The following is a 54,631-nucleotide window of genomic DNA, read 5'->3' on the forward strand; positions in this document are numbered from 1 at the left end:
GTCGTGGTATTGCTGGGCGGGACCAGGTACAGGTCGTCGCGGTAATAGCCGAGAATAGCACGGCGCAAAGTGCGGTCCGTGTTCTGCCCGAACGAGCTCAAGCCCTTCAGCACGAACTCCACCTGGATGGAGTTGTCCATTTCGCCATCACGGTTGCGCACGAACCGGCGCACCAGCGCGCGCACCGCCAGGCAGCAGCTGTCCCACTGCACGCCACCGATCATCTCCAGTGGTTTGCGATCCAGGAGCGAGTAGTAGTAACGGCCGACCGCACTCCAGCTGGGGTTGATCGGGTACAGGAAGGAGAAATCTGCCTGCTCGAGCTGGTCGCTATTGTTGGTCGGGTTACGGCGGTAGCGATACGCAAGATTGATGATGCCGTCGTTGTTGAGCAAATAACGCGTACGCAGGCTGGCCAGATCTTCCTTGCGCGAATTCGGGTTCCACTGATAGGTGGCGCCCATCGACCAGCGGTCGTTGATCATGTAGTTGGCATCTGCCACCCAGGCGGACTTGCCCTGTTCGATGGGTTGTTCGCTGCCGGCGGCCGAATTGGTGCTGTTGTTGATCGTGACCAGCGAATCGTTGAAATACAGGATCTGCCCTGCACTCAGCGACAGCTTCTCGCGACCGTCATCCTGGCGCAGCCAGCGCGAGGTCACCGCCAGGGTCAGCTGGTTGGCATCGTTCTGACGGTCGGCGCCGGTGTAGCGCGAGTCACGGAACAACTGGCCATAGCTGAAGGTGAACGGGCGGGTATCGAAGACCGGCAGATCGTCCTGGTCGCGGTACGGCACGTACAGGTAGTACATCCGCGGTTCCAGCGTATTGAGATAGTTGGTACCGAACAGCGAAGTCTCGCGGTCGAAATACAGGCCGGCGTCCAGCGAGGCGATCGGCAGGCTGCGCGAGGGGGAGCGATCACCGGTCAGCGGCGCGGTGTTGGCCAACGTCGAATCCAGCTGATAGGTGGTGTAGCGCCACGCCACGGTCGGAGTGAAAAACCAGGCTGCGCCGGACAACGGCATCGAGATGTAGGGCTTGATGTCAAGGCGCGAACCGCTGCCATATTCTTTGTTGCGGATATTGGTGCGGACGTAATCGTCATCATCGTCATTGCCGCTGGTGCTCCCGTTCAATGGGGGCCTGACGAAGTAAGAATCATCGTGAGTGAACCGCACTGCCTCGGCATACACGCCGGCCTCGAAGATGCCGAACGGCTTGTCCCAGGTGAAATACGCGCGCGGCTGGCGGTTGTAGGGCAGCGACTGCTCATCCAGCGTGTAGTCGGTGAGCTGCCAGCGGTCGGCCATCAGGCCGGCGGTCCAGGTTTCGCCGGTACCGTAGATGCCCACGGTACTCTGCACGCTGGAGGCCGAGCCCATGCCGTTCAGGCGGCTGGTGAAGTCTTCCACGTAACGCGTATCGCTGACCCAGGAGATACTGCTGCGCGCCTGCCAGTGATCATTGATGTTGTGGTAGCCGCTGTAGAAGACGCTGCCGCGGTCCTTGTCGCGCAACTTGTCGTTGGGCAGGTAGTTGCCGGTGATTTCGCCGCGACCGCCTTCGTACAGGTAGCGGAACTCGGTGCCGAACATGAAACCGCGCTTGCTCATGTAGCGCGGCAACAGGGTCGCGTCGTAGTTCGGCGCCAGGTTCAGGTAGATCGGTTGCAGGTAGTCGAAGCCATTGCGGCCGGACAGGCCGAACTGTGGGAACAGCAGGCCGGTCTGGCGACGGTCGTCGATCGGGAACTTGAACCAGGGGAAATACAGCACTGGCACCTTGCCGATCTGCAGCACGGCGTTGCGGGCGGTGCCGAAGCCTTCTTCGTTGTCGACGTCGATCTCCGGCGCGCGCACGCGCCAGATCGGCTGCGAGGGATCGCAGGTGGTATAGGTCGAGCGGTGCATCTGCCCGACCTGGCCCTGCAGATCCACCGATTCGGCAGCGCCGTTGCCGCGCCGGTCCACCAGCTGGTACTGGATGTTGGTGACCTTGTGGGCGTCGGTGTCCTGGTTGCCTTCGGCACGGTCGGCGACCATGCGGAAGGAGGTGTCCTGGTAGCGGACATGGCCTTCGGCGATGTAGTTGCCGGTCTCGGTGTCCATGCGCAGGTTGTCGGCGCCCAGGAACTGGTCGCCGCGCTTGAGCGCCACGTTGCCCTGGTACTGCGGGGTGGTGCTGGTGCCGGACAGCTGGTCGCCTTCGATGTCGGTCGGCAACTGCTGGCGCATCTCTGCGGCCTTGGCATCTGCGGCGGGCGCGCCGTCGAAGCCTGGCAGCGGATCCACGGCCGGGCACAGTCCCCAGTTCAACGGCTTGTCGGCAGCCATGGCCGGGAGGCAAATGGCGATGCTCAAAGGCAGGGGCAGCAGGCGGAGAACTCGGCGCACGCGTGATTCAACCAATAAAATGGCGACTAGCTTGCCGTATACCCCGCATAGGGGCAATGAAGAGCTCCCTGGTCGGGAGGGCGAGGTTCATCGCGATGGGGGGCGCGAGCAAGGCGCCGGTAGGGTTCAACGCAGCGCGGCCACGTGCGCCACGCTGCTTTCGCGCAAGGCCTGCAGGTCGTAGCCGCCTTCCAGCATGGACACCACCCGGCCACGGGCATGCCGCTCGGCCAGGGTGCGCAGCGCGCCGGTCAGCCAGGCGAAGTCGTCGGCATCGAGCATCAGATCGGCCAGCGGATCGCGCAGATGCGCATCGAAGCCGGCCGAGATCAGGATCAGCTGCGGGCGGAAGGCATCCACCAGCGGCAGCATCTCGTCTTCCCACACGTTCCGGAAGCGCAGCCCGTCGCTGCCTGGTTGCAGCAGCAGGTTGTGGATGTTGCCGATGCCGCGCTCGTAAACGCTGCCCGAGTGCGGATAGAGCCCGGACTGGTGGGTGCTGAGATACTGCACGCTCGGGTCGCGCTCGAAGATCGCCTGCGTGCCGTTGCCGTGGTGGACGTCGAAATCGACGATGCTGATCCGTTCCAGCCCATGCCGGTCGCGCGCGTGCGCGGCGGCCACGGCAATGTTGTTGAACAGGCAAAAGCCCATCGACACCTGCGCGGTGGCATGGTGCCCGGGTGGGCGCACGGCGCAGAAGGCGGTGCGGGTGGCGTCCTGCATCACCGCGTCCACCGCGGCGATGCCGGCCCCGGCCGCGCGCAACGCCGCCGCGCGCGAGCCGGGCGACATCACGGTGTCCACGTCGAGCCGGTGGTGGCCTTCGAAGGCGGTTTCCAGCACCGCGTCGACTTGTTCGCGCTCATGCACCCGGCACAGGTCGCCGAGCTTGGCCAGCGGCGCCTCGCGCCAGTCCAGGTCCGGGAACGCGTCGCGCAGTGCCTCCACCACCGCTTCCAGGCGGGCGGGGCTTTCGGGATGCTCGGGGCCGGCGTCGTGCCCGAGGCAGGCGGGATGGGTAAAGACCAACATGGGGCAAATCTAGCCTGTCCGCCGTGCCATGTGCAGGTCAGCCGCGCCGGCGGTCGTGCCGCCACAGCACTTCCTGCTGGCCATCGGCGCGCGCCAGCACGCGCGCCAGCACGAACAGCAGGTCGGACAGCCGGTTCAGGTAGCCGATCGCCTCGCTGCGAACGCTCTCCTGACGCGATAGCGCAATGGTCTCGCGCTCGGCCCGGCGCACGATCGTGCGGGCCAGGTGGCAGCGCGCAGCGGCCTCGCCCCCGGCCGGCAGGATGAACTCCTTCAGCGGGGGCAGCGTGTCGTTGAAAAGGTCCAGCTGGCGCTCCAGCGCATCGATATCGGCGCTATCGATGGCGGCATGGCCGGGGATGCACAGCTCGCCGCCCAGATCGAACAACTGGTGCTGGATGGTGGTCAGCAGCCCGGCGATCGGTTCCGGCACGCCGGGGGCAGCCAGCAGCACGCCGATGGCCGAATTGGCCTCGTCCACGGTGCCGTAGGCGTTGACCCGCAGCGCATCCTTGCCGGTACGGCTGCCGTCGCCCAGCCCGGTGCTGCCGTCGTCGCCGGTGCGCGTATAGATCCGCGAGAGCCGGTTGCCCATCTCAGCCGGCCTGGGTCTGGCCGGGCGCGCTGGTCAGGCGCTCGGCGGCCACCTGGATCGCCGCGGCTGCGGCAACATACAGCGCGGCGCTGCGCAGATACGGCCCCAGCCAGTCGGTGTAGTTCTTGAACCAGCCGGCCACGGTCGGCTCGGCCACGCTGGCACTGATCCAGTAGAAGCTGCCCTGGGCGATCAACTGGCACAGCGCCACCGAGAGCAGCAGCGCCGGCACCAGCCGGGCCAGCGCGCTCCACTGCGCGCCGTGGTACTGCCGACGCAGCCACATGCCGCCGGCCCACAGCGCGAAATACGCCGGGATCAGGCACCAGTACGCCGGCGACACGCAGTAGTGCTGCCAGAAGCTCAGGCCCTGGCTGGTGATCACCAGCCAATCCACCGCCACTGCCAGCAGCATCAGCAGCGGGAACGCCAGCCTGGTACGCGCGGCCAGATGGAAGCCGCCGATGAAGAACACCGCCCAGGACGCGTCGGGGATCGGCGCGAAGTGATTGATCCGCGTGGCCGCCATCAGGACGGCAAGCAGACCCAAAACCAGGGTGTCGTGCGAGCGAGGAGTCATGCGCGGAGGTGGCCGGATCACAGGCTGGCGAGTGTAGCGTGGAACCCGGCACGCCCGCGCCATTGGCGGCTTTGCGGTGGCCCGCCTGGCCGCCCCCGTTGCTGGACACGGCGGACGCAAATCGGTGGGTGCCCGGATGCGTCCTGCACCGGCCAGGGCCGGCAGCGCTCCCTGCGCGAGCAGCCGGGCGCGTCAGGTTGTCCCACCCGGGCGCGGCAACGGGTCATGGGCGAAGGCTTATCATGTGGCAATGACACATCCACATGACGTTCTGATCGTCGGCGGCGGCCTGGTCGGCTCCAGCCTGGCGATTGCGCTGGACCGCATCGGCCTGGATGTCGGGCTGGTGGAAGCCACCCCGGCCGGCACGCCGCCAGCGGTGTTCGACCAGCGCAACCTGAGTTTTGCCGCCGCCACCGTCAATGCGCTGAGCGTGCTGGGGGTGATGGCCAAGCTGCGCAGCGCCCCCGGGCCGATCCGGCGCATCCACGTCAGCCGGGCCGGCGACTTCGGCCGTGTGCAGCTGGATGCGGCCGATTACGGCCGCGACAGCTTCGGCCAGGTGGTGGTGGCGCGCGATTTCGGCGAGGCATTGGCGGCACGCCTGGACGAGCTGACCCGGTTGCGCCGCTATCGCCCGGCACGCTGCATCGGGGTCGAGCCGGTGCAGGACGGTCTGCGCGCGCTGCGGATTGCCACCGCCGATGGCGAGCAGCGCGTGCAGGCCCGGCTGGTGGTGGGCGCCGACGGCACCCATAGCGCAGTGCGCGAGCTGCTGCATATCGGCAGCGATGCGCACGACTTCCTGCAGACCTTGTTCGTGGCGCGGGTGCGCGCCTCCCGCCCACCGGATGGCACCGCCTGGGAGCGCTTCGGCGAGCACGGGCCGACTGCGCTGTTGCCGCGCGGCGATCGCCACTACGGCGCGATCCACTGCGTGGCGCGCGCCGAGGCCGAGGCGGTGGCCGCGCTCGACGAGACCGGATGGCTGGCCAGGTTGCAGCGGGCGGCTGGATGGCGCGCCGGGCGCTTTGTCGCCAGCGGCGAGCGCAGCGCGTACCCGCTGGTGCAGGTGCTGGCCAACGAGTTGGTCGCCGAGCGCGTGGTGCTGCTCGGCAACGCCGCGCAGACGCTGCATCCGATCGGCGCACAAGGCTTCAACCTCGGCTTGCGCGATGCACTGACGCTGGCCGAATTGATCGAGCACGATCGCAGCGATGCCGGGGCCGGCGCATTGCTGGCCGGTTACCTGGCACGCCGACGCGTGGACCGCGAGCAGACCATCGGGTTTTCCAGCGGGCTGGCGCGGCTTACCGGGAATCCGGCGCCGTTGCTGCGGCCGTTGCGCAGCCTCGGCCTGCTCGCCACCTCGCAGGCGGCGCCGCTGCAGTCGATGCTGGTCGGCGGGGCGATGGGTTTCCGGGGCGATGTGCCGCAGTTGTGCAGGGGCGTCGCATGAGCCGTCGTGGTAATCGTGATGCCTTGATCGTTGGCGGTGGCGTGGTCGGTGCCGCCTGCGCGCTGGCGCTGGCCGATGCCGGCCTGAGCGTGGCCCTGGTCGAAGGCCGCGAGCCCGCGCGTTGGCGGGCCGACCAGCCCGATCTGCGCGTCTATGCCTTTGCCGCCGACAATGCCGCATTGCTCGACAGCCTGGGCGTCTGGGCCTTGGTGCGCGCTGCCCGCGTGCAGCCGTACCGGCGCATGCGGGTCTGGGATGCGGCCGGTGGTGGCGAGCTGAGCTTCGATGCCGACACCCTGGGCCGCGAACAACTCGGCTGGATCATCGAACACGCGGTGCTGGTCGATCGCCTGTGGGCCGCCGTGCACGCGGCCGGCATCGAGGTGCATTGCCCGGCACGCGTGGTCGAGCTGGAGCAGGATGCACACAGCGTGCGCCTGCGCCTGGACGATGGCAGCCGCCTGGAAGCGGCGCTCGCCATCGCCGCCGACGGCGCCGCATCGACCCTGCGCGAGCTCGCCGGTCTGCCGGTGTCGCGACATGCCTACGCGCAGCGCGGCGTGGTCGCCTTCGTGGAGACCGAACAGCCGCATCAGGCCACGGCCTGGCAGCGGTTCCTGACCACCGGCCCGCTGGCATTCCTGCCGTTCGCCGATGGCCGCAGTTCGATCGTATGGACCTTGCCGGATGCCGAGGCCGCGCGCGTGCTGGCGCTGGACGATGCCGACTTCTCGCGCGAGCTGACCCAGGCCTTCGCGGCGCGGCTGGGGCAGGTGCGTGTGGTCTCCGCGCGCACGGCGTTTCCGCTGCAACGGCAACTGGTGGAGCAATACGTCAGCGGCCGCGTGCTGACCTTGGGCGACGCCGCGCATGTGGTGCATCCGCTGGCCGGGCAGGGCGTCAATCTGGGCCTGCGCGATGTCGTTGCGTTGCGCGATGAAGTGCGCAATGCGCTGGCAAGGCGTGCGGACTGGGCCGCCCCGCATCGGCTGCAGCGCTGGGCGCGCACCCGGCGTAGCGAGAACACCGTGGCCGCGTATGGCTTCGATGCGATCAACACGGTGTTTTCCAACGACGACATGCATCTGACCCTGTTGCGCGGGTCGGTGCTCGGGCTGGCCGGCACGTTGCCGCCGCTGGTCGATGTGCTGTGGAAGCGCGCCTCCGGCAGCGCGTGATCGCCTGACGGCCGACGCGCATGGCGTCGGTCATGTGTTGGTATGTCGATACGCTTATAGCGCGGGCAGCATGTTCCATACGACGGGCGAAGCCGGCGTGGCTACAGTCGAGCCATGTCATCTTCCACCACCCGTTCGTCCAAGCCCGGCCTGCTGCTGCTCTGCGGCCTGCTCTGCGACGCCAGCATCTGGCAGCCGCAACGCGCGGCGCTGAGCGATCTGGCCGAGGTGCAGGTGCTGGACTTCGCCGGCTTCGACAGCATCGTGCAGATGGCAGTACACGTACTGGCCGTCGCTCCGCCGCAGTTCGCGGTGGCGGGCCATTCGATGGGCGGGCGGGTGGCGCTGGAGATCGTGCGCCAGGCGCCGCAACGCGTGCAGCGCCTGGCCTTGCTGGACACCGGTATTGCGCCACGACGCGACGGCGAGCGTGAGCAGCGCGCGGCGCTGGTGCGGCTTGCGCAGACGCAAGGCATGCAGGCGCTGGCACGGCAATGGCTGCCGCCGATGCTGCATCCGGACCGGCACGCCGATGCCGGGCTGATGAACCCAATGATGGCGATGGTGCAGCGGCATAGCGTACAGACCTACGCCGGCCAGATCGAAGCCTTGCTGGAGCGCCCCGATGCCGCGCCGGTGCTGGCGCAGATCCGCTGCCCGACCTTGCTGGGCGTGGGTCGGCAGGACGTCTGGAGCCCCCTGGCCCAGCACCAGCAGATGGCGCAGCAGATCCCGCACGCACGGCTGGTGGTCTTCGAAAACAGCGGGCATATGGCGCCGCTGGAAGCGCCCGCGGCCGTCAGTGCAGCAATGCGCGACTGGCTGCAGGACGCGTGATGGCGGCCCGGTCCGGCTGGCGGCGCGTGCGCTGCCGTCGCTGACCAGGCGTGTCGGTTTTTTCAGCAACACCCCGAGGAGGCTGCATGCCCGACGATGCATCGATCATCATTGCCTGCGAGCAGGTGATTCGCCAATTCGCACTGCTCAACGATCGTCACGATCACGACGGGCTCGCCGCATTGTTCACTGCCGACGGCGTGTTCGCCCGCCCCAGTGCGCCGGAGCTGCCGGTGCACGGGCGCGAGGCGATTCTGCAATCGTTCCGCGCCCGCCCGCCGCGGACGACCTGTCACCTGGTGCTCAACACCCTGGTCAGCATCCAGTCGCCGACCCTGGCGCATGCGCACAGCAAGGTCCTGCTCTACACCGCTGCAGACACCTCGACGGCGCCGCCCTGGACGGCTCAATCGCCTGCGTTGCTCGGCAGTTTCGACGACGTGCTGGTACTGGAGCAGGGGCGCTGGTTGTTCAAGCAGCGGCTTGGCGCCTTGCTGATGCGCATCGGCGCTGACTGATCGCTGCCTCGCACCGATTCAACGACGCACAGACGGCGCGTTCGCCGCCGCCGCGTACCGCAGCACCGCTTTCCTCCCCCACGTCGCGCCGCAGTCATCCATCCATCGCATTGGAGAATCGCCTAGTGGAACGCGTGAGCTCATCTGCCCGTTGTGCCGTTGCACCGCCACGGTTACCGTCGTACCGGCGCCGTGTCCTGACCTTGCTGACACTGCTTGGCGCGGGCGTGCCCGTTGCGGCATCCGCACAAGCGGTGCCGGAAACCGCTGCACCGCCGCAGGGCATCAACCTGGGCGGGACGAGTTTTCTCGATGGCTTCGGCTCCTCGACGCCGGGCTGGACGGTGATCGAGTATCTACGCCACTACGACTTCGACGCGATCAAGGACGCGCGCGGCGACGATTCGGCCGCCTTCCGCGATCCCAAGGTTGGTGTCAGCGTTCTGCTGACCCAGCTGATCTACGTCACGCCCTATCGGTGGAAGCGCGCGTCGCTGAGCCTCAATGCGATCGTGCCGCTCGTCAATTACGACATGTCCTTCGCCGCAGACAGCCCCGTGCAGTTGCGCGGCAACGGGTTCGGGATGGGCGACATTTCCTTCGGCCCGGCGCTGCAGATCGACCCGGTGATGCGCAACGGACGAGTCCTGTTCTTCCAGCGCTTCGCAATCGATGCGTTCGCTCCGGTGGGCAAGTTCGATCGCGATGTCGCGATCAACCAGAGCACCGGATTCTGGTCGGTGGCGCCGCATTGGGCGTTCACCGTGCAGCCAAGCGACAACTGGGAGATCAGCATGCGGCTGAACTATCTCTACAATTTCCGCACCGATCGCGCCGGCGGCGTACCGCCGATCCCGGGATTCCGTTTTCGCAATGGTCAGGCCGGCGATGTGCTGTGGGCCAACCTGGCCAGCTCGGTCAAGGTCAGCGAGCAACTGCGCCTGGGCATCAACGGGTATTACCTGCAGCAGCTGAAGGACAACCGCACCAACGGGCAGCGTGTGCCCGACAGCAAACGCATGCAGTGCTATCTCGGGCCGGGGCTGTCCTGGCGGCTGGATGCCAACAACCTGCTGAATTTCAATGTCTATCTGCCGGTAGAGGTGAAGAACTCGGTGGCCGGCACCAGCGTCAACCTGATGTTCGTGCATTCCCTTTGACGTGGAAGCACGCACATATCCGCAGCATGCACGCCGGCGCGTCTGCGTGCATGCTGCGGCGCAGACGGATGCAGGCAACGCTGCATGCAGCGCAAGCCCGGGTAGTCCTACGTTCGAGTTCTGAGCTGTGCAGGCTGCTTCGCCAGACCAGGCCTCGCCAGTGCACGCTGTCCGCGCCAAACCCGTGCGCGCGTCAGATGCCCATGCTGTGGCGCTGGGTATTGGCATGCTCGCGGAACAACAGCTCGGCACGCGCGCCATCGCGTTGTTCGATGGCCGAGACGATGGCGCCGTGCTGCCGATGTCCGTAGTACAGATCGTCGTAGGCCAGGGTGGGCGAGCGTTGGCCGAACACCACATTGACCGGGCTGACGAAGGGCACCACGGTGCACCGGTCCACGGTCTCGGTCAGGATCGGCTTGTTGGCGGCCACCACGATGGCACGGTGGAAGCGGGCATTCATCGCGCCATAGGCCTGCTCGTCGTCGGCATCCAGGCTGCGCGAGGCCAGGATCCGGTCGCCTTCGCCCAGACAGGCATGCAGCGTGGCCAGCAACGCAGCCGAGGCGCCCTGTTCGGCGACGGCGCGTGCGGCCATGCCTTCCATCAGGGCGCGCACCGCCAGGGCGTCCAGGCTTTCCTGCTGGCTGAAACGTCGCACCGCATAGCCGCGGTTGCCGGCCTGCACCAGCAGGCCTTCCTGGCACAGCGCTGGCAGGGCCTGACGGATGGGGGTGCGCGAGATGGCCAGTCGTTCGGCCAGCGCGGCTTCGGTGATGCGCTCACCGGGGGCGAAGGTGCCGCACAGGATCAGTTCGCGTAGCTGCTGGACCGCTTGCAATCGGTGGTTGTTCGCCATTGGCTCCATTCTCTCGCGCCGTACCGCAGCGCACGTTCCTTCGACGGGGAAAACTCGCAAAACCGGTATAAAAACCTTGCAGATGAGAGCGCTTGGTGGCACTTTGGATCCCAAGGATACCGTTTTGGCGGTCCGGAGTGGCTGGTCGGCGTTGTTGGGATCCCATGGCGGGACGGATTTCGACTCAATCAATGGTGCGCACCCGGCCAGGGAAAGTGGCCGGCGTGCATCGCAGGAGTGCAGCATGGCAAGCATCATCGGCGGCATCGGAACCTCGCACGTTCCCACCATCGGGGTGGCCTACGACAAGGGCAAACAGCAGGATCCGTTGTGGAAGCCGTTGTTCGACGGCTACACACCGGTGGCTGCCTGGTTGGCCGAACAGCAGGCAGACGTGCTGGTGTTCTTCTACAACGACCATTGCACGACGTTCTTCTTCGACCTGTATCCGACCTTCGCCCTGGGCATCGGCGAGCGCTTCCCGGTGGCCGACGAAGGCGCAGGGCTGCGCAACCTGCCGCCGATCCGCGGCGATGTGCAATTGCAGGCGCATATCGCCGAATGTCTGGTCAACGACGAGTTCGATCTGACTGTCTTTCAGGACAAGCCAATCGACCATGGCTGCGCGGCGCCGCTGCCGTTGCTGTGGCCGCACGTGCCGGACTGGCCGGGCACGGTGGTGCCGATCGCGATCAACGTGCTGCAGTACCCGCTGCCGACCGCGCGCCGCTGCTACCGCCTGGGCCAGGCGGTGCGGCGGGCGATCGAATCCTATCCGGAGGATCTTAGGGTGGTGGTGGTGGGCACCGGCGGGCTGTCGCATCAGATCCACGGCGAGCGCACCGGTTTCAACAACACCGACTGGGACATGGAATTTCTGGACCGCTTCCAGCATGCGCCGGAAACGCTGACCGATCTCACCCACACCGATTACGTGCGCCTGGGCGGCGCCGAAAGCGTGGAGCAGATCATGTGGCTGGCGATGCGTGGCGCGCTGGGCGGGCCGATCCGCAAGCTGCATCAGAACTACTACCTGATGACCACCACCGCGATGACGGTGGTGCTGTACGAGCCGGGCGTCGAAGCCGCTGACGCGCCGTCTTCGGCGCAGTTGCTCGCGCACGCCACGTCTACCGCGAATGCTGCATGAGGGCCGGCCGATGAATCCGCAAGTACAGGGCATGGAGCAGATCGGCGGCACTTACCTGTTCGATCTGCGCACCAGCAACCGCGCGTTGCGCATCAACCGATTCTTCTGGCATATGATCCGCGCCCCATGGCGCGATCGCTTTCTTGAAGATTCCGAAACCCTGATGCAGGAAGCCGGCCTCACCGAGCATGAAAAGGCGCTGATCCGTGCACGCGACTGGCTCGGGCTGGTGCAGTACGGCGCCAACTTCTTCGTCATCGAAAAATTCGCCCGCGTGGTGCGCATGACCAATCTGCAGGTCTACGCCATCATGCGTGGCGAATCCTTCGAAGATTTCATGCAGACCCGGCGTGTACCCGATGCACGCTGAGCTGCAGGCGGCGGCCTGGTGCCGTCCCGCCGCATTCCCCGACTTCCCAACGTAAGGTCTACCCCCATGACCATGTCCTCCGTGTTCTTCGAACACCGCATCAAGGTCCGGCATCTACGTGTCATCGAGGCGCTGGACCGGCAGAAAAGCCTGCTCCGCGCCTCACGCGTCTTGAACGTCACCCAGCCCGCATTGACGCGTGCCCTGCAGGAGATCGAAGAGATCGTCGGCGCGCCGCTGTTCGAGCGCCATTCGCGCGGCGTGCGCCCCAATGCGATGGGCGAGGTGCTGGTACAGACCGCGCATGTCGTGCTCGGCCAGTTGCGCCGCGCGCAGGACACCTTCGAAGGGCTGCTGCAGGACGACGCGCTTACCATCACCGTGGGCGCGTTGCCGGTCGCCGCCAGCGGCCTGTTGCCGGCCGTGCTGGCCGCCTTGTATCGCGCCGAACCCACGCTGCGGGTACGCCTGCTGCACGGACGCACCGACGAGCTGCTGCCCAAGCTGGCCGGTAACGAGATCGACCTGGTGGTGGGCCGGCTGTATCCGTTGGCCCGCTACGACGCGTTGATCCGCAAGGTGCTGTACCAGGACCCGATCGCGCTGGTGGCGCGCAGCGATCACCCCCTGTTTGCCAACGGCCAGGTGCGCATCGCCGAAGCCGCTGCGTATCGCCAGGTGCTGCCGACGCTGAGCCAGCATGTCGAGCGCGACGTGGCGCAGGTGATGCGCGAGCACGGGCTGGCCACGCGCGATCAGCTGCGTTCCAGTTCGGCCAGCTTCACCCGCGAGATCCTGCTCGGCACCGACAGCATCGCGGTGATGCCGAGCATGATGGTGGCCGGGGATATCGCACGCGGCGAGCTGCGCGCCTTCCAGCTGCAGCAGCCCTCGCAGGCGCGCGCAGGCGGGGTGATCTATCGCGATGGCAGTGCCATCCACAAGCCCGGCGTGCGCCTGTTGATGCGCGAACTGGAACACCAGTTGGCGGTCATGGCCGAGCAGGGGGCGGTGTGGGTGGACGACCAGATCAGCGAGGACAACCTGTTGCTAGGCGAGTCCGCCTGATCGATTGAGCGCGGCATGCGCGGCGCAAGCCGCTGCCGTGTCGGGATGGCGCTGGAGTGCGGCATGCACGCAACGGGCAGTTCAGGCTGCCCGTTGTGCTGTCTGGCATCGGCCGCTGCCGTGTCGCTGGTGTGGCGGGGCAGCAGCCTGCGCGTCACTGCCGGCCGCTCGCGGCGCAATCCACATCCGGGCGCATCACGCTTCGGTAGCCAGCGCATCTTTCAGGCGCGCCTTCTGCAGCTTGCCGGTCGCGGTGCGCGGCAGCGCCTCGACCACGCGCAGGTGTTTGGGCACCTTGTATTTGGCCAGCCGTTCGATCAGATAGGCGCGGATCTGCTCCAGATCCGGCGTCTCGTCGGCCGGCACGATCGCCAGGTAGCCCACCTCTCCCCACTGCGGGTCGGCGATCCCCACCACTGCGCATTCGCGCACCTGCGGGTGATCGGCAAGCAGCGCTTCGATCTCGGCCGGGTACACGTTCTCGCCGCCGGAAATGAACATGTCCTTCTTGCGATCGACGACCCAGAAGAACCCGTCGGCATCGCGCCGCACGATGTCGCCGGTGCGGAACCAGCCGTGCTCGTCGAGCGCAGCGGCGCTTGCCTGCGGGTCGCGCCAGTAGCCGGGGCTGAGGTTGGCGCCGCGCAACAACAGCTCGCCTGGCATGCCGACCGGGCAGTCGTTGCCGTCGCCATCGACCACGCGCGTCTGCACTGCAGGGGTCGAAATGCCGACTGCGCCCAGCTTGTCGCGGATCACCGCGCAGTCCACCGACATTCCGAACACCGTGCCGGCCTCGCTCATGCCGAAGCCGCTGACCATCGGCACACCGTCGTCCAGCCAGCCGAGCAGGTCATCGCTGGCATGCGGCGCGCCGCCGCTGACCAGCGCGGTGAGATGCCGCAGCGACGCCGCGTCGAAACCGGGCTGGCTGCGGAAGGCCTGCATCATCTGCGGCACGCCGACGTAATGGGTGATGCCCAGCGACTGGTCGCTCAGCCAGGCCAGCGTGCGCCTGGGCTCGAAGCCGTTGGAGACCTGGATCGAGCCGCCCACCGCCAGCACCGGGCGCACGTTGGTGGCCAGGCCGATGATGTGGAACATCGGCGCTTCGCACAGGAAACTGCTACCGGCATCCACGCGCGTGGTGACGCCGAAGTTGTGCGCCACCTGCTGCAGGTTCTGCTCGCTCAGCATCACGCCTTTGGGCTGGCCGGAGGTGCCCGAGGTAAACAGGATCAGGCTGATGCGCTCGGGTGGAATCGACCCGGTGTCCGCCGGTTCGAGCGTGTTCGCCGCATCGACGAAGTCGGCCAGCGAGGCGACATCGGCGCGCCCTGCCGCAACGTCGTCGCCCAACAGCAGGCGTGGCTCGGCGCGCTGCAGCAATGCATCCAGTTCGGCCGTGCTCAGCCGCCAGTTCAGCGGCACGTAAATCGCGCCGACGCGTCCACAGGCGAAATGCAGCGCCACCTGCCAGACCGAATTGCGCGCCAGCACGGCGAGCCGTTCGCCATCGATGCAGCCGCGCGCCTGCAGCAAGGCGGCCAGACGGCCGATCAAGACATCCAGTTCTGCGTACGTCCATTGCCGGTCCTGCAGCAGATCGCGGGCGGCAAGCCGGTGTGGGGTGAGGCGGGCGTGGAAGGAGATCGAGTCGGTCGGCATGGTCATGGCGCTGTCTTCCGAATGCAGATTGGGGGAGTGACTGGCGTGAGTGCGACGGCTGCGGCTGAAGGTTGACGCGTGTGCGAAAACACCTGGCGAACGTTCACCAGGAAGTGCGAACACACCGCAGGAACCGATGGACAAGGCAGTGCCTGTCGCATCGCGTTGCGACCGCGCTCTGGTGATTGCGCGGTCGGTGGACTGAAGGGCCTAACTGAGATAGATGGTCTTGGTTTCGAGGAAGGCGTGCAGCCCTTCGATGCCGCCTTCGCGGCCGATCCCGGAATGTTTGACCCCGCCGAACGGCATGTCGAAGTCCACCCACATGCCATTGATCGAATGACTGCCGCTGCGCACGCGGCGGGCGATGCGGTAGGCGCGATCGGGGTCCTCGCTGTAGACCGTGCCGTGCAGGCCGAAGTCGCTGGCATTGACCTTGGCGATCAGGTCGGCCTCGTCGTGGTAATCGATGAAGCTCACCACCGGGCCGAAGATCTCTTCGCGGGCGATGGTCATGTCCGGCGTCACCCCGGCAAACACCGTCGGCTCGATGAAGAAGCCGCGCGGCAGATGCGTCGGGCGGCTGCCGCCCATGACCAGGCGTGCGCCCTCGGCGCGGCCTTGTGCGATGTAGGACTGCACGCGCTCGAGCTGGCGGCCAAGCGCCAACGGGCCCATGCCGGTCTCGGCTGCGAACGGGTCGCCCAGCTTGAGCGCGCCCACGGCCGCGCAGTACGCCTGCAGGATCTGGTCGCGTCGCTGCGCCGGCACCAGCACCCGGGTGAGCGCGAAGCACACCTGGCCGGTGATCGGCATCGAGTAGGGCACCAGGCTGGGCAGCAGCTTGGCGATGTCTGCATCGTCCAGCACGATCGCGGCCGACTTGCCGCCCAGCTCCAGCCCGACCCGCGCCAGGCGCTCGGCGCAGGCCACCCCGATCAGCCGCCCGGCCTGGGTGGAACCGGTGAAACTCACCTTGTCCACCTGCGGATGGCGGATCAGCTGTTCGCCGACCTCGCGACCGCCCGGCAGCAGATTGAACACGCCATCGGGTACGCCGGCGGCGCTGATGCATTCGGCCAGGATGTAGGCATCGATCGGCGTTTCCGGTGAGGGTTTGGCCACCACCGTGCAACCGGCCGCCAGGGCCGCAGCGACCTTGTAGCAGAGCAACACCAGCGGTGCGTTCCAGGGAGTGATCGTGGCGACCACGCCCACCGGCTCCTGCACGATATGCACGCGGCCGCCGTTGGCACGTGCACGCGGCTCCACGAATGGGTGGGTTGCGATCAGGTCGCCGTAATAGTCGAACAGGCCGGGTGCCTGCTGCGAGGCGCGGTGACTGAAGCCGATGGTGGCGCCGACCTGTCCGGTCCAGGCTTCGGCCAGCTCCGGCAGGCGCGCACGCAACCGTGCGGCCACGCGCTTGAGCACGACGCCACGCTCTTGTGGCGATAGCTGCGGCCAGGGGCCGCTGTCGAACGCGGCACGCGCGGCGGCGATGGCCGCCTCGGTGTCAGCCGGCGAGGGCTCGGTGTAGCGCAGCAGGCGTTGTTCGGTGTGCGGGGCAATCACATCGACGTCGCGATCGCCGCTGCTTGCGCGCCATTGGCCGTCGATGAACAGGCCCAACGGCCCACGCGCGGCGATCCCGCGCAGGGTTGCGGACAAGGCTTCCATACTCCCTCCTCGGTGCAGAAAACCACTGGCAGCGCCAGCGATGCGCGTGGTGCACGCATCGCTTCAGGCGCCGTAGGACGTGCTCAGGCGCTGTTTTTGGTCAGGTCGTATTCGCCCAGGCCGGGCTTGTAGCTCTTCTCGTCGATGAACTGACGGATGCCTTCCTTGCGGGCGTTGTTGTCGAACGAATTGGCCGCTTCCTGCATGCGCACCAGGTAATCTTCGGCTTCGTCGTAGGTCATGGTGCCGACCCGGCGCACCGCATCTTTTGCGTACTTCAGCGCGACCGGGTTCTTCCTGAGCAGCAGCTCGGCCACCTCGCGCGTGCGCGCTTCCAGCCGTTCCAGCGGCACGCTTTCGTTGACCAGGCGCCATTCGGCGGCCTTCTTGCCGTCGACCATCTCGCCGGTCAGCGTCATCCACATCGCATCGCGCATGGACAGCAGTTCCACCGCGACCTTGGTGACGCCGCCACCGGGCAGGATGCCCCAGTTGATTTCCGACAGGCCGAACTGCGCCTCGTCGGCGGCGATCGCCAGATCGCAGGCGAACAACGGCCCGAAGCCGCCACCGAAACACCAGCCGTTGACCATCGCGATGGTGGGTTTCTGGTACCAGCGCAGGCGGCGGAACCAGCCATAGGATTCGCGCTGCGAGCGACGCACGCCGCGCAGGCCCTGGGCCTCGGTCTCGCGGAAATATTCCTTCAGGTCCATGCCGGCCGACCAGGCGGTGCCTTCGCCACCGAGTACCAGCACGCCGACGTTGTCGTCGAATTCCAGCTCGTCCAGCACGTCCATCATGCGGCGGTTGAGCGCCGGGCTCATCGCATTGCGTTTGTCGGGGCGTGCGAACTTCACCCAGGCAATGCGGTTTTCGATACGGACCGATACCACGTCATGCTCGTTCAAGCGGCGTCTCCTTCGAGTCGGTACAGAGTGGAAATCACAGTTCTTCGGCGAGCGCGGCGTCCGGCACGTTTGCCCGTTCCAACGTGGCGCTGGCGTTCAACTTGCAGAGTAGGCGCAGCAAGGTCTGCTGCTCGCTGGCCTGCAGGCCGGTGCAGGTGCGCGCGACCGCCCGCGCCAGGCAGCCCTGCGCGGTGCCGAGCGTGCGCTCGCCAAGCGGGGTGAGGTACAGGCCCTTGCTGCGTCGGTCGCGGCCGGCCAGGCGCTCGATCAGGCCCTGCTCGGCCAGTGCGTTGGCGATCTTCATGCCGGCAGCGCGATTGACCAGCAGGCGGTTGCCCAGTTCGGTCTGGTCGCAGCCGGGCTGGTCGCGGATGTGGATCAAGGCGGTGACGCGCGCCGGGGTCAGATGCAGTTCGGCCAGTTCCTGGCGCGCGGCGTGGCTGGAGGCCAGGGTCGCCAGTTGCAATTGATAGCCAAGGTCTGCGGCAAGGGCCAGGCGAGCGCTCATCGATCCATCCAAATTGTATCCGGTAAATACAATCTAGCCGACCGAAGCGGGCACTGCAAGAGGTTGTGGGGGTCACATACGAAGGGCCGTGCGCGCCTGCGTAGCGCGGGCGCGCGCGGCCCTGTTTGCGATGCTGCCGAATGCCTTACTGGATCAACCAGCCGGCCAGCTGTTCGCGGCTCAGGTGGCCGCTGTGCTGGGTGTCGAGCGCGTCGAATTCATCGGCCAGTGCCGGGTTGGCCTGTGCCTCGGCGCGGCTGATGCTGCCGTCGCCGTCGGTATCCATGGCCTGGAAGTCGATGCGGTAGCTGCCGACCACGCTGTTGGGCTGGATCGAGCGCACGATCACGCTGGACTCGCCGCGCGGGCGTTCCAGCTGGGCCTGATGGGTGACCTCGCCGCTGGACAGCGGCTGGGTGCGAATCACATTGGGCACATCGATCAGCGGCATGCTGCTGGCCGGCGTCGGCGCCTGTTGCGCGAGCGCGTGGCCGCCGAGCAGCAGCAATACGGAAAACGAAACGGTACGAACGGTGGTCATCAGATCCCCCTGATGTGGAACAGCCCGCAAGCATAGAGGCTGTCGGGCGTCCTGAGGTGTGCAACGTGCGCTCGGGCTGACGGCAGTGCAGCGTGCGCGATGCGGCATCGGCAATTGGAACCCATGGCCGCAGCGCACCGTCGCACGCTGCATCCAGGACAACGGCTCAGCCGGGAATGAATGGAAACACGATCTTCAACAGGCCCTTCAGACCGCCCTCGGCAGTGCTGGCCACGGCCTTGGCGCCCAGGCTGTTGAGCGCGCGCCGTACGTCTTCCCAACGCACCTGCGCGATATCCTTCTTCAACAGGTCCGCCACTTCTTCGGCGGTGGGCGTGAGCTTTTGCAGTTCGCGCACGGTGGCCTGCGGGTCCGGTTGCAGATAGCCCCAGCGCTCGGCGACTTTCAGCAGCGTGTCGAAGCGTACCGCGACCACTTCGCGATTGCGCTCGTACACCGGCAAGGCACCCACATCCAGGATGGCCTGCTCGAATTGCTGCGCATCGTCCGGGTGCTCGATGCGTACCGCCAGAAAGCCTTCCTTGCGGCTACGCTCGCTGACGTGCTTGGCACCGGAGCGCAGGTTGTCTTCGGTGAGCACGTTGGCGACGATGCGCTGCATTGCCGCGTCGCCTTCCTCGGGTACCAGCGAGCGCCAGCGCGCATAGCCGTCGCGACGCAACGCCTTGACCTTGGCCGAGGTCACCCGCAGCTGCAGCGCGACCATTGCGTTGGAGCTGTTGCGCGAGATGGCGCCGTCGCGTTCGAGCAGCACGAAGATCAGCAATTCCAGATCGCGCTTGGTCAGCGATTGGAATCCCTGCAGCAGGGTCAGGCGCAGGAATTCGTTGCCGAAGGCAGCCGCGTCCTTGAGTTCGATCGGTTGCATGGGGAGTCCTCCACGGGTGACCTGCAGGATGCCAGGACGCTGTTGCGCGACCTGAGAACCGTTGCGACGCGCGCAGCAGTTTCAGCGTCCGGTTTCGCGGCCCGGACGATCGGACCTGAACGTTTCAACTGCGCCACGATCCTGCAAGGTGACGAACACCTGTTTGCCATCGGTGCCGCCGAACGCGACGTTGCTGGCCTTGCGGCCTTTCAACGCGACCGTGCGCAGCAACTTGCCCTGCGGCGAGACCACCGCGATCTGCCCGGCATCGTAGCGGGCAATATAGAGGTTGCCGTCGGCATCGCAACGCATGCCATCCATGCCGAAGTCCGGGAAGCTGATCAGCAGGCGCTTGTTGCGCAGGCCGCCGTCGACGCGGTCGTATACCCATACCTTGCGCGACATGCTTTCGTTGACGTAGAGATGCTTGCCGTCGGGGCTGACGTCCAGCCCGTTGGGCGTGGTCATGCCCGATTCCATCAACGCGACGACGCCCTCGCGGCTGATGTGCCACAGGCGGCCGCTGTTGTCCTTCCAGTTCGGGTCGCTTGCATAGAAGCTGCCATCGGGCGCAATCGCCAGATCGTTGGGGCCGTCGGCGTCGGGCAGCGAGGCGAAGGTGCTGACCGCACGCGTCTGCAGGTTCACCTGCAGGATCTTGTGGCCGGTGAAGTCGGCCACGTACATCGTCCCGTCGCGGAAGCGGATGCCATTGCCGGTGCTGCCCTCGGGCAGGGTCACGAAGACCTCTGCCTTGGCGCTGCCATCGGCGTGCAGGGCAATGCGCGCGATGGTGCCGTCCTTGCCCAGATTCACCGCATAGAGCGCGCCATCCGGTCCGGCTGCAGGACCTTCGGCATTATGGGTGAAGGCGCCATCGCCGATCAGGTCGCGCGCGACGAAGGGCGCATCGGCAGCGGTCGCCAGCGAGCTGGACAACAGTAAGGCCAATGGCAGGAAACGGCGGCGGACGACAGCGGTCATGCGGCATGCTCCAGATGGGATCGTTGCCAGTGTGCCAGAACGTGCACAGCGGCCATGGCGGTGATCACGCACGATCAAGTAAGGTGCCCGGGCAGCATTGGCCGACGAGCAACCAACAGCAGCACTGCGCCCATCTGCGGGCAGTGTGAGTGGGCGCGGTGCGGCATGTACCCACTGACACTCCCTGCGAGTGTGTCGTCTCGCTGACGACCGCATGCGATGGTGTCAGCCGCTCTCAATCTTGCCAAGGAGGTTTGCATGTCCGTGGAATCGATCACACGTCGCCGTTTGCTCGCCGCATTCGGCAGTGCAGGCATCCTGCTTGCTGCGCCCGGCTGGGCATTGCCGAAGAAAAAGCCGGGCAAACCGCTCAACGTGGCGTTGGCTGGCCTGGGCAGTTATGCCAGCGAACAGCTCGCGCCGGGCCTGGCATTGACCAAGCATTGCAGGCTGGCCGGCATCGTCACCGGCACGCCCGCGAAGATTCCGCAGTGGCAGGCCAAGTACGGCATCGCCGACCGCAACGTCTACAACTACGAGAACTTCGACCGGATCGCCGACAACGACGACATCGACGTGGTGTACATCGTCACCCCAACCCATCTGCATGCGCCGCTGACGCTGCGCGCGGCGGCGGCCGGCAAGCACGTCTGGTGCGAAAAGCCGATGGCGATGCATGCCGGCGAATGCGAGGCGATGATCGCGGCGTGCAAGCGCAACAAGGTGGCGCTGACGATCGGTTACCGCATGCAGCACGAACCCAACACGCGTCGCCTGATCGCGATGGCCAGCGAAAAACCGTTCGGCGCGATGCAGCGTGTGCGCGCCGAGGCCGGGTACAACGGCTATCACGATGCGACCAAGGCCGATCGTCCGTGGCGCTTGCGCTCCCAGTTCGGCGGCGGGGCGATGTACGACATGGGCGTGTACCCGCTCAACGCCGCGCGCTACACGGTGGGCAGCGAGCCGTTGGCCGTGACCGCCAAGCGCTGGACCGATCGCCCTGAACTGTTCGACGAAGTCGACGAGCATATGGACTTCACCCTGGAATTCCCGAACGCGGTGCGTGCCGAGTGCAAGACCAGTTTCGGCAACAACATGAATGTGCTGCGTGCCGAATGCGAGCGCGGCTGGTATGAGTTGTCGCCGTTCCAGAGCTACCAGGGCGTGACCGGCAAGGCCAGCGACGGGCGCGTGTTCGACGCCAAGGTGCCGCACCAGCAGGCCTTGCAGATGGACGAGGACGCGCTGGCGATCATCAACGGCACTCCGCTGCGTGCGCCCGGCGAAGAAGGCCTGCGCGACATCCGCATCGTCGATGCGATCTACCGCTCGGCCCGCGAGGGCAGCAAGCGAATCGTGCTCTGATCGCGCCTAAGCTCCGTCAATCGACGGAGCTGCCCGCCGAAGCGAAACGAGCAGGCTGGCGCGCACCAGCCTGCCACGATGAAATCCCCAAGGGCCGTGCAGTCGACTACCAAAAAGCGGCTACCCAGCAATCACGCCGGATTGCCATCAGTGCGACTGGCGCAGGTGAATCACCACACCAGCTCCCGCGATACCCGCCAGCACCCACCGCAATAACAACGCCACCAATCCGCGCTTTTTAGATTCCCGATTCCCGAATCCCGAATCCCAGCTCTTACGATTCCCCAATCCCATTCCCGATTCCCCGCTCTCAACCCCGCATCGCCAACACCGTGATCTCCTCACGATCGTGATACAGCTGCTTGGCACGCACGATCAGCGATTTCTCGGCCTGCTGCTCGAACAGGTCCAGGCACAGGCGGGTTTCGTCCCAGCGCTTTTTCATCGGCAGCTTGAGGTTGAAGATGGTGTTGCGGCACCAGCCTTCGCGAATCCAGGTGGCCATGCGTTCGGCCACGCGGCGCGGTTGCTCGACCATGTCGCAGACCATCCAGTCCAGTGCCTGCGCAGGCTTCCAATGGAAGCCGTCGGCGCGCAGATGCTCGACCAGGCCGGTCTCCAGCACATGCTCGCGTAGCGGGCCGTTGTCGACGCTGGTGACATGCACGTGCTGGCGGGTGAGCACCCAGGTCCAGCCGCCGGGGGCTGCGCCCAGGTCGGCGGCGCGCATGCCGGGCTTGACCAGCGCTTCGCGTTCGTCCGGTGCGAGCAGGGTGAGCAGGGCTTCGTCGAGCTTGAGCGCCGAGCGCGATGGCGCCTCCGGCAACAGCTTCAAACGTGGAATGCCCAGAGGCCAGGGCGCGCTGTCGGCACTGTCGGCCACCGCCAGCAAGGCGTGGTCGCCATCGAGAAAACAGATGTGCAGCCGTGCCAGGCGCGGCTGCGGCTTGTCGGTGAGCAGGCCGGCCTTGCGCAAGGCCGGACGCAAGGCATTGCCGAAGCTGCGCGCCAGCCCTGCCAGCGGCTTGCCCGCGTCCGAATCGGGGTGTTCCACCCACAGATCGCCGAAACGCGGCTGGCCTTCCAGTGCGGCCAGGATCGGCGTGATGCGGTCCTTGGGGTCGATGCCCTTGAGTTCGGCAATCACTACCAGCTTCTGCCGCGCGAAGATCAGCTCGCGCCAGTGCAGCCTGGCAGCCAGTTGTGCGGCCTCATCGCAGACGAACAGCACATAGCCGTCGTTGCGCTGGGTACGCGCATAGCCGGCGATGCCGACGAATGCGGCGCGCGCGCTCAACTCGGCGGCCAGCTCCGGCTCGAAGCCCTGGCGGCAGTAACACAGCAGGCCGCTCATCGCAGTGCCTGGCGTGCGCGATCGCTGCGGGGCAGATCAGTAATGGTCACCGCCGCCCTCGCCATAGTTGCGCAGTACCGCGCAGGCCTGATCGCGATGCACGTCGCGCACTACCTCGATGCCGCGGCGGGTGAGCTCGCCCACCCAGTCGGCAGGCAGCGGGCCTTCGTCGAATTCCGTCAGCGCCATCACGTCTTCGGCGCGTGCGCCGATCAGCAGGCGGTCGATGCCGGCCCACACCGTGGCGCCGTAGCACTGGCAGCACGGCTGCGCGGAGGTGGCCAGCGTCACTGGCGACAGCACATCGTTCAGGCGCGGCGTCTGCAGGCGCTGCTGCGCGAGCATGTAGGCCATGTTTTCGGCATGCGCCAGCGAGGTGGTCTGCGGCACCACGCGGTTCACCGCCGCGGCGATGATGCGGTGGTCCGGGCCGAACACGACCGCACCGAACGGGCCGCCGCTGCGCTCTTGCACATTCATCCGCGACAGTTCGATTGCCAGCGCCACCTTGTCCTCGTCGCTGGGATAGGCGCGGCTGTCGTCGACATGCGCGTGGATCCAGTCGGGTAGCGTGAGGTGGACTTGCGCGTAAAGCATCAGTGGACCATTTCTGTAGAGGGAGGAGCGGGGCGCAGTGTATCGGCCTGGGCGTCCTTTGCGGCACATTGCCCGGCCACGCACTGGCAGGCACTGATCTCGCGGAAGCCGCACACGCTCATCATGCCGCTGGCCTGGCACTGCGCCATCACGCCTTTGGGGTCGGTGGCACTGTTGACGTTGACGCAGGCCGGGAAGGCGCCGCAGCAGTTGCCGACGTTCTTCACCGTGCAATCGGCGTCGGTGCGGCAGGTGGTGGTCACGGTGACCGGTTTGCCGGTGGCCGGGCCGCTTGCCGAGCCGGTCGCCGGAGGCGGCGCGGCGGTATCGGCCGGCGGCGCGGCCACACAGCCGGTCGACACCAGGCAGGCCAGCAGCAACAACGTGCTCAGACACCGGGACAAAAGACGGGACATGCGGCCGCTCCGATCAGACAGGTGAGCGGCCATGGTAAGCCCCGGATGCGCGGAATGTGGCGCGCGCTGGATCAGCTACGGAAAACCCCGCGATCCAGGCCCTGCACGCGTTGCGGCTGACGACCCTGGCCGGGGCGCGGCGGGTGACCGCAACACGCCTGCAGTTTCACCGCAGTCAACGCTGTCTGCGCAGCGCCCGCTGGCAGCGCGTGGCAAGGTCCAGTTGCTGCATGCTTTCGTCGCGGCGATCGCTGGGCAGATCGTCATCTGGCCGGCCCGGGAGAAGCGTGCAGAACACCTCGGCCGGGGTCACCGCGTTCGGGACCGGTGGCTGCGGCGAGCAGGCCGCCAGGCCGAACGACAGCGAGAACACCGCGCTGCGCAGCGTGTTTGCAGGCGGGCGTGGACATGGTTGTGGCAGGCACATGGCGGCGTTGCTGGCGGACACAGCCTGCAATCTAGGCCGCTGCGTGCATCAGGTGCCGGCGTCATTTCGCTTCCGCATGCAGTGCTGCGCACCACAGCACGCCGACCAGCAGGCAGGCGATGGCGGCCAGCTCCAGTGGCGTGGGCAGGCGCATTTCCCAGGCAAAGCCGTACAGCAACGCAAAGACCGTCTCGAACACGATCATCTGGCCAACCAGAGTCAGCGGCAGCACCCGGCTGGCCCGGTTCCACAAAGCGTTGCCGATCACCGAGGCCAGGATGCCCAGCAACAGCGAAATACCCCAGAAACTGGCCCAGTCGATCGGCGCATGTGGCGCGCTGCCGATCAGTGCGGCCGGCGCCAGCAATAGCGCCAATGCGCCGGTGACCACGCCGGTCAGCAGCGACCAATCGCCACCTGACAGGTCCGGGCGCCGCCGCAGCCAGCGCGCATTGCCGATCGAATAGGCCGACCACGACACCAGCGCACCGAATGCGCACAGCAGGCCGGCGATGCGGGTGGCGCGATCGCTGGCGTGGTGAGCGGCATCGTGCTGCAAGGTGTCCAGGGCGACCAGCGCCACGCCGATGACGCACAACACGCATGGCGCGGCCAGGCGTCGCAGCTGCACCGCGCCTGCGGCCCGCGTGCCGATCACGGTGACCACCACCGGCAGCAGGCCGATGATCAGTGCGGTCGCCGCACTGCCGGCCCACTGCACCGCGCTGCTGAGCAGCACGTAGTAGATCAGGTTGCCCAGCAGACTCAGACGCACCAGCGCCCACCATTCGGTGCGCCCCAGCCGCGCAGCGGTCTGGCGCGCGCGCGGTGCCAGCACCAGGGCTGCGACCGCGCCATACGACAGGTAACGGGCCACGGCCAGTTGCAACGGCGTAAACGCCGCCAGCAATTGCGGCGCCAAAAACACCAGTCCCCATAACGCACCTGCGCCGATGCCGCAGGCAACACCCACCATCAAGCGCTCACGCATCGTGCTGCTCCTTCATGCCATGCAGCATGCAACGAAGTGCGGCACGCAGTCTCCATTGCGCTTGTTCATCAACTCGGAAGATACCGCTCTGAGGCGCCGTCCCCGCTGGCTGCATCACGCGCGCTGACCACCAGCGATGCGCCGATTACCGCAGGCCTGGCTGCGGCTGCCTGCCGCCGTTCCCGCGCCGGATGGCTGGCATCCGGCGCGGTCTGACTCACTTGGCCCAGGTGTCGCGCAGGGTCACGCTGCGGTTGAACACCGGCGTGGCAGCGCTATGGTCGCGGCGATCGGCAACGAAGTAGCCGGTACGCTCGAACTGGAACGACTGCTCGGGCGCTGCCTGTGCCGCGCTCGGCTCCACGTAGCCGCGCACGCTGCGCTTGGACTCGGGGTTGAGATGGTCGCGGTAGGTCTTGCCCTCGGACTCGTCATCGGGCTTTTCCACCGAGAACAGGCGGTCGTACAGGCGGATTTCCGCTTCCACCGCATGCGCGGCGCTGACCCAATGGATGGTGCCCTTGACCTTGCGGTTGGCGCCTTCCATGCCTGGCCGCGACTCCGGGTCCAGCCAGCCGCGCAGCTCGACGATCTCGCCTGCGTCGTTCTTGATCACCTCGTCCACGCGCGCAATGCCGGCGCCGCGCAGGCGGATTTCGCCACCGGGCACCAGGCGCTTCCAGCCCTTGGGCGGGACTTCGGCAAAATCCTCGCGCTCGATCCACAGCTCGCGTGAGAACGGCACCTCGCGCGTGCCGAAGCTCTCGTCCTTGGGATGGTTGGAGAAGCTCAGCGTCTCGTTGTGGCCTTCCGGCAGATTGGTCAGCACCAGCTTGAGCGGGTCGACCACCGCCATGCGGCGCGCCGCGGCCGCATCCAGATCCTCGCGCAGGCAGCCTTCCAGCACCGAGAAATCGATCAGCGAGTTCTGCTTGCTGATCCCCACCCGATCCACGAACAGGCGCATCGCCGCCGGCGTATAGCCGCGCCGGCGCAGGCCCTGCAGCGTGTACATGCGCGGGTCGTCCCAGCCGTCCACCAGCTGTTCTTCCACCAGCGCAGTGAGCTTGCGCTTGCTCATCACCGTGTAGTTGATGTTCAGACGCGAGAACTCGATCTGGCGCGGCTTGGCGGCCTCGCGCGGCAGTCCCTTGTCCAGCAGCGGCTGCAGCAGCTCCGGATGCGCGGCCAGGTCCACCTTGTCCACGCACCAGTCGTAGAGCGGGCGGTGGTCTTCGAATTCCAGCGTGCACAGCGAATGGGTGATGCCTTCCACCGCATCGCCCAGCGAATGCGCGAAGTCGTACATCGGGTAGATCGGCCACGCATTGCCGGTGTTCTGATGCTCGACATGCTTGATGCGGTACAGCGCCGGGTCGCGCAGGTTGATGTTGCCGCTGGCCATGTCGATCCTGGCGCGCAGGGTGCGTGCGCCATCGGGGAATTCGCCGGCACGCATGCGCCGGAACAGGTCCAGGTTTTCCTCGACGCTGCGCTCGCGGAACGGCGAATTGCGGCCGGGCTCGGTCAGCGTGCCGCGGTATTCGCGCACCTGCTCGGCGGACAGGTCGCAGACGAAGGCATGGCCGTCGCGGATCAGTTTTTCCGCGGCCAGGTAATACACCTGGAAATAATCCGATGCATGGCGCAGCTGCGCCCACTCGAACCCCAGCCAGCGCACGTCGTCCTGGATGGCGACCACGAACTCGGGGTCTTCCTTGGCCGGGTTGGTGTCGTCCAGGCGCAGATTGCACAGCCCGCCGAACTCGGCGGCCAGGCCGAAATCCAGGCAGATCGCCTTGGCGTGGCCAATATGCAGATAGCCGTTGGGCTCGGGCGGGAAGCGGGTGCGGATGGCCGTGTGCTTGCCGCTGGCCAGATCCTCGCGGACGATCTGGCGGATGAAGTCTTTCTTCTCCGCCGGGGCGGTGGCGTCGGTGGCTAGGGTCTCGGACATGCGCGCATCAGCAATAGGTAAACCGCAAGTTTAGGCGGTGGCACCGGTTAGGGGTAGGCGGCGTGTCGGGGCCGGCCATCGCGCGCCACCTGCGCGCGGTGGTCCTGCGCGCAAGCGCCTTGCTGCCGGGGCCTGCATGGCTGGCCGCAGCCAGGCCGGCTGCCATCGGCAGGCGGCACGGCGGGCTGGCCGGCACCGCCGCCGGCGCGTACGCTGCGGCGATCCTTCGGAGTGCCCCACGCATGCCTTTGCCCCGCCTGGTGATCGGCGACAAGACCCTGTCCTCCTGGTCGCTGCGCCCGTGGCTGCTGCTGCGGCATTTCCAGGTACCGTTCGAAGAGATCGCGCTGCCGCTGGATACGCCGCAATTCCAGGCCCGCATTGCCGGTTATTCGCCCACCCGCAAGGTGCCGGTGCTGTGGGACGACACCCTGCATGTCTGGGATTCGCTGGCGATCTGCGAATACGTCAACGAACGCTGGCTGGATGGCCGCGGCTGGCCGGCCGAGCTGTCCGTGCGGGCGCAGGCCCGCGCGGCGGCGGCGGAAATGCACTCGGGCTTTGTGGACTTGCGCACCCAGCTGCCGATGAACCTGGCCCGCGCGCCTGGCCCGGCCCGCTGGGACGCGGCCGCCGAGCGCGACATCACCCGCATCCAGGCGCTGTGGGCCAGCCTGCGCGCCGAGCATGGCCATGCCGGGCAGTTCCTGTGCGGCGACTTCGGCATCGTCGATGCGATGTTCGCCCCGGTCGCGCTGCGTTTTGCCAGCTACGGCGTGCCGTTGTTCGAGGCTGCCGGCGATTACCTGGCCGCACTGGATGCGCTGCCGGCACTGCGCGAGTGGAAGCAGGACGCCGCGCGCGAACGCCTGGAGCGCGGCTGACATGCAGATCGCGTATCGCGCCAGTCACATCATCGACGCGCATCTGGCCAAGCACGCGCTGGAGGATGCCGGCATCACCGCTTTCGTGTTTGGCGAGTCGCTCCTGGGCGGTGCCGGGGAACTGCCTGCCTTCGGCGTGCTGCAGGTCTGCGTGGCCGACCTGCACCTGAGCCAGGCACAGGCGGTACTGGCAGAGATCGGCCTGTGCGGCGAGGTCACCCGCGCGCTGTAGCGCAGCGCCCGTCGCAGGAGCGCACCCGGGCGCGACGTGGCGTTCATCGGCACAGCCACGTCGCGCCCGGGTGCGCTCCTACGCTGGTGTTATCGGCAAAGCTCCGGTCGCGCCCGGGTGCGCTCCTACGATGTGCGCGCGTCAATCCGGCTGGCGCCACCCTGGCGGCGCCGCATCCGGTGCGGCCAGCGCCCGCAGGCGTTTGAACAGCACCGTGGTTTCGGCCACGTTCCAGACCCGCAGCGCGACCTCGAAGGTGTCCAGCGGCTTGGTCAGGAAGTCCTTGGCGCCCAGGCCCAGGGCGCGATGGCGCGCGCTGCGGCTGGGGTCGGCGGTGAGCACGATCACCGGCAGGAAGTGACCGGGATCGGACAGCCGCGCCAGCTGTTCCAGCAGTGCATAGCCGTCGAGTTCCGGCATCTTCAGATCCAGCAGGATCAGGTCCGGCGCGAATGCCGACACCAGCCCCATCACCCGCAATGGGTCGGTGGTGGCGATGACCTGCTGGAAGCCCTCGCGCTGCAGCAGGTCTTCGAGCAGCCGCACATTGGCCGGCTCGTCGTCGACGATGAGGATGCGGGAACCCAGGATTTCGTCGCGTGTCATGCCAGCAGCCCGTCGATCACAGTGAAGAATTCCGCCACATCGAGCGGCTTGGTCAGATACGCGCGCACGCCCTGATTGCCGACGCGCGCCAGGGTGGCGGTGGTGGCATCGGCACTGATCACCACCACCGGCACGCCGGCGGTGGCCGGCTGCGCCTGCAGCTCGCGCAGCAGTTCTTCGCCGTTGCCGTCGCTCAGATGCAGGTCCAGCAGGATCAGATCCGGCACGCCGTGCTGCAGCAGCGCGCGCGCCTGCGCCAGGCTGGCCGCTTCCAGCAGCTGCCATTGCGGGCGGCGTTCGCTGAGGGTGCGGATCAGGGCCTGGTTGGACGGGTTGTCTTCGATGCTCAGCAGCCGGCACACGCCCGTGCCCGCGTTACTCGGCGGCACGATGGCGCGTGCCGGCTCGCTGCGTTGCGGTTCGCCCTGCGGCAGCGAGATCCAGAAGCGCGCGCCATCGCGGCTGCTGTCCACGCCGATGCGCCCGCCCATCGCCTCGATCAGCCGCTTGCTCAGTGCCAGGCCCAGGCCGGTGCCTTCCACCGCCGAGCGCTCGGCACCCAGCCGCTCGAATGGCGTGAACAGCCGCTCGATCTGCGCCGGCGTCAGGCCCGCGCCCTGGTCGGCGACCGTGATGCGCACCTGCTCGCCATCTGGCCGCGCGCTCACCTGCACCTGGCCGCCGGTGCGATTGAACTTGACCGCGTTCGACAGCAGGTTGAGCAATACCTGGCGCAGCCGCTGTGCATCGGCGCGCACTGTCCACGGCCCGTCGATGGCGGCCGGCTGCAGCGCGATGCCGTGCTTGTCCGCGTCCGGGGCGATCAGGCCCAGCGCCTCGCGGACGGCCGCGCGCACCGAGACCGGCTCCGGGCTCAGATCCAGTTGGTCGGCTTCGATCCGCGCGATGTCCAACAGCTCGGTGATCAGCCCCAGCAGGTGTCGGCCGGCGCCGAGAATATGCTGCAGATGACGGCGATGCCCGGGCTCGGGCAGATCCATTTCCAGCACCTGCGCATAGCCCAGGATCGCGTTGAGCGGCGTGCGCAATTCGTGGCTGCTGCGCGACAGGAATTCGGTCTTTGCGCGGTTGGCGGTTTCTGCCTCGCGCCGTGCCAGTTGCGCTTCGGCGGCACGTGCGGCGAGCAGTTCGCTGGCCTGCGCCAGGCGCTGGCCGACCTGGCCCAGCTCGTCGCCGGCGCGCGGTTGCGGCGCCAGCGGCAGGCCTTCGCCCAGCCGGTCGGCATTGGCGGCCAGCGTGCGCAGGCGTCCGGACAGTGCCGAGGCGAACCACGCCACCGCGAACACCGCGCCCAGGCCGCCCAGCATCGCCGCACTTAAAGTGATGATGAGATTGCGCTGGCGCAGCCCCTGCGCCTTGGCGGTACGTAGCTGCAATTGCGCGGTTTCGTAATTGCGCAGTTCGCGCAGTTCGGCACGCAGGATGTCGAGCTTGTACTTGCCGTCCCACAGCTGGCGGATCTCTTCTTCGCGGCTCAGATCCGGTGCCAGCAACCGGCGCCACCCCTGCATTTTTTCCGCAAACAACGGTTTGATGCGCGCAAACCGTTGCGCCTGCCCCGGGTCGGTGATGCGTTGCGACAGCCGCTCGGCCACCCGTTGCAGGCGCGGCTCGGCATCGCGGTACGGGGTAAGGAATTCATCGCGGCGCACCAGCCGGTACCCGCGCACGCCGGCCGCGGTTTCGGCCAATAGCGCGTGTGCTTCGTACAGATCGCTCAACACCTCCAGCGTCTGCCGCACATCGTTTTCGGCGGCGATGTTCTGCCGCTCCACGCTGTAGATCGCCATCAAGGCCACCGCCAGCAGCAGCAGGGGCAGGGTCACCACCGCCAGGCTCTTGCGGGTGATCGGCCAATCGTTCCAACGCACCGCCATTGCATTCATAGCGCGAGTCCGGCTTGGACCGCGTACACCGCGGCCTGGGTGCGATCTTTTACCTCAAGTTTCTGCAGGATTCGCTCCACATGCACTTTGACCGTGCCGGGAGAAATCCCCAGTTCAGCTGCCAGCGTCGCATTGGTGAGGCCGCGCGGCAGCAGGGACAGCACCTGTTTCTCGCGCTTGCTGAGCGCGGCCAGGCGGTCGTCCTGCACCGGCTTGCGCCGACGCGTGGCGAGCGGTCTGGCCGGTTCGGCCACCATCGCCGGCAGCAGCAATGCGAAGGCCTGCAGCGCCTGCACATCGTCGTTGCCGGGGGCGGGACGATTGTCGTTCCAGGCCACGCACAGCATGCCCAGGGTGCTGCCCAGCGCATGGATCGGTACCTTGGCCTCGCGGATATCGGCCGGGCGCGGTGGCATCAGCCAGGCCGCTTCATGGCTGTCGCCGGCTGCGCTGGCACCGGGCGGCAATGCGCGGCCGCGGCTGGCCAGCACCTGCGCGCGCGGCCCACGCTGTGCCAGCACCGCGCCATGTTCCAGGCCCAGCAACAGCAGCACCCGGCCCAGTACCGCGTCGCAGGCCTGTTCCGGCGTGTGTGCCTGACGCAGCGCCACCGCGACCTCCCAGAGCGCCTGCCAGCGTGCGCTGTCGGATGCTTCGCGGCGTAGCGTCAGGCGCCAATCTCCAGCATTGGTAGGGGTTTCCATGAGTTCGCTCTAGGCCGATCAGCATATTTGAGTATATGCCAGTCGGCAGAATTGTTGGGGCCGCTTGGTTTCGATACTGAGCTCGCCCGCTGCGGCACCCCCCTCAATCACACGGAGATTTCCCATGCGTCGCACTCTGTTCTCTCTGGTTCTGGCTCTGGCTGCCACCCCGGCGCTGGCTGGCGGCGTGATGCACTACACCGACAAGGCCACGTTGCCGGCCGGCGGTGAAGAACGCGAAGTCGCCGCGCTGTTCGACACCTGGAACGCGGCACTGGCTACCGGCAATCCGGACAAGGTGGCCGATCTGTATGCCCCGGACGGCGTGCTGCTGCCGACCGTGTCCAACGAGGTCCGCGCCTCGCGCGAGCAGATCGAAAAGTACTTCGAGATGTTCCTGACCAAGAAGCCGCAGGGCGTCGTCAACTACCGCACCGTGCGTGTGCTCGATGACGACAGCGCGGTGGATGCGGGTGTCTACACCTTCACGCTGACCGACAAGGACGGCAAGAAAACCGACGTGCAGGCGCGCTACACCTTCGTGTACGAGAAGCGCGACGGCAAGTGGCTGATCATCAATCACCACAGCTCGGCGATGCCGGAAGTGGACACCGCCACCGCCTCGGTGACCAGGAAGTAACGCCGCATTGGCCGTAGTGGCTTGAAAGCCGCTACAGCCGGCGCCATCCAGCAGGCAATCCTCACGATTGCGGAGTTGCACCATGCTGGGAATCGGCGCTTTCAAACAACGCATGCCACGTCCGGGCGAGGCCTTACCCGGACGTGAGCAGGCACTACCGCTCCACAACACCCACCTGATCAACGGCCATCCGTTGCGCGGGGAATTCACCGGCCTGGCCCAGGTGCAGTTCGGGCTCGGCTGCTTCTGGGGTGCAGAACGCAAGTTCTGGAACCTGCCAGGGGTGTACACCACGGCGGTGGGTTACGCCGGCGGCGAGACACCCAACGCCACCTACGGCGAAGTGTGTTCCGGGCAGACCGGCCATACCGAAGCGGTGTTGGTGGTGTACGACGAAGCGTCGGTGTCGTTCGCACAGTTGCTGCGCACGTTCTGGGAAAGCCACGACCCCACCCAGGGCATGCAGCAGGGCAACGATGTCGGCACGCAATACCGCTCGGCGATCTATTGCACGACACAGGCGCAATACGACGCTGCGCTTGCCAGCCGCGATGCGTACCAGCAGCAACTGGACGCCGCCGGGTATGGCGCGATCACCACGGAGATCCGTTTCCCGGCGCCCACGTTCTACTACGCCGAAGACGATCACCAGCAATATCTCGCCAAGCATCCCAATGGCTATTGCGGGCTTGGCGGAACGGGAGTGAGCTGCCCGATCGGGCTGGATGCCTGACGGAAAGGCGGGCCGGATTGAAGCGCTGTCATCCACGTGATCGTGGCGGCGTGCCGATGGCCAACAGTGACCGGCAGCGTCATCACGATCAGGCAGCGCATGGGAGTGCATGCCAGGCAACTTGAATGGCTACGCCGGAGACGGCGTGGCCATCTTTTTTTGCGGCGCGCGTAAGCTGCGCCGCCGCCGCCGCGGGTGGCCGAGCGGCAAACCGGCCCGGCGCATCATTGCGGTCAATCCCGACCGCCAATCGGTGCAATGGATCGGTGCGGCGACCCACGCATCCAGTCAGTGCAGCCAATGCGCCAGGCGTGCCGGAATCCGCCGGATCAGACGAACTCGCCGGCGAACATGCCGCGCAGCTGGGCGAGCATGTCGGTGCGTTCCGGATGCAGCAGTCGCATGCAGGCAAGCGCGAAGCCGACCGGGCTGGTGCCGGGTGCGGTGATCACGCCGTCGGCGGTCACCACCTTTTCGTGCCGGTATTGCGCAGCACCGGCATACGGCACCACATGCTCCTGCAGGAAGGCCAGCGCGTTGCTGGTGTGCGCGCGCTGGTCGAGCAGGCCGGCATAGGCCAGGGCGATGGTGGCGCCGCAGATCGCCGCAACCGGGCGCTGGTGCTGCACGCGCTCGACCAGCAGGCCGCTCAGGCCGGGGATTTCGCCGGCCTGCCAACGCTCGCTGCCGGGCAGGATCCAGAGATCGGCGTCCAGCGGCGCTAGGTCGGAGAGGGCGAAGTCCGGAGTGATGCGCAGCCCGCCGATCGACTGCACCGGCTGACCATCGATGCTGGCGATGGCGACCTGGTCGCCGAACCAATCGCGCGCCGCCGGCAGGACAACGCCAATTTCCCAATCGGCCACGCCGTCGACCATCACCACTGCAATGTTTGCCATTGTCCGCTACGCCAGTTGAGGAACCCGGATTCTAGGCAGTGCGGGTTGCGCGGGTGTAAGCGACGTGTGGAGAACGACGCCGAACCGCGCGCAGATCAGGCCAAAACGCGCGCATGGCAGCTGGTGGCGGCTGTGCGGGCGTCAATGCGTTCACAAGCTCGACGGTGCCTGAAAAGTACGGCGGCCCAGGCCGGCAGCAGTTTCCAATGCCAGCATCGCGAGGGCCTTGCCTTACGCGTCGTGGCTGCATTGTGTGCTGCGCAGCCAGATTGCAAAAAACAAAACGCCCACAGCCACCAGGCTGCAGGCGTTGGTACTGCGACCCGCGGTGCTGCAATCAGCCGGCGAGCTTGTCGGTGATGGTCTTGCGCAGTGCCTGCAGATCCTTGGCGAAGGCATCGATGCCGCTGGCCAGCTTTTCGGTGGCCATCGGGTCGGCCGCCAGATCGGTGGCGAAGCTGTCGCTGTCGATCGGGGTGATCTGCGCGTTGTCGGCCTGCGCAGGCGAGAGCTTGCGCGGCAGTTCGCCATATTCGGCATCGAGCTTTTCCAGCAGCTCCGGCGAGATGGTCAACCGGTCGCAACCGGCCAGGGCTTCGATCTGCGCGGTGGAGCGGAACGAGGCGCCCATCACCACGGTGGACGAGCCGCGCTGCTTGAACTCGTTGTAGACCGTGCGCACGAACACCACGCCCGGGTCTTCGTCGATGCTGGCCGGGGTCTGCCCCTGGGCGACGTAGTAGTCCAGGATCCGGCCGACGAACGGCGAGATCAGGAACACGCCCGCTTCCGCACAGGCCAGCGCCTGCGAGCGGTTGAAGATCAGGGTCAGATTGCAGTCGATGCCTTCGCGCTGCAGCTGGCGCGCAGCCTCGATGCCTTCCCAGGTGGCCGCGATCTTGATCAGGATCTTGTCCTTGGACACGCCACGCTCGGCGTACATCGCGATGAACTTGCGCGCCTTGGCGATGGTCGCCTCGGTGTCGTGCGCCAGGTCGGCATCGACCTCGGTGGAGACGCGGCCGGGGACCAGCTCGGCCAGCCTGACGCCGACGCCGATAGTGAGGCGGTCGGCCACTTCGTTGACGGTGCTGGTGCGGTCTTCGCCGCCGTGTTCGCGGCCCCAGGCCAGTTCGCGCTCGATCAGGTCGGCATACACCGGCAGATCCAATGCCTTTTTGACCAGGGTGGGATTGGTGGTGCAGTCGACCGGCTTCAGGCGCTTGATGGCGTCGTAGTCGCCGGTGTCGGCAACGACGACGGACAGGTCACGCAACTGGGCAAGCTTGGAGGGAGCAGTCATGCGGGTTCTCTCGAATCGTGGAACGGGTCGTGGATAGGACGCAGCGCGCTACGGTAGCGCGCCTGGCGTGTGAAGTCAGGCGCCGGCCAGGGCATGCTGATCGTGCACGGCGCTGACACGCAGACGCAGGTCGCGCCCGTCGGGCGTACGCCAGTCGATGCTCTGACCGACCGACAGGCCGAGCAGCGCACTGCCGACCGGCGCCAGCACCGAGATGCGGCCGTGCTGCACATCGGCCTCGTGCGGATACACAAGGGTGAGCGTATGTCGTTCGCCATGCAGCTCATCTTCGCAATCGATGCGGGAGTGCATGGTGACGACATCGCCGGGAATCTGGTCGGGCGGCACGACGCGTGCACGGCCCAGTTCGTCACTCAGCGCAGTGGCGGCCGGGTGCTTGTTGAAAGCGGGGGAATCGAGCAGGGCCTCGAGCCGGGCGAGGTCATGGCTGGAAACCAGGATGGACGGCGGCAAGCCGCTGTGGTGCTGCGAAGTCATGGCAATCTCCTTGACGATGACGGCCCGCCAACATGGCAAACCTCACTGCCCAGATGAGGGCGCCGCTGCCCGATCGCAATGCATGGCGAGATGGCGCAATCCACGGCAGATGTCAGGTACGGCAGGCGCGGCACCGAGAGGAACGGGCCGTGGCCAGCGCATCAGGCAGGCAGCGCTGCAGCGCCCAGGTGCGTGCCATCTGCCATCACCCAGCGACTGACTTGAAGTGCCTCGTGGGAGTCCACCACGTGCCAATGACACCACAACCGCCATGTGCGTCCAGAGACATCGCGTCGTAACCACCCACCAAACAAAAAACGACGCTTGCGCGTCGCTTATGTCCGAGAACAGGTGAAAAAACATCCCGCCAAGCAACCGCAGACATGAAACGATCTTGCGATTCCCGATTCCCGATTCCCGATTCCCGATTCCCGATTCCCGATTCCCGATTCCCGATTCCCGATTCCCGAATCCTCAGGCCGCAACCGCCTTAGGCCCGGTCGCCGGCTGGTCCAGCGTGAACAGGCTCTCCGGCAGCTCCTTGAACAACTGCGCCAGCTGTTCCAGGAACGCGGTCATGGCCGAGCTGCGGCGCCAGGCCATGGCGATGCGGCGGCTGGGCTGCTTGTCTTCGCGGAAACGGATCAGGCGGATGTTCTCCGAGCGCGCGACCGGTGGTTTGACCGCCAGCAGTGGCAGCAAGGTCACACCGACATTGGCAGCCACCATCTGGCGCAGCGTCTCCAGGCTGGTGGCCTGGAATTCGGATTTTTCCAGCGCGCCGGCAAGATGGCAGACATCCAGCGCCTGCTCACGCAGGCAGTGGCCATCTTCCAGCAGCAAAAGCCGCTGCTCGGACAGATCGTCCAGCGTCATGCTGTCGTGGCGCGACAGCGGATGGCCTTCCGGCACGGCCAGCACGAAGGGTTCCTCGAACAGGAATTCGGCATGCAGCTGCTCATCCTGCAACGGCAGTGCGAGCAGCGCCGCATCCAGACGGCCTTCGCGCAGCTGGTGCACCAGCTGATCGCTTTTTTCCTCGATCAGCAGCAGTTCCAGGCGCGGGAACCGCTCGCGGATCCGCGGCACCACATGCGGCAACAGATACGGCGCCAGGGTGGGAAAGATGCCCAGCCGCACGGTGCCGGCTTCCGGATCCTGGCTGCGCCGCGCGGCTTCCTTCATCTGTTCCACTTCGGCCACGATGCCGCGTGCGCGCATCGCCGCTTCGCGGCCGGCCGGGGTCAGCATCACCTTGCGCGGCGCACGTTCCACCAGCGGCACGCCGAGTTCGTCTTCGAGTTTCTTGATCTGTGTGGACAGCGTCGGTTGACTGACAAAGCAGGCCGTCGCAGCACGGCCGAAATGCTTGTGGTCGGCCAGGGCGACCAGATATTTCAGGTCACGCAGATTCATGTGCAGCAGCCCTCATTGCGGTGACGGGGTACGACTGGAGCTTAGCGCCCGGGCTGGCCGGGCGCTGGCTTGAGTGCGCTTATGCTGCCTGGGCGACGTTGTCGGCGCTGACCGGTGCACTGGAGCGGATCAGGTAATCGAACGCGCTCAACGCAGCCTTGGAACCTTCGCCCATTGCGATCACGATCTGCTTGTACGGCACCGTGGTGGCGTCGCCGGCAGCGAATACGCCCGGAACATTGGTCTGGCCACGGTCGTCGACGATGATCTCGCCGCGTGGCGACAACGCCACCGAGCCCTTGAGGAATTCGGTGTTGGGCAGCAGGCCGATCTGCACGAACACGCCTTCCAGATCCACGTGCTGGATGTCGCCGCCGGTGCGGTCCTTGTAGACCAGGCCGGTGACCTTCTGGCCATCGCCCAGCACTTCGGTGGTCTGCGCGCTGGTGATGATGCGCACGTTGTGCAGGCTGCGCAGCTTGCGTTGCAGCACTTCGTCGGCGCGCAGCTTGTCGTCGAACTCCACCAGCGTGACATGCGCCACGATACCGGCCAGATCGATCGCGGCCTCGACGCCCGAATTGCCGCCGCCGATCACCGCCACGCGCTTGCCCTTGAACAGCGGGCCATCGCAATGCGGGCAATAGGCCACGCCCTTGTTCTTGTATTGCTCTTCGCCTGGCACGTTCATCTGCCTCCAGCGCGCGCCGGTGGACAGGATCACGGTCTTGCTCTGGAGCGAGGCGCCATTGGCCAGCTTGATCTCGATCAGGCCATCGGCACCGGCCGGAATCAGCTGCTCGGCGCGCTGCAGGTTCATGATGTCCACGTCGTACTGGCGCACATGCTGCTCCAGCGCGGCGGCCATCTTCGGGCCTTCGGTTTCCGGCACCGAGATGAAGTTTTCGATCGACATGGTGTCCAGTACCTGGCCACCAAAACGCTCTGCCGCCACGCCGGTGCGGATGCCCTTGCGCGCGGCGTAGACAGCTGCTGCCGAACCGGCCGGGCCACCGCCGACCACCAGCACCTCGAAGGCGTCCTTGGCGGCGATCTTGGCGGCGTCGCGCTTGGCCGCGTTGGTGTCGAGCTTGGCGACGATCTGCTCCAGCGTCATGCGGCCCTGGTCGAACAGCTCGCCGTTCAAGTAGACGGTGGGCACCGACATGATCTGGCGGGTTTCGACCTCGTCCTGGAACCACGCACCGTCGATGGCCACGTGCTTGATGCGCGGGTTGAGCACGGCGGCAAGATTCAGCGCCTGCACCACGTCCGGGCAGTTCTGGCACGACAGCGAGAAATAGGTTTCGAACTGGTAGTCGCCATCCAGGTGCTGCACCTGCTCGATCAGCTCGGCGGCGGCCTTGGACGGGTGACCGCCCACCTGCAGCAGCGCCAGCACCAGCGAGGTGAACTCGTGGCCCATCGGCAGGCCGGCAAAGCGCAGCGAGATGTCCTGGCCCGGCGTGGTCAGCGCGAACGAGGGCTTGCGCTGGTTGTCATCGCGGTGGATATCCAGGCTGATCTTGTCCGACAGCAGCACCAGATCCTCGAGCAGGTCGAGCATTTCGCGCGAGCCGGCGCTTTCGTCGATCGAGGCATTGATCTGGATCGGACGGGTAACCCGTTCCAGGTAGGCGGTCAGCTGGGTCTTGAGGTTGGCATCCAACATGGAGAACTCCTGGGAATGGGCAAGGGGAGGGCGTGGCGTCGCTGCGCTGAGGCAGATCGCCGGGGAGGAAGGGGATGAACCGCAGCCGGCGCGATGTCGGGAATGCGTGCTGGCGATGGCTGGCGGGCAGCCCGGCACCGGCTCCGGTTCACCCCCGGCCCAGTGCTGGGCCGGAGATGCTCCGGCCTCAACCACAGGCCGGAGGTGTCAGTCGGTTTAGATCTTGCCGACCAGGTCCAGCGACGGAGCCAGGGTCTTGGCGCCTTCCTTCCACTTGGCCGGGCAGACCTGGCCGGGGTTGTTGGCGACGAACTGAGCAGCGGTCAGCTTGCGCAGCGTCTCGGTGACGTCGCGGGCGATCGCGTTGTCGTGGATCTCGAGGGTCTTGATCACGCCTTCCGGGTTGATGATGAAGGTGCCGCGCAGGGCCAGGCCTTCTTCTTCGATGTGCACGCCGAACGCGCGGGTCAGCTTGTGGGTCGGATCGCCGATCAGCGGGAACTGCGCCTTGCCCACGGCCGGCGAGGTTTCGTGCCACACCTTGTGCGAGAAGTGCGTATCGGTGGTGACGATGTAGACCTCGGCGCCTGCCTTCTGGAACGCGGCATAGTTGTCGGCGGCGTCTTCCACTTCGGTCGGGCAGTTGAAGGTGAAGGCGGCCGGCATGAAGATCAGCACCGACCACTTGCCCTTCAGGCTGGCCTCGGTGACTTCGATGAAGTTGCCGTTGTGGTACGCATTCGCCTTGAACGGCTGGACCTGAGTGTTGATAAGAGACATTGAGTTTCCTCGTGCGATGAAGGGGGCGGGGGATGGAACAGTCGCCATGGTAGGCAGGATCGATAGATTTCTCAAATCGATTGATGGAATTGTATAGATAGGCTGTGGCTATCGAGTTTGCAGACGGCGTCTGCCGCTGCAGGGGCCGATTCCATCTCCGATAATGGTCAGCCGATGTTGCGCATGAGTGAATGATCCGTATGAGTGAGGACCCAGCCGGTCTTGCCGCCGAGCAGTTGCTGCGGCGTGCGGTCGAGCGGATCGAGCGCAGCGATGCCGAGCCGCTGCTGCTGCACGCGCTGGGCCGCGACCGCGCCTGGCTGATAGCGCATGGCCGCGATCCGGTCGAGCCGTCGGTCGCGCAGGCATTCGCGGCATTGGTGCAGCGGCGCCAGGCCGGTGAACCGGTGGCCTACCTGACCGGCACGCGTGGGTTCTGGACGCTGGATCTGGCGGTCTCCACCGCCACGCTGATCCCGCGCGCCGACACCGAGGTGCTGGTCGAGCTGGCACTTGAGCGACTGGACGCCCGGCCAGGCCGCCGCGTTGCCGATCTGGGTACCGGCAGCGGCGCGATCGCGCTGGCCATCGCCAGCGAGCGGCCGCAGGCACAGGTGATCGCCACCGATGCCAGCGCGGCGGCGCTGGCGGTTGCCCGGCGCAATGCCGGCAGCCACCGCTTGCGCAATGTCGAATGCCGGCAGGGCAACTGGTTTGCGCCGCTGGCCGGCGAGCGCTTCGACCTGATCGCCAGCAACCCGCCGTATATCGCCGCGCAGGATCCGCATCTGGGCGAAGGCGACCTGCGCTACGAGCCGGCCAGTGCGCTGGCTTCCGGCCCCGATGGCCTGGACGACATCCGCCTGATCGTCGCCGATGCGCCTGCGCATCTGCTGCCGGGCGGCTGGCTGCTGCTCGAACACGGCCGGGACCAGGGCGCGGCTGTGGCCGGACTGCTGCAGGCGCGTGGGTTCGACGCGGTGGCCACGCATCAGGACCTGGAGCAGCGTGACCGGGTGACGTCGGGGCGCTGGTCGCCCGCTGTGGGCTAGCGCAGCCACGGAGCGGTCGCCAGGTCGGGGCGTTTGGCGCTCAGAGCTGAAATAGGACATGCCGATTCCGGGCACCTACCGCGCCCGTCCGGCGCTGCATGCAGGAGGCTTGCTCCGTCGCTTCACGCCTTCACGCCTTCGCGCTTCGCCGTGCGCCCGCCCTGGCTCGATCGCATGGGGCGCCCGCGTGTGCAGACCGGGTGCCGATACACTAGCGGTTTCCCGCAGGACCGACGCATGCGCACGCTCTATCCCGAGATCACGCCGTACGACCACGGCACCCTCCAGGTCGACGACCGCCACACGCTGTATTTCGAACAGTGCGGCAATCCGCAGGGCAAGCCGGTGGTGATGCTGCACGGCGGCCCCGGCGGCGGTTGCAACGACAAGATGCGGCGCTTCCATGACCCGGCCAAATACCGCATCGTGCTGTTCGACCAGCGCGGCGCAGGCCGTTCCACCCCGCATGCCGATCTGGTGAACAACACCACCTGGGACCTGGTCGCCGACATCGAGCGCCTGCGCGAACACCTGGGCATCGCACGCTGGCAGGTGTTCGGTGGCAGCTGGGGCTCGACCCTGGCGCTGGCCTATGCGCAGACCCATCCGCAGCAGGTCACCGAGCTGGTGCTGCGCGGCATCTTCCTGCTGCGCCGTTTCGAGCTGGAATGGTTCTATCAGCAGGGCGCCAGCCGGCTGTTCCCGGATGCCTGGGAGCATTACGTCAACGCGATTCCAATGGTGGAGCGCGCCGATCTGATCTCCGCCTTCCATCGCCGCCTGACCAGCGACGACGAAGCCACGCGTCTGGCCGCGGCCAAGGCGTGGAGCGTGTGGGAAGGTGCCACCAGCTTCCTGCATGTGGACGCCGACTTCGTCACCGGACACGAGGACGCGCACTTCGCCCTGGCGTTCGCGCGCATCGAGAACCACTACTTCGTCAACGGCGGTTTCTTCGAGGTCGAAGACCAGCTGCTGCGTGACGCGCACCGCATCGCCGACATCCCTGGCGTTATCGTGCAGGGGCGTTACGACGTGGTGTGCCCGATGCAAAGCGCCTGGGACCTGCACAAGGTCTGGCCGAAGGCGCAGCTGCAGGTCAGCCCGGCATCGGGGCATTCGGCCTTCGAGCCGGAAAATGTCGATGCGCTGGTGCGCGCCACCGACGGGTTCGCCTGAGCGCAACCGCGAGCGTGCACGGGAAGCTGCAGCAGCGCTCGCGCGCCAGCGGTAGGAGCGCACCCGGGCGCGACGTAGGGTAACGGGACGGCCTGTCGCGCCCGGGTGCGCTCCTACGAGGCAACCGTCGTCACCGAGGCTGCGGATCAGCGCGGCCGCCGCATGCTCCGTAGGAGCGCGCTTGCGCGCGATGAGGCATTACCGATAACGCCCCATCGCGCGCAAGCGCGCTCCTACGGTGACTGCTGGTTTCAGTTCGGCAGCAGCGCCTGCGCCAGCGGCGGCAGGATGCGTGCCAGGCGTTGTGCCCACGCCTGTTGCCCAGCGGCATCGGCGATCAAATCCTGGCGCAGTTCCAGCTCCACATGCAGCAGTCCGCGGCCTTCGCCGTAGACCGGAATCGCATAGTCGCTGGTGTCGCTGACCGCGTAGGGCTGGTTGTCGCCAACCACCAGATCCGGCTCGTCGCGCAAGGCCTGCAGCAGGCGGTGCGCCAGCCGCGTGTCGCGGTTGTACAGCACGCCGGCATGCCAGGGCCGCGCATTGCCGGCCATGATCGGCGTGAAGCTGTGCATCGACACCAGCACGGTGGGTTGCCCGCGCTGTGCGCGTGCATCCAGTTCCGCCGCAATGCGCGCGTGGTATGGCGCAAAGATCGCATCGATGCGCTGCTGCCGATCGTCGGCCGACAGCTGCAGGTTGCCCGGAACCGAGGTGCCGTCGCTGACCTCGGGCATCAGCGTGGCCGAACCATGCGGGCGATTGCAGTCGATCACCAGGCGCGAATAGGTCTGCGCGATGGCGACCGCATCCAGCGCATCGGCCAGCAGGCGGGTGACCTCGGCAATGCCGATATCCCAGCCGATATGGCGGTCCAGTTCCTGCTGCGGCAGGCCCAGATTGGCCAGCCGCGCCGGCACGCGCTGACCGGCGTGGTCGGCGATCAGCAGCCACGGCGAGGCGGCCTGCGGGTTGTGCACGCTGAACGGTGCGGGATCGTCGGCGCCGAGCAGGCGGGCAGCGGTCGCTTCAGCCACGCGGGGTGCCGTCCAGTGCGTGATCGACCAGATACAGCCCGGCCCACAGCTTGGGATCCATCTGATAGCCCTCGGCCATCTTCTGCACCAGCCAGGCGCCGACCTGCGCGCGCGGGATCTCGTGCACGGTGATGTCTTCGCTGGCATCGCCGCCGCCGGCGCCGACCTTGCGCAGCCCAGTGGCGCGCACGAAGGCGATCTTCTCGCTGCTGGCGCCGGCAGAGGTCGGGCCGATCATCAGCACTTCGGCGTGCTCGGCGGTCCAGCCGGTTTCTTCTTCCAGTTCGCGAATGGCCGACAGCTCGATCGACTCGTCGGCATGCACGTCGCCGACCAGGCCGGCCGGCATTTCGATGGTGCGGGCCTGCAGCGGCACGCGGAACTGTTCGACGAACAACATTGCATCATCCGGGGTCACCGCCACGATGATCGCGGCCAGGCCGCCGGCGTGCACGCGTTCGGAATATTCCCAGGTGCCGCGCACGACCATGCGCTGGTACTTGCCTTCGTAGACCACGGTGGGCAGGGTGTCGTGTCGGTTCATGGATGCAGGCCTTTTTCCAGGGAAACGGGAGTGCGCGGTGCCGGCGCGCCGCCGCAGGCGGCCAGCAACCGGCGCCGGGTGAGCGGGCCGAAGCGCAGGCTCTCGCACAAGCCGCCCAGCATGTCGGTATCGGCTGGCGCGCGCGTGAAACCGGCATCGGTCAGCGCCAGCGGCGCGTCAAGTGCGATGGTGGTGAGCTGACGCCACAGCAGCGCGTGCTCGCGTTGCTCGCGCAGGCGCGCGGCCATCTGCGCCGCGCCGCGCAGGCGCAGGAACGGGATCTCGTCGATACGCTCCAGCAAGGCATCCAGGCTGCCGAAATGCGCCAGCAGGACCGCCGCCGATTTGGCGCCGATGCCGGTGACGCCGGGAATGTTGTCGATCGCATCGCCGCACAGCGCCAGGTAGTCGGCGATCTGATGGGCGTGCACGCCGTGGCGCGCCTTGACCCCGTCCATGCCCCAACGCAGGTTGCGCGCGTAATCCCACTGCTCGTCGTGCTCGAGCAGCAGCTGCGACAGATCCTTGTCGGCCGACACGATCACCCCGCGCAGGCCGTGCGCACGCACGCTGTGCAAGGCGCTGCCGATCAGGTCGTCGGCCTCGTAATCGCGGTGCGCCAGCACGCTCAGGCCCAATGCCGCGCACAGCGCCTTGCAATGCGCGAACTGACGCCGCAACGCATCCGGTGCCGGAGTGCGATTGCCCTTGTAGGCCGGGTAGAGCGCATGCCGAAAACAGCTGTCCAGCGCCTCGTCGAAGGCGATGGTGATGTGCTGCGGATCCTCGCGTTCGAGCAGGTCGAGCAGGAAGCGCGCAAAGCCGTGCACGGCATTGGTCGGCCAGCCTTGCGCATCCTGGAATTCGTCCGGGATCGAATGCCAGGCGCGGAACACGTACAGGCTGGCATCGACCAGATACAGCGGGGTCGGTCGGCTGATCGACGGCGGCGCGCCTGCAAGCATGGGGGTGTGCGTGGTCACGGGGTCCAGTCGCGCAGCAGCGCACGCGGGTCCGGGCGTTCGCGCTCTGGCACCTGCAGGCGCGGGGTGCCGATATGGATGAAACCGGCGATGCGCTCGTTCTGCTCCAGGCCCAGATAGCCGGTCACCGCCGGGTCGTAGGCCATCCATGCGGTCAGCCACTGCGCACCGAAGCCATGCGCCTGCGCGGCCTGCAGCAGCGCAAAACACACGCAGCCGGCGGTGAGCAGCTGTTCCTGCTCGGGCACCTTGTGCCCGGGGCGCAGCGCGGCGATCACCACGATCACCAGCGGCGCATCGTTGAAACGGTTGCGGTCTTTTTCGACCGCGGCGGGCGGCGCCAGCGGGTCGGCGGCCAGGCTGCGCTCGGCCAGGAAATCGCCCAGTGCCTGGCGGGCATCGCCGCTGATGCGCAAGAAACGGAACGGCACCAGCTTGCCGTGGTCGGGCACGCGCACTGCCGAGGTGAGCATGCGCAGCAGGGTGTCTTCATCCGGGCCGGGTTCGCCCAGCTGTTTGGAGGGGACCGAGCGGCGCGCGTCCAGCGCCTGGAGCGAATACGGTGCGTGCATAATTCCGGGTCGAGGCGAGGATGCGGGCAATTATAGACGGGCCCTTCCCAACGCCCGCCGCATCATGGGCGGCGGGCCGATGCCGGCCCGGTCGTGACATCCCTTCCATGTTCGTCCTGTGCGCCGCCCGATGACCCAGTTCGTATCCACCCCCGTGCTCCCCAGCCGCAATTCGCAGCTGCTCGACCAGGTACGCGAGATCGTGCTGGTGCCGCTGGCCGATGCGTTTGTCCAATTCCAGGACACATTGGCCGAGGCACTGTTCCAGCTGGCGGCCGACGCCGGCCCGGCCCAGAACGACTTCCTGGAGGCAATCCAGGCGGTGCGGCAGCAGCGCGAGCCGATCACCGCGCGTTTCCGCGGGCATCTGGCCAAGGCCTGGCAGGGGCTGGAATCCGGGCGGCCGTTGTCGGCCGATCGCAGCCTGGGACGCGGTGCGGCCGGGCTGACCCTGCTGCCCGAGCAGGACCTGGAGGTGCGCCTGGCGGTGCGCAACCTGGCCGGCGCGCTGCAGCACCAGTGGCGCACGGAGCTGATGCGGCTCAATCGCTATCTCGGCTTCATTGCCGGCGGGCTGCGTATCGATGGCGACAGCAATCCGTTCGGGCCGGAGCATCTGGGCGTGGCCCTGTACGAGGCCTTTCAGGGGGTGACGCTGGCGCCCAAGGCGCATCTGGCGGTGATCAAGGTCTGCGAGCAGCACCTGATGGAACGCGTCGGCCAGCGCTACGGCGCGCTGGAACAGGCGCTGGCGCAGGTGGCGCGCTTGCGCGAGTTGCCGCAGCCGCGCAGCCGGCGGCGCGGCATTCCGCGCCAGGACGAAGGCGCCGGCGAGCAGGCCGCCGAGACGCCGGACTGGATCGCACGCTTCTTCGCCGACTGGTCGGGCGGGCAGGGCGCGTTGGCCGGCGTCGAGGCGATCGACGTGCATCTGCGCAGCGGCCGCGAGCTGTTGCCGGCCGGCCTGCACCATTTGCTGCAGCATGCACGCCGCCAACGCGAACCCGATGGCGACACACCCGCACCTGCCGGGCAGCGCCTGCTGTCGCCGCGCGAGGTGGTGTCGGCGCTGTCGCTGCTGCAGACCATGCCTGCGGCCGGCTTCGATGCCATCGACGGCACCGATTCGGGCCTGGCATGTGGCCTGCGGCAGCAGGTCGGGCGCGCCGCCGCCGCGCTTGGGGTGGATCCGGCCACCACCTGCCTCAACCCCGACGACGAGGACGCGCTGGATCTGGTGGCCTTGTTGTTCGCCGCGATCCTGGTGCAGAGCCATCTGTCGGATGCGCAGCGCAGCCTGCTCGGCCAGTTGCTGGTGCCGTTGGCCAAGCTGGCGATGCTGGACGGCCACCTGTTCGTGCGCGACGGCCATCCCGCACGCCGCCTGCTCAACCTGTTGGTCGACGCCTGCGATGGCAATGCCGGCGAAACCGCGGCAGAGCAGGCCTTGCTCGGCCAGGTGCAGGCGGTGATCGACACGGTGGTGCGCGATTTCGACGAGCATCCGGGGCTGTTTTTGACGCTGGAAGCCGAGTTCGGCGCCAGTTACGAACAGTATCGGCGCCGGGTGGAAATCGCCGAGCGCCGCGCCAGCGAATTGCAGCGCGCCGAAGAACGCCGCGAAGCCGCACGCAGCACGGCCGCGCAGGCGCTGTCAGAGCGCCTGGCGCGCGGGCCGCTGCCGCCGCTGGTCGAGCATTTCCTTGGCCGCGTCTGGCAGCCGTATGTGCAACAGGTGGCGTTGCGTGGCGACGGCACCGGCCCGGCCTTGGACGCGGCCGTGGCCCTGGGCGATGCGGTGTTGGCGCAACTGGGTGCTGCGCCTGGCGGCACCGCGCTGGAGCCGCAGCGTGCGCAGCTGCTGCAGGCTTTCGCGCTGGCCGGCCTGGCGCAACGCGACGCCGAGCTGGCCCTGCAGGAACTGCAGCGCGCGCTGCTGTCCACGCCATCGGTGCCGGCTGCGGGAGCGCCGGATCCCGCCCTGTTTGCGCCGACCTTGAGCGCGCTGCGCCCCAGCCCCGGTCCGGCCGAGCCGGTCGGCGAGCCGCTGACGCCGATGCTGGATGCCACCGCGCAGGTGGAATTCGATCGTGTCACCGCCGATTTCTTCCGCGGCATGGCGCTCGGCACCTGCCTGGAGTTCGTCGACCGGCACGGCCGTGTGCAGGCCGGCAGGTTGTCCTGGATCAGCCCGATTTCCGGGCGGCTGATGTTCGTCAACCGGCGCGGCGGGCGGCTGTGCGTGTCCTCGCCGGAGGAACTGGCGATGATGGTGTGGCTGGACCGCCTGCGTCTGCATCGCGACGAGGACGCGTTCTACAGCGCGATGCAGGATGTCGTCGATGCGCTGGACCGGCCGCACATGCTGAAGGCTTAACCCCCGCAGGCGGTTAATACGCGCTGGCAAGCGCCACCGCAGCGATGCACGCTAGGATGTCCGACTGACACGCAAACCCTGGGCGGTCACGACTAAAGTGCGAATTGCGTCACACTTAACAAACGAGCGAAACGCCTACCATGCGGTGGCGGAATTTGGGGCCGCGTCTGTTTTCTTTCGTTTGAATATTTTCACGCCTGCAGGGGCGGGGAGCCTTTGCGCATGACTTTTCAGCCCAGTCCGTCGGGACATCCGGGCCGTGACCAACGCTTGCTCGAACAGGCGCACGCCGTGTTCGTGCCCGCACTCGCGCAGGTTTTTGCCGCTGCAGTCGCACACTTTGATGATGTGCTGTTCGATCGCGCCGAATCCGCGGGCACATCGCAGTTGTTGTTTCTCGACGGCATGCGCGAGTTGCGCCGCAAGCGCGACGAAGTGGCCACGCGGTTCCGCCAGCAGCTGGACGACGGCTGGCAGGCGTTGTTGCTGGGCGAGCCGCTGTCGGCCGAGGTGGTCCTGGCAGGCGACATCGGCACCGGCCCGCTGAGTCTGGTGCCCGAACACGTGCTCGAATCGCGGTTGGCGGTGCGCAACCTGGCCACGGTGCTGCTGCGCGACTTCAAGCAGGTGCTGGCGCGGGTGGACCGCCGCCTGGGCTGGATCGCCGGCGGCCTGGAACTGGTGGCCGACACCAACCCGCTCGGTCCGGAGCATCTGGGCGTGGCGATCCACGAAGCCTTCGCCACCTGCGACCTGGCGCCGGAAGTGCGCCTGGTACTGATCAAGCTGTGCGAGCGCGACCTGGCCGAGCCGATCGGCAAGCTGTATGCGCGCCTGGACGAGACGCTGGCCAAGGCTGGCGTCATGCCGGAAATTTCCCAGCCCAAGCGCCCGCCGCCGCGCGTGCAGCCACGCGGCGACACGCCCGAGGAGCGCGCCCAGGCCGAGGCCCAGGGCGCGGCTGCCGACATCGGCGGCGACGACCAGAGCGACCAGTACGCACCGGCCTGGGCCAACCGCTTCCTGGACCGCTGGGCGCACAGCCGCGGCCGCATGCAGGCCGCCGCCCAGCGTGGCCAGGCCGGTGGCGGCGCTGCCGGCGGCATGGATGGCGGTGAGGCCGATCACCCTGGCGGCAGCCAGGGCATGTTGCTGGAAGCGTTGCACGAACTGCTGCAGCAGACCCGCAGCGTGCGCGACAACACCGCCTCTGCCGCATCGGTGGCGGTAGGCCAGCAACGCCCGCTGAGCCAGCGCGAGATGATGTCGGTGCTGTCGCTGCTGCAGGCCACGCCGAGCGCGACGCTGCAGGCAGCCATCGGCGACGACACCGAGTCGCTGGCGCAGCGGCTGAAGAACGAAGTGCTGTCCAGCGCCACGCGGCTGGGCGTGGACCCGGCGACCGCGCGCCTGGACCCGATGGACGAGGATGCGATCGACCTGGTCGGCATGCTGTTCGACGTGATGCTGGACGAGCGCGATCTGGAAAACCGCTCGCGCGAAATGATCGGCCGGCTGGTGGTGCCCTTCGTCAAGGTTGCGCTGCTGGATCGCAAGATGTTCGTGCAGAAGACCCATCCCGCGCGGCGCCTGCTCAATTCGCTGGCCGAGGCCTGCGAAGGCAACACCGGCGACAGCGCTGCCGAGCGTGTGCTGATGGGCAAGGTCGAGGAAATCGTCGACCGCCTGGTGGCCGAATTCAACGAGAACCTGGCGATCTTCCTGACCCTGGAAGAGGAATTCCGCGATTTCCTGTCGCAGCACCGGCGCCGGGTGGAAATTGCCGAGCGGCGCGCCACCGAAACCCAGCGCGGCCAGGAAAAGCTCGAGCTGGCACGCAGCCGCGCGCTGTCGGAGCTAGAACAGCGCACGCAGGCCGGCACGCCGCTGCCCAGGGCCGTGGAGGATTTCCTGCGTCAGCCGTGGCTGCACCATCTGACCATGGCGATCCTGCGCGACGGTGAGGAAGGTCCGGGCACCGTCGAGGCACTGGCCCTGGCCGATGGCGTGCTGGAAGAACTGGCCGAGGCACGTCGCCACATCGTCGGCAAGCCGTGGCTGCAGGTCTGGCAGCCGGCCCTGCATCGCGTATTTGCCAGCGTCGGCCTGCATGGCGACGCGGTGGTGGTGGCGATCACCGCATTGCACGACACCTTGCAGGCCATCGCCGAAGCGCGCCCGGAGCTGGAAAAGGCCTTGCCGGAGCTGCCGCAGGTCAACCTGCCGCCGCCGGCTGCCGAAAGCGTCAGCGTGGTGCTGGGGGCCGAGGCGGTGGCGCAGAGCATCGACAGCGCCGATGCCGAGCGTTTCCGTGCGATGGATATCGGCACCTGGCTGGATTTCGTCGACAAGGACGGCAAGGTGCAGGCGGGCAAGCTGTCGTGGGTGAGCCCGATCTCGCAGCGGCTGCTGTTCGTCAATCGCCGCGGCGTACGCTTCTGCGTCGCCTCGCCGGAGGAGCTGGCGGTGATGGTGCGCCTGGGCAGGCTGCGCGAGCACATCAACGACGGCGCCTTCGACAGCGCCATGCAGGGCGTCATCGACCGCCTGGATCCGTTGCACAACAGCACCGTGCACTAGCGGGTACCGCGCGATGCGCTTGCCGCATCGCGGTACGCTCAGGCCCGCGCCGGGCCGATAAAGTCCAGCGCCGCTTCGATGACCGAGGCATGGTCGACCATGCGGTTGTGTCCCAGGCCTTCGGTGGTCAGCAATTGCGCTTGCGGCCACAGCGCCGCAAAACGCGCGCCTTCGTCCCAGGGTGTCTCGCGGTCGCGGCGGTCATGGATGATCAGGGCCGGGCGCTGGAAACGCGGCAGATGCGGGGACGCATCGAAATCGGCAAAGCGTTTGCCGGTGATCGCATGCAGCAGGTTCTCGAACGGAACGAAGGTCTTGGCCGCGATGCCAAAGGCGCGGAACTGGCGGCGTGCGGTCTCGGCCGGGGCCAGCAATGGCGCGATCAGCACGTAGCGCGCCGGCTGCCAAGCCGCTTCATCGGCGAACACGACCGATGCCGAACCCAGCGAATGACCGATGAAGGCCGCCGGCCGGCCGAAGCGCCGCCCGATCCGGCGCAGCACCTCGACAAAGTGCGGCATGTAGCTGATGCGCCCACCGCTCAATCCGTGCCCGGCCTGGTCGAAGGCCACCACCGCATAGCCCAGCGCCTGCAGCCGTGGCACCCAGGCGGCAAAGCGCAGGCCATAGCTGGACCAGCCGTGGGAGAGCAGCACATACGGTTGCTGCGCCGGGTCGCCCCAGACATACACCGCGATGTCGATGCCATCGATGGACAGGCTGTCGCGGCCCACGTCGGACAGCGTGGCCAGGGTGGATGCGGCGTGCCGGCGTGATGCTGCATCCGGCGTCACGAAGCGGCGCGCCAGCAGGCGGCCGGTCGGCCCGGGAGCCAGGCGGCTGGCCGACCCGAACAGCGTGCGGGTCAGGCGCATGCGCCAGCGGGAGAATGCCTTGGCCATGAAAAAACTCGCTGGGGAGGGGCTGCATCCGGCGCCGATCTTGACGCTGGCAAGATGCGGGGCGAGTCTGCACCGCCAATCTTGTCAGCGTCAAGATTCCCTGCTCCAATGACATCCCGATTTGCGAAGCCGCCATGTCCCACGCGCCCAGGTCAGCGACGTATCACCACGGCGATCTGCCCGCCGCCCTGCGCCGCGCGGCCTGGGAGATCGTCGGCGAATCGGGTCCGCGCGGGCTGAGCCTGCGCGAGTGCGCCCGCCGTGCGGGCGTTTCGCATGCCGCACCGGCACATCACTTCGGCTCGCTGGAAGGCCTGGTGGTGGAACTGGTCGCAGACGGGTACGAACGCATGGTCGAGTGGATCGTGCAGGCCCAGCGCGAGGTCGACCCACTGCTGGGCGGCGGCCTGGGCTATATCCGGTTCGCCATCGCCTACCCGCAGCAGTTTCGCCTGATGCAGAGCCTGGAGCCGCAGCGACGCAGCCTGCCGCGCCTGCTGGCGGCCACCGATGCGGCAATGGCCTGCCTGCGCGATGCCCTGCATGCGGCCTGGCTGGCCCGGCACGGCAGTGCGCCGGATGCGCACCTGCTGCATCAACGGGTGCTGCTGGCCTGGAGCGCGGCACATGGTTATGCGTGTCTGGCCATCGACCACCGCACCGAAGCGGTGGCGCTGGCGCCGCCCGAGCAGTTGCTCGCCCCGATGCTGCCGGCCTTGCTGACGCCCTGAGCGTGGCTGCCGCGCTCTGCTAGCATCGCCGCGACGACAGGCGCGCGAGCGGAGCAAGCCATGGCTGTGCAGGTGCTGGTGCTGAAAGAACGCGCGGCAGGCGAGCGCCGCGTCGCCGCCACGCCGGAAACGGTCAGGAAACTGGTCGCGCTCGGCGCCAGCGTGTGGATCGAGCCAGGCGCCGGCTGTGCCAGTAGCATGGCCGACGCCGCGTATCTGCAGGCCGGGGCGCAGCTCGCCACGGCAGACACGCTGGCGCAGGCCGAAGTGCTGCTGAGCGTGCAGGCACCGCCCACCGAACTGCTGCAGCAATGCAGGCCCCACGCCGTGCTGATCGGCATGCTGGCGCCGGACGCCGACCCGGCACGTGCGCAGGCGATTGCCAACGCTGCGCTGGTTGCGTTTCCGCTGGAGCGCCTGCCGCGCACCACACGTGCCCAATCGATGGATGTCTTGAGTTCGCAGGCCGGTATGGCCGGCTACAAGGCCGTGCTGATCGCCGCGCAGCTGGCGCCGCGCTTCTTTCCGATGCTGACCACCGCCGCCGGCACCATGCGCCCGTGCAAGGTGTTGGTGACCGGTGCGGGCGTGGCCGGGCTGCAGGCGATCGCCACTGCCAAACGGTTGGGCGCGCAGGTCGAAGGCTTCGACGTACGCCCGGAAACGCGCGAGCAGATCGCCTCGCTGGGTGCGCGCTTCCTGGATTTGGGCGTGAGCGCGGCCGGCGAGGGCGGTTATGCGCGCCAGCTCACCGACGACGAACGCGCCGAACAGCAACGCCGGCTGGCCGAACACCTCAAGAGCGTGGACGTGGTGGTCTGCACCGCCGCCGTGCCCGGCCGGCCGGCGCCGAAGATCCTGAGCATGGAGATGCTGCACGGCATGCGCGCCGGCAGCGTGATCGTCGATCTGGCCGCGGAAACCGGCGGCAATTGCGCCGCCACCCGGCCCGGCGACACCTATGAGCGCAACGGCGTGGTGATCGCCGGCCCGCTCAACCTGGCCAGCCAGGGCGCGGTGCACGCCAGCGAGATGTTCGCGCGTAATGTCTATGCGTTCGCCGCATTGCTGATCAAGGATGGCGCGCTGTCGTTCGACTGGGACGACGAACTGCTGGCCAAGACACGCTGGTCGGCGCCAGCGACTGCGTAGCCCTGCCGAGCCCATGCGCCTTGCGCGTTGGCGGGTAGGAGCGCGCTGGCGCGCGATGGCGTTTTATCGGTAACGCTCCGTCGCGCGATGGCGCTTATCTGTAATGCTCCATCGCGCGCCAGCGCGCTCCTAAGGTGGCCGCGCGTGACTGGGATGCACCGGTGCGCTGACGGGTTGCGCTTGCCGCTGCAGCGCTGCGTCAATCGTCGGTGGGCGGATGCTCGCGCAACCAGGTGCTGCGTTCGGCCGGGCTCATCTTTTGCCAGCGTTGCTGCAGCTCATTGCGTTGTTGCTGGTTGAGCGTGCGCATGCGTTCGAACAAGGCCTTGGCCTCGCGGCGTTGCTCCGGGCTCATGTTGCGGAAGCGGTCCATGCCGGCCTTGGCCTGTTTGCGCTGCTCCGGGGTCATGTCCAGCCAGCGGCGCGCGTGGCGGTACATGCGCGGGCGCTCTTCCGGCACATCGTTCCAGCGTTCGCGCAGCGCATCGATCAGCACCTGCCGCTGCTGCTGGGTGAGCTTGTCCCACTCGGGCATCGGCGTGTCTGCCTCGCGCGGTCCGGGTCCTCGCGGGCCGGGGCCATCCGGCGGTGGCGGTCCCGGCGGTCCGGGGGAATGGGCCTGAGCCAGCAGGGACGCGCAGGGCGCGGCGCACAGCAGCAGGGTCAACAACAGGCGGGTGGTGCGGGTCATCGTGGTTATTCCATGGCCAGGGCGGTATTGGACCCCAGCCAGACGTACAGGTCCGGGTTCTGGGTCAGCATGTCGTCGGTATCGGTGGTGGTGCCGGCGACCACCTGGGTCGGGGCGCGGTCCGGCGAGGCGCGCTCGCCTGGACGCAACTGCAGGCCGATGCCGACCGCCAGCAGGCCGGAACACGCGGTCGCCAGCAACCAGTAGCCGCGCCGGGCGCGCGTGGGAGCGGCCGCATGACGGGCCTGGCGCAGGCGCGCCAGGGTCTGCGGCGGCAGGCTGGTCAGTGCGGAGGCATGCAGCTGGCGCAGGTGCGCATCCAGCTGGGCCGGGTCGTGGGAGCGGTTCACAGGAAATCCTCGAACTGTTTTTGCAACGCGTCGCGCGCACGCGACAGGTGGGTTTTGACCGAGCCTTCCGAGCAGCCCATCGCCTTGGCGGTGGTGGCCACGTCCAGGTCTTCCAGCACGCGCAGCGTGAACGCTTCGCGCTGGCGCGCCGGCAGGTTGCGCAAGGCCTCGACCAGCCGTTGGTAGGCCTGTTGATGCTGTTGTTCGTCCACCGGGCCGGTGCCGGGGTCGGCCCAGTCGATGGTGCCTTCGTCGTCGGCGCGCTCGGCCGGCGCCCAGAACTTCAGGCGGAAGCTGCGCCTGCGCTGCAGGTCGATGATGCGGCTGCGCAGGATGCTCCAGAACAGCGGCGTCCATTCGGTGGCCGGGCGCTCGCGGTAGCCGAGTAGCTTCACCATGGCGTCCTGCACGGCGTCCAGCGCATCTTCGCGGTGACGCAGGCCGGCCTCGGCAAAGCGGAACGCACGCGGGCCGATGCCGGCCAGGAAGGCGTCCAGCGAAGCCGGCACGGTGGCGGCCGGTGCGGCAGGTTGCGGATCGAAAGGGGTTCCCACCAGCACAGCGTAGCTTCCGCGGAGACGATACGACGTCAACGAGCGAGTGCCGATTCGGTTGACACGCGCCCGGGCGCGCACGGCGTGGGTATGATCGGCGGGCCGCACCGGCCAGTGGAGCGAACGACGATGAGCGACGGATTCGTAGCGCTGTACA

Annotated in this window: 55 protein-coding genes (2 of these 55 cut by a window edge); 20 read left to right on the top strand and 35 right to left on the bottom strand. The window is 67.3% G+C overall.

The window, feature by feature from the left end; translation table 11 throughout:
• The 4 genes from lptD to ACCQ04_RS04345 form a co-directional block, all read right to left on the bottom strand.
• Positions 1-2,396, bottom strand: the 5' portion of a protein-coding gene (gene lptD, locus ACCQ04_RS04330) for an LPS-assembly protein LptD (protein WP_184457048.1). Its footprint begins 37 nt before the window's first position; 2,396 of the gene's 2,433 nt are visible here — the first part of the coding sequence; it begins with the start codon at positions 2,394-2,396; its stop codon lies beyond the left edge, outside the window.
• Positions 2,397-2,522: 126 nt separating this feature from the next.
• A complete protein-coding gene (locus ACCQ04_RS04335; protein WP_046345757.1) occupies positions 2,523-3,431 on the bottom strand; it encodes a histone deacetylase family protein in 909 nt (302 codons plus the stop codon).
• 37 nt (positions 3,432-3,468) lie between these two features.
• The gene (locus tag ACCQ04_RS04340) at positions 3,469-4,026 is read right to left on the bottom strand and encodes a cob(I)yrinic acid a,c-diamide adenosyltransferase (protein WP_226426779.1); all 558 of its coding nucleotides are present in this window, start codon (positions 4,024-4,026) and stop codon (positions 3,469-3,471) included.
• A 1-nt stretch (position 4,027) separates the two neighbouring features.
• Positions 4,028-4,606, bottom strand: coding sequence for a hypothetical protein (locus ACCQ04_RS04345; protein ID WP_226426778.1), 579 nt, complete (start codon positions 4,604-4,606; stop codon positions 4,028-4,030).
• A 250-nt stretch (positions 4,607-4,856) separates the two neighbouring features.
• Here ACCQ04_RS04345 and ubiH point away from each other — a divergent pair, with 250 nt between their 5' ends.
• The 5 genes from ubiH (at position 4,857) to ACCQ04_RS04370 (ending at position 9,758) form a co-directional block, all read left to right on the top strand.
• On the top strand, positions 4,857-6,065 hold the full coding sequence (gene ubiH, locus ACCQ04_RS04350; protein ID WP_102581908.1) for a 2-octaprenyl-6-methoxyphenyl hydroxylase: 1,209 nt from the start codon (positions 4,857-4,859) through the stop codon (positions 6,063-6,065).
• On the top strand, positions 6,062-7,243 hold the full coding sequence (locus ACCQ04_RS04355) for a UbiH/UbiF family hydroxylase (RefSeq protein ID WP_046345760.1): 1,182 nt from the start codon (positions 6,062-6,064) through the stop codon (positions 7,241-7,243). Before ubiH ends, ACCQ04_RS04355 begins: the two co-directional genes overlap by 4 nt.
• Positions 7,244-7,357: 114 nt before the next feature.
• On the top strand, positions 7,358-8,080 hold the full coding sequence (locus ACCQ04_RS04360; RefSeq protein ID WP_160955085.1) for an alpha/beta fold hydrolase: 723 nt from the start codon (positions 7,358-7,360) through the stop codon (positions 8,078-8,080).
• 86 nt (positions 8,081-8,166) lie between these two features.
• On the top strand, positions 8,167-8,598 hold the full coding sequence (locus ACCQ04_RS04365; protein ID WP_226426776.1) for a nuclear transport factor 2 family protein: 432 nt from the start codon (positions 8,167-8,169) through the stop codon (positions 8,596-8,598).
• A 125-nt stretch (positions 8,599-8,723) separates the two neighbouring features.
• Positions 8,724-9,758: a SphA family protein gene (locus tag ACCQ04_RS04370; protein WP_226427132.1), complete on the top strand. Its 1,035-nt coding sequence runs from the start codon at positions 8,724-8,726 to the stop codon at positions 9,756-9,758.
• Between the two features lie 193 nt (positions 9,759-9,951).
• Here ACCQ04_RS04370 and ACCQ04_RS04375 read toward each other — a convergent pair whose 3' ends face one another.
• A complete protein-coding gene (locus ACCQ04_RS04375; protein WP_024938271.1) occupies positions 9,952-10,626 on the bottom strand; it encodes a GntR family transcriptional regulator in 675 nt (224 codons plus the stop codon).
• 235 nt (positions 10,627-10,861) lie between these two features.
• Between ACCQ04_RS04375 and ACCQ04_RS04380 the strand changes: the two genes are divergently transcribed.
• The 3 genes from ACCQ04_RS04380 to ACCQ04_RS04390 all read left to right on the top strand — a co-directional run bounded on the left by ACCQ04_RS04380 (position 10,862) and on the right by ACCQ04_RS04390 (position 13,205).
• Positions 10,862-11,767 carry a gallate dioxygenase gene (locus ACCQ04_RS04380; protein WP_024938270.1) on the top strand — a complete coding sequence of 302 codons (906 nt, stop codon included), beginning with the start codon at positions 10,862-10,864 and terminating at the stop codon, positions 11,765-11,767.
• Between the two features lie 10 nt (positions 11,768-11,777).
• Positions 11,778-12,137, top strand: coding sequence for a protocatechuate 3,4-dioxygenase subunit alpha (locus ACCQ04_RS04385; RefSeq protein ID WP_016900752.1), 360 nt, complete (start codon positions 11,778-11,780; stop codon positions 12,135-12,137).
• Between the two features lie 66 nt (positions 12,138-12,203).
• Complete coding sequence (locus tag ACCQ04_RS04390) at positions 12,204-13,205, top strand: LysR substrate-binding domain-containing protein (protein ID WP_016900751.1); 1,002 nt, start codon at positions 12,204-12,206, stop codon at positions 13,203-13,205.
• 195 nt (positions 13,206-13,400) lie between these two features.
• Here the strand turns inward: ACCQ04_RS04390 and ACCQ04_RS04395 are convergent, their stop codons facing one another.
• The 7 genes from ACCQ04_RS04395 to ACCQ04_RS04425 all read right to left on the bottom strand — a co-directional run bounded on the left by ACCQ04_RS04395 (position 13,401) and on the right by ACCQ04_RS04425 (position 20,386).
• Positions 13,401-14,879 carry an AMP-binding protein gene (locus ACCQ04_RS04395; RefSeq protein ID WP_154831503.1) on the bottom strand — a complete coding sequence of 493 codons (1,479 nt, stop codon included), beginning with the start codon at positions 14,877-14,879 and terminating at the stop codon, positions 13,401-13,403.
• Between the two features lie 204 nt (positions 14,880-15,083).
• Positions 15,084-16,553 (bottom strand): aldehyde dehydrogenase, encoded by a 1,470-nt coding sequence (locus ACCQ04_RS04400; protein ID WP_226426775.1) that lies wholly within the window; start codon positions 16,551-16,553, stop codon positions 15,084-15,086.
• A gap of 83 nt (positions 16,554-16,636) precedes the next feature.
• Positions 16,637-17,464 (bottom strand): p-hydroxycinnamoyl CoA hydratase/lyase, encoded by an 828-nt coding sequence (locus ACCQ04_RS04405; protein WP_046345766.1) that lies wholly within the window; start codon positions 17,462-17,464, stop codon positions 16,637-16,639.
• Positions 17,465-17,498: 34 nt separating this feature from the next.
• A complete protein-coding gene (locus ACCQ04_RS04410) occupies positions 17,499-17,972 on the bottom strand; it encodes a MarR family winged helix-turn-helix transcriptional regulator (protein WP_024938266.1) in 474 nt (157 codons plus the stop codon).
• A gap of 145 nt (positions 17,973-18,117) precedes the next feature.
• The gene (locus tag ACCQ04_RS04415) at positions 18,118-18,513 is read right to left on the bottom strand and encodes an EF-hand domain-containing protein (RefSeq protein ID WP_039530569.1); all 396 of its coding nucleotides are present in this window, start codon (positions 18,511-18,513) and stop codon (positions 18,118-18,120) included.
• 166 nt (positions 18,514-18,679) lie between these two features.
• On the bottom strand, positions 18,680-19,402 hold the full coding sequence (locus ACCQ04_RS04420; RefSeq protein ID WP_016900745.1) for a hypothetical protein: 723 nt from the start codon (positions 19,400-19,402) through the stop codon (positions 18,680-18,682).
• A gap of 81 nt (positions 19,403-19,483) precedes the next feature.
• Positions 19,484-20,386, bottom strand: a complete 903-nt coding sequence (locus tag ACCQ04_RS04425; RefSeq protein WP_126966997.1) for an SMP-30/gluconolactonase/LRE family protein — start codon at positions 20,384-20,386, stop codon at positions 19,484-19,486.
• Positions 20,387-20,644: 258 nt separating this feature from the next.
• Between ACCQ04_RS04425 and ACCQ04_RS04430 the strand changes: the two genes are divergently transcribed.
• Entirely contained in the window at positions 20,645-21,754 is a 1,110-nt protein-coding gene (locus ACCQ04_RS04430) for a Gfo/Idh/MocA family protein (RefSeq protein WP_046345768.1), read from the top strand.
• A 310-nt stretch (positions 21,755-22,064) separates the two neighbouring features.
• Here ACCQ04_RS04430 and rlmM read toward each other — a convergent pair whose 3' ends face one another.
• From rlmM to ACCQ04_RS04460, 6 genes are all read right to left on the bottom strand, one after another.
• Positions 22,065-23,108 (bottom strand): 23S rRNA (cytidine(2498)-2'-O)-methyltransferase RlmM, encoded by a 1,044-nt coding sequence (rlmM, locus tag ACCQ04_RS04435; RefSeq protein WP_054591356.1) that lies wholly within the window; start codon positions 23,106-23,108, stop codon positions 22,065-22,067.
• 36 nt (positions 23,109-23,144) lie between these two features.
• A complete protein-coding gene (locus ACCQ04_RS04440; RefSeq protein WP_024938261.1) occupies positions 23,145-23,705 on the bottom strand; it encodes a nucleoside deaminase in 561 nt (186 codons plus the stop codon).
• Positions 23,705-24,121, bottom strand: coding sequence for a hypothetical protein (locus tag ACCQ04_RS04445; protein WP_054591355.1), 417 nt, complete (start codon positions 24,119-24,121; stop codon positions 23,705-23,707). Before ACCQ04_RS04445 ends, ACCQ04_RS04440 begins: the two co-directional genes overlap by 1 nt.
• Before the next feature lie 175 nt (positions 24,122-24,296).
• A complete protein-coding gene (locus ACCQ04_RS04450) occupies positions 24,297-24,569 on the bottom strand; it encodes a hypothetical protein (protein WP_153065540.1) in 273 nt (90 codons plus the stop codon).
• A 40-nt stretch (positions 24,570-24,609) separates the two neighbouring features.
• On the bottom strand, positions 24,610-25,539 hold the full coding sequence (locus ACCQ04_RS04455; protein ID WP_184381341.1) for a DMT family transporter: 930 nt from the start codon (positions 25,537-25,539) through the stop codon (positions 24,610-24,612).
• Between the two features lie 217 nt (positions 25,540-25,756).
• Positions 25,757-27,496 (bottom strand): glutamine--tRNA ligase/YqeY domain fusion protein, encoded by a 1,740-nt coding sequence (locus ACCQ04_RS04460; protein ID WP_226426774.1) that lies wholly within the window; start codon positions 27,494-27,496, stop codon positions 25,757-25,759.
• Between the two features lie 242 nt (positions 27,497-27,738).
• On the opposite strand from ACCQ04_RS04460, the gene ACCQ04_RS04465 reads away from it, so the two are divergent.
• Positions 27,739-28,380: a glutathione S-transferase family protein gene (locus tag ACCQ04_RS04465; RefSeq protein ID WP_102254739.1), complete on the top strand. Its 642-nt coding sequence runs from the start codon at positions 27,739-27,741 to the stop codon at positions 28,378-28,380.
• Position 28,381: 1 nt separating this feature from the next.
• Positions 28,382-28,612, top strand: a complete 231-nt coding sequence (locus ACCQ04_RS04470; RefSeq protein ID WP_016900736.1) for a putative signal transducing protein — start codon at positions 28,382-28,384, stop codon at positions 28,610-28,612.
• Positions 28,613-28,753: 141 nt separating this feature from the next.
• On the opposite strand, the gene ACCQ04_RS04475 is transcribed toward ACCQ04_RS04470, so the two are convergent.
• The 3 genes from ACCQ04_RS04475 to ACCQ04_RS04485 are packed head-to-tail and all read right to left on the bottom strand — an operon-like array spanning position 28,754 to position 31,829.
• Entirely contained in the window at positions 28,754-29,218 is a 465-nt protein-coding gene (locus ACCQ04_RS04475) for a response regulator (protein WP_226426773.1), read from the bottom strand.
• Positions 29,215-31,125 carry an ATP-binding protein gene (locus tag ACCQ04_RS04480; RefSeq protein ID WP_154831510.1) on the bottom strand — a complete coding sequence of 637 codons (1,911 nt, stop codon included), beginning with the start codon at positions 31,123-31,125 and terminating at the stop codon, positions 29,215-29,217. Before ACCQ04_RS04480 ends, ACCQ04_RS04475 begins: the two co-directional genes overlap by 4 nt.
• Positions 31,122-31,829: a helix-turn-helix transcriptional regulator gene (locus ACCQ04_RS04485; RefSeq protein WP_226426772.1), complete on the bottom strand. Its 708-nt coding sequence runs from the start codon at positions 31,827-31,829 to the stop codon at positions 31,122-31,124. The genes ACCQ04_RS04480 and ACCQ04_RS04485 overlap by 4 nt, the downstream gene beginning before the upstream one ends.
• A 124-nt stretch (positions 31,830-31,953) precedes the next feature.
• Here ACCQ04_RS04485 and ACCQ04_RS04490 point away from each other — a divergent pair, with 124 nt between their 5' ends.
• Together ACCQ04_RS04490 and msrA are read left to right on the top strand one after the other, a co-directional pair.
• Positions 31,954-32,469, top strand: coding sequence for an SgcJ/EcaC family oxidoreductase (locus ACCQ04_RS04490; protein WP_024938253.1), 516 nt, complete (start codon positions 31,954-31,956; stop codon positions 32,467-32,469).
• A gap of 82 nt (positions 32,470-32,551) precedes the next feature.
• A complete protein-coding gene (gene msrA, locus ACCQ04_RS04495) occupies positions 32,552-33,202 on the top strand; it encodes a peptide-methionine (S)-S-oxide reductase MsrA (protein ID WP_024938252.1) in 651 nt (216 codons plus the stop codon).
• Positions 33,203-33,531: 329 nt separating this feature from the next.
• Here the strand turns inward: msrA and ACCQ04_RS04500 are convergent, their stop codons facing one another.
• The 6 genes from ACCQ04_RS04500 to ahpC form a co-directional block, all read right to left on the bottom strand.
• Positions 33,532-34,101, bottom strand: a complete 570-nt coding sequence (locus tag ACCQ04_RS04500; RefSeq protein WP_226426771.1) for a type 1 glutamine amidotransferase family protein — start codon at positions 34,099-34,101, stop codon at positions 33,532-33,534.
• Between the two features lie 337 nt (positions 34,102-34,438).
• Positions 34,439-35,404 carry a transaldolase gene (gene tal / locus ACCQ04_RS04505; RefSeq protein WP_054591347.1) on the bottom strand — a complete coding sequence of 322 codons (966 nt, stop codon included), beginning with the start codon at positions 35,402-35,404 and terminating at the stop codon, positions 34,439-34,441.
• Between the two features lie 75 nt (positions 35,405-35,479).
• A complete protein-coding gene (rnk, locus tag ACCQ04_RS04510) occupies positions 35,480-35,902 on the bottom strand; it encodes a nucleoside diphosphate kinase regulator (RefSeq protein ID WP_016900728.1) in 423 nt (140 codons plus the stop codon).
• Positions 35,903-36,376: 474 nt separating this feature from the next.
• Positions 36,377-37,318: a LysR substrate-binding domain-containing protein gene (locus ACCQ04_RS04515; protein WP_024940621.1), complete on the bottom strand. Its 942-nt coding sequence runs from the start codon at positions 37,316-37,318 to the stop codon at positions 36,377-36,379.
• Positions 37,319-37,397: 79 nt separating this feature from the next.
• Positions 37,398-38,990 carry an alkyl hydroperoxide reductase subunit F gene (ahpF, locus tag ACCQ04_RS04520; protein WP_226426770.1) on the bottom strand — a complete coding sequence of 531 codons (1,593 nt, stop codon included), beginning with the start codon at positions 38,988-38,990 and terminating at the stop codon, positions 37,398-37,400.
• Between the two features lie 216 nt (positions 38,991-39,206).
• On the bottom strand, positions 39,207-39,770 hold the full coding sequence (gene ahpC, locus ACCQ04_RS04525; RefSeq protein WP_039523700.1) for an alkyl hydroperoxide reductase subunit C: 564 nt from the start codon (positions 39,768-39,770) through the stop codon (positions 39,207-39,209).
• 200 nt (positions 39,771-39,970) lie between these two features.
• On the opposite strand from ahpC, the gene prmC reads away from it, so the two are divergent.
• Together prmC and pip are read left to right on the top strand one after the other, a co-directional pair.
• Complete coding sequence (prmC, locus tag ACCQ04_RS04530; protein WP_104541574.1) at positions 39,971-40,822, top strand: peptide chain release factor N(5)-glutamine methyltransferase; 852 nt, start codon at positions 39,971-39,973, stop codon at positions 40,820-40,822.
• Between the two features lie 237 nt (positions 40,823-41,059).
• Positions 41,060-42,001, top strand: coding sequence for a prolyl aminopeptidase (gene pip / locus ACCQ04_RS04535; RefSeq protein ID WP_226426769.1), 942 nt, complete (start codon positions 41,060-41,062; stop codon positions 41,999-42,001).
• A gap of 251 nt (positions 42,002-42,252) precedes the next feature.
• On the opposite strand, the gene ACCQ04_RS04540 is transcribed toward pip, so the two are convergent.
• From ACCQ04_RS04540 to ACCQ04_RS04555, 4 genes are read right to left on the bottom strand one after another with little or no spacing between them, the layout of a single operon-like run.
• Positions 42,253-43,038 (bottom strand): N-formylglutamate amidohydrolase, encoded by a 786-nt coding sequence (locus tag ACCQ04_RS04540; protein ID WP_226426768.1) that lies wholly within the window; start codon positions 43,036-43,038, stop codon positions 42,253-42,255.
• Positions 43,031-43,582, bottom strand: coding sequence for an NUDIX hydrolase (locus ACCQ04_RS04545; protein ID WP_226426767.1), 552 nt, complete (start codon positions 43,580-43,582; stop codon positions 43,031-43,033). The genes ACCQ04_RS04540 and ACCQ04_RS04545 overlap by 8 nt, the downstream gene beginning before the upstream one ends.
• On the bottom strand, positions 43,579-44,547 hold the full coding sequence (locus ACCQ04_RS04550; RefSeq protein WP_255618533.1) for a 5'-3' exonuclease: 969 nt from the start codon (positions 44,545-44,547) through the stop codon (positions 43,579-43,581). Before ACCQ04_RS04550 ends, ACCQ04_RS04545 begins: the two co-directional genes overlap by 4 nt.
• Positions 44,548-44,561: 14 nt before the next feature.
• Entirely contained in the window at positions 44,562-45,137 is a 576-nt protein-coding gene (locus ACCQ04_RS04555; RefSeq protein WP_039523709.1) for a nitroreductase family protein, read from the bottom strand.
• A gap of 130 nt (positions 45,138-45,267) precedes the next feature.
• On the opposite strand from ACCQ04_RS04555, the gene ACCQ04_RS04560 reads away from it, so the two are divergent.
• Together ACCQ04_RS04560 and pacR are read left to right on the top strand one after the other, a co-directional pair.
• Positions 45,268-47,514: a DUF1631 domain-containing protein gene (locus tag ACCQ04_RS04560; RefSeq protein WP_226426765.1), complete on the top strand. Its 2,247-nt coding sequence runs from the start codon at positions 45,268-45,270 to the stop codon at positions 47,512-47,514.
• Between the two features lie 222 nt (positions 47,515-47,736).
• A complete protein-coding gene (pacR, locus tag ACCQ04_RS04565; protein ID WP_054591339.1) occupies positions 47,737-50,094 on the top strand; it encodes a PacR family protein in 2,358 nt (785 codons plus the stop codon).
• Between the two features lie 38 nt (positions 50,095-50,132).
• On the opposite strand, the gene ACCQ04_RS04570 is transcribed toward pacR, so the two are convergent.
• Positions 50,133-50,996, bottom strand: a complete 864-nt coding sequence (locus ACCQ04_RS04570; RefSeq protein WP_104577249.1) for an alpha/beta hydrolase — start codon at positions 50,994-50,996, stop codon at positions 50,133-50,135.
• Positions 50,997-51,130: 134 nt separating this feature from the next.
• Here ACCQ04_RS04570 and ACCQ04_RS04575 point away from each other — a divergent pair, with 134 nt between their 5' ends.
• Together ACCQ04_RS04575 and ACCQ04_RS04580 are read left to right on the top strand one after the other, a co-directional pair.
• Positions 51,131-51,727, top strand: a complete 597-nt coding sequence (locus tag ACCQ04_RS04575; protein WP_184516292.1) for a TetR/AcrR family transcriptional regulator — start codon at positions 51,131-51,133, stop codon at positions 51,725-51,727.
• A gap of 60 nt (positions 51,728-51,787) precedes the next feature.
• The gene (locus ACCQ04_RS04580) at positions 51,788-52,879 is read left to right on the top strand and encodes an NAD(P) transhydrogenase subunit alpha (RefSeq protein WP_226426764.1); all 1,092 of its coding nucleotides are present in this window, start codon (positions 51,788-51,790) and stop codon (positions 52,877-52,879) included.
• Between the two features lie 199 nt (positions 52,880-53,078).
• Here ACCQ04_RS04580 and ACCQ04_RS04585 read toward each other — a convergent pair whose 3' ends face one another.
• Genes ACCQ04_RS04585 through ACCQ04_RS04595 form a run of 3 tightly spaced genes read right to left on the bottom strand, consistent with a single transcriptional unit; the run spans position 53,079 to position 54,480 of the window.
• Positions 53,079-53,570, bottom strand: coding sequence for a DUF3106 domain-containing protein (locus ACCQ04_RS04585; protein WP_039810786.1), 492 nt, complete (start codon positions 53,568-53,570; stop codon positions 53,079-53,081).
• A gap of 5 nt (positions 53,571-53,575) precedes the next feature.
• Positions 53,576-53,920, bottom strand: coding sequence for a hypothetical protein (locus ACCQ04_RS04590; protein ID WP_226426763.1), 345 nt, complete (start codon positions 53,918-53,920; stop codon positions 53,576-53,578).
• Entirely contained in the window at positions 53,917-54,480 is a 564-nt protein-coding gene (locus ACCQ04_RS04595) for an RNA polymerase sigma factor (protein ID WP_039530524.1), read from the bottom strand. Before ACCQ04_RS04595 ends, ACCQ04_RS04590 begins: the two co-directional genes overlap by 4 nt.
• 123 nt (positions 54,481-54,603) lie before the next feature.
• Here ACCQ04_RS04595 and ACCQ04_RS04600 point away from each other — a divergent pair, with 123 nt between their 5' ends.
• On the top strand, positions 54,604-54,631 hold the 5' end (the start) of the coding sequence (locus tag ACCQ04_RS04600; RefSeq protein ID WP_046346232.1) for an NAD(P) transhydrogenase subunit alpha part 2. It continues 278 nt past the right edge of the window; only the first 28 of its 306 coding nucleotides appear in the window; its start codon is at positions 54,604-54,606; its stop codon lies off the right edge, out of view.

Origin of the sequence: Xanthomonas sp. NCPPB 2866, assembly GCF_041475745.2 — a bacterium.
Lineage (GTDB): Bacteria > Pseudomonadota > Gammaproteobacteria > Xanthomonadales > Xanthomonadaceae > Xanthomonas > Xanthomonas arboricola.

Bases quoted from the DNA above. Each gene is read 5' to 3' on its own strand.
- ACCQ04_RS04335 (WP_046345757.1), bottom strand. From the start codon at position 3,431: ATGTTGGTCTTTACCCATCCCGCCTGCCTCGGGCACGACGCCGGCCCC.
- ACCQ04_RS04340 (WP_226426779.1), bottom strand. From the start codon at position 4,026: ATGGGCAACCGGCTCTCGCGGATCTATACGCGCACCGGCGACGACGGC.
- ACCQ04_RS04345 (WP_226426778.1), bottom strand. From the start codon at position 4,606: ATGACTCCTCGCTCGCACGACACCCTGGTTTTGGGTCTGCTTGCCGTC.
- ubiH (WP_102581908.1), top strand. From the start codon at position 4,857: ATGACACATCCACATGACGTTCTGATCGTCGGCGGCGGCCTGGTCGGC.
- ACCQ04_RS04355 (WP_046345760.1), top strand. From the start codon at position 6,062: ATGAGCCGTCGTGGTAATCGTGATGCCTTGATCGTTGGCGGTGGCGTG.
- ACCQ04_RS04360 (WP_160955085.1), top strand. From the start codon at position 7,358: ATGTCATCTTCCACCACCCGTTCGTCCAAGCCCGGCCTGCTGCTGCTC.
- ACCQ04_RS04365 (WP_226426776.1), top strand. From the start codon at position 8,167: ATGCCCGACGATGCATCGATCATCATTGCCTGCGAGCAGGTGATTCGC.
- ACCQ04_RS04375 (WP_024938271.1), bottom strand. From the start codon at position 10,626: ATGGAGCCAATGGCGAACAACCACCGATTGCAAGCGGTCCAGCAGCTA.
- ACCQ04_RS04380 (WP_024938270.1), top strand. From the start codon at position 10,862: ATGGCAAGCATCATCGGCGGCATCGGAACCTCGCACGTTCCCACCATC.
- ACCQ04_RS04385 (WP_016900752.1), top strand. From the start codon at position 11,778: ATGAATCCGCAAGTACAGGGCATGGAGCAGATCGGCGGCACTTACCTG.
- ACCQ04_RS04390 (WP_016900751.1), top strand. From the start codon at position 12,204: ATGACCATGTCCTCCGTGTTCTTCGAACACCGCATCAAGGTCCGGCAT.
- ACCQ04_RS04395 (WP_154831503.1), bottom strand. From the start codon at position 14,879: ATGACCATGCCGACCGACTCGATCTCCTTCCACGCCCGCCTCACCCCA.
- ACCQ04_RS04400 (WP_226426775.1), bottom strand. From the start codon at position 16,553: ATGGAAGCCTTGTCCGCAACCCTGCGCGGGATCGCCGCGCGTGGGCCG.
- ACCQ04_RS04410 (WP_024938266.1), bottom strand. From the start codon at position 17,972: ATGAGCGCTCGCCTGGCCCTTGCCGCAGACCTTGGCTATCAATTGCAA.
- ACCQ04_RS04415 (WP_039530569.1), bottom strand. From the start codon at position 18,513: ATGACCACCGTTCGTACCGTTTCGTTTTCCGTATTGCTGCTGCTCGGC.
- ACCQ04_RS04420 (WP_016900745.1), bottom strand. From the start codon at position 19,402: ATGCAACCGATCGAACTCAAGGACGCGGCTGCCTTCGGCAACGAATTC.
- ACCQ04_RS04425 (WP_126966997.1), bottom strand. From the start codon at position 20,386: ATGACCGCTGTCGTCCGCCGCCGTTTCCTGCCATTGGCCTTACTGTTG.
- ACCQ04_RS04430 (WP_046345768.1), top strand. From the start codon at position 20,645: ATGTCCGTGGAATCGATCACACGTCGCCGTTTGCTCGCCGCATTCGGC.
- rlmM (WP_054591356.1), bottom strand. From the start codon at position 23,108: ATGAGCGGCCTGCTGTGTTACTGCCGCCAGGGCTTCGAGCCGGAGCTG.
- ACCQ04_RS04440 (WP_024938261.1), bottom strand. From the start codon at position 23,705: ATGCTTTACGCGCAAGTCCACCTCACGCTACCCGACTGGATCCACGCG.
- ACCQ04_RS04445 (WP_054591355.1), bottom strand. From the start codon at position 24,121: ATGTCCCGTCTTTTGTCCCGGTGTCTGAGCACGTTGTTGCTGCTGGCC.
- ACCQ04_RS04455 (WP_184381341.1), bottom strand. From the start codon at position 25,539: ATGCGTGAGCGCTTGATGGTGGGTGTTGCCTGCGGCATCGGCGCAGGT.
- ACCQ04_RS04460 (WP_226426774.1), bottom strand. From the start codon at position 27,496: ATGTCCGAGACCCTAGCCACCGACGCCACCGCCCCGGCGGAGAAGAAA.
- ACCQ04_RS04465 (WP_102254739.1), top strand. From the start codon at position 27,739: ATGCCTTTGCCCCGCCTGGTGATCGGCGACAAGACCCTGTCCTCCTGG.
- ACCQ04_RS04470 (WP_016900736.1), top strand. From the start codon at position 28,382: ATGCAGATCGCGTATCGCGCCAGTCACATCATCGACGCGCATCTGGCC.
- ACCQ04_RS04475 (WP_226426773.1), bottom strand. From the start codon at position 29,218: ATGACACGCGACGAAATCCTGGGTTCCCGCATCCTCATCGTCGACGAC.
- ACCQ04_RS04480 (WP_154831510.1), bottom strand. From the start codon at position 31,125: ATGAATGCAATGGCGGTGCGTTGGAACGATTGGCCGATCACCCGCAAG.
- ACCQ04_RS04485 (WP_226426772.1), bottom strand. From the start codon at position 31,829: ATGGAAACCCCTACCAATGCTGGAGATTGGCGCCTGACGCTACGCCGC.
- ACCQ04_RS04490 (WP_024938253.1), top strand. From the start codon at position 31,954: ATGCGTCGCACTCTGTTCTCTCTGGTTCTGGCTCTGGCTGCCACCCCG.
- msrA (WP_024938252.1), top strand. From the start codon at position 32,552: ATGCTGGGAATCGGCGCTTTCAAACAACGCATGCCACGTCCGGGCGAG.
- ACCQ04_RS04500 (WP_226426771.1), bottom strand. From the start codon at position 34,101: ATGGCAAACATTGCAGTGGTGATGGTCGACGGCGTGGCCGATTGGGAA.
- tal (WP_054591347.1), bottom strand. From the start codon at position 35,404: ATGACTGCTCCCTCCAAGCTTGCCCAGTTGCGTGACCTGTCCGTCGTC.
- rnk (WP_016900728.1), bottom strand. From the start codon at position 35,902: ATGACTTCGCAGCACCACAGCGGCTTGCCGCCGTCCATCCTGGTTTCC.
- ACCQ04_RS04515 (WP_024940621.1), bottom strand. From the start codon at position 37,318: ATGAATCTGCGTGACCTGAAATATCTGGTCGCCCTGGCCGACCACAAG.
- ahpF (WP_226426770.1), bottom strand. From the start codon at position 38,990: ATGTTGGATGCCAACCTCAAGACCCAGCTGACCGCCTACCTGGAACGG.
- ahpC (WP_039523700.1), bottom strand. From the start codon at position 39,770: ATGTCTCTTATCAACACTCAGGTCCAGCCGTTCAAGGCGAATGCGTAC.
- prmC (WP_104541574.1), top strand. From the start codon at position 39,971: ATGAGTGAGGACCCAGCCGGTCTTGCCGCCGAGCAGTTGCTGCGGCGT.
- pip (WP_226426769.1), top strand. From the start codon at position 41,060: ATGCGCACGCTCTATCCCGAGATCACGCCGTACGACCACGGCACCCTC.
- ACCQ04_RS04545 (WP_226426767.1), bottom strand. From the start codon at position 43,582: ATGAACCGACACGACACCCTGCCCACCGTGGTCTACGAAGGCAAGTAC.
- ACCQ04_RS04550 (WP_255618533.1), bottom strand. From the start codon at position 44,547: ATGCTTGCAGGCGCGCCGCCGTCGATCAGCCGACCGACCCCGCTGTAT.
- ACCQ04_RS04555 (WP_039523709.1), bottom strand. From the start codon at position 45,137: ATGCACGCACCGTATTCGCTCCAGGCGCTGGACGCGCGCCGCTCGGTC.
- ACCQ04_RS04560 (WP_226426765.1), top strand. From the start codon at position 45,268: ATGACCCAGTTCGTATCCACCCCCGTGCTCCCCAGCCGCAATTCGCAG.
- pacR (WP_054591339.1), top strand. From the start codon at position 47,737: ATGACTTTTCAGCCCAGTCCGTCGGGACATCCGGGCCGTGACCAACGC.
- ACCQ04_RS04570 (WP_104577249.1), bottom strand. From the start codon at position 50,996: ATGGCCAAGGCATTCTCCCGCTGGCGCATGCGCCTGACCCGCACGCTG.
- ACCQ04_RS04575 (WP_184516292.1), top strand. From the start codon at position 51,131: ATGTCCCACGCGCCCAGGTCAGCGACGTATCACCACGGCGATCTGCCC.
- ACCQ04_RS04580 (WP_226426764.1), top strand. From the start codon at position 51,788: ATGGCTGTGCAGGTGCTGGTGCTGAAAGAACGCGCGGCAGGCGAGCGC.
- ACCQ04_RS04585 (WP_039810786.1), bottom strand. From the start codon at position 53,570: ATGACCCGCACCACCCGCCTGTTGTTGACCCTGCTGCTGTGCGCCGCG.